Source organism: Shimia abyssi (genome assembly GCF_003014475.1).
GTDB lineage: Bacteria > Pseudomonadota > Alphaproteobacteria > Rhodobacterales > Rhodobacteraceae > Shimia > Shimia abyssi.
Genome location: NZ_PYGJ01000001.1, coordinates 1 through 56197, shown reverse-complemented (window position 1 = coordinate 56197; position 56197 = coordinate 1). Strand labels below are relative to the sequence as shown.

General features: G+C 56.1%; 57 protein-coding genes and 1 tRNA gene (1 of these 58 cut by a window edge). 25 read left to right on the top strand and 33 right to left on the bottom strand.

The genetic code is table 11. The features are described from left to right. The 5 genes in view from CLV88_RS00285 to CLV88_RS00265 are tightly spaced (at most 8 nt apart) and all read right to left on the bottom strand, a layout consistent with a single transcriptional unit that may run on beyond the window. On the bottom strand, window positions 1-461 hold the 5' portion of the coding sequence (locus CLV88_RS00285; protein WP_106606381.1) for an SDR family NAD(P)-dependent oxidoreductase. Its footprint begins 286 nt before the window's first position; the window shows 461 of its 747 coding nt (coding positions 1-461); the start codon lies at window positions 459-461; the stop codon falls past the left edge of the window. After that, entirely contained in the window at window positions 458-1045 is a 588-nt protein-coding gene (locus tag CLV88_RS00280) for a DUF3833 domain-containing protein (protein WP_106606380.1), read from the bottom strand. The genes CLV88_RS00285 and CLV88_RS00280 overlap by 4 nt, the downstream gene beginning before the upstream one ends. A gap of 8 nt (window positions 1046-1053) precedes the next feature. Next, window positions 1054-2085: a class I SAM-dependent methyltransferase gene (locus CLV88_RS00275; RefSeq protein ID WP_106606379.1), complete on the bottom strand. Its 1032-nt coding sequence runs from the start codon at window positions 2083-2085 to the stop codon at window positions 1054-1056. Next, window positions 2085-2849, bottom strand: a complete 765-nt coding sequence (locus tag CLV88_RS00270) for a DUF1365 domain-containing protein (protein WP_106606378.1) — start codon at window positions 2847-2849, stop codon at window positions 2085-2087. Before CLV88_RS00270 ends, CLV88_RS00275 begins: the two co-directional genes overlap by 1 nt. Continuing rightward, a complete protein-coding gene (locus CLV88_RS00265) occupies window positions 2846-4144 on the bottom strand; it encodes an NAD(P)/FAD-dependent oxidoreductase (protein ID WP_106606377.1) in 1299 nt (432 codons plus the stop codon). The genes CLV88_RS00270 and CLV88_RS00265 overlap by 4 nt, the downstream gene beginning before the upstream one ends. A 95-nt stretch (window positions 4145-4239) precedes the next feature. Between CLV88_RS00265 and CLV88_RS00260 the strand changes: the two genes are divergently transcribed. The 3 genes from CLV88_RS00260 (at window position 4240) to CLV88_RS00250 (ending at window position 9659) form a co-directional block, all read left to right on the top strand. Further along, window positions 4240-4899: a sigma-70 family RNA polymerase sigma factor gene (locus tag CLV88_RS00260; RefSeq protein WP_423827718.1), complete on the top strand. Its 660-nt coding sequence runs from the start codon at window positions 4240-4242 to the stop codon at window positions 4897-4899. Beyond that, the gene (locus CLV88_RS00255; protein ID WP_106606376.1) at window positions 4896-5537 is read left to right on the top strand and encodes a ChrR family anti-sigma-E factor; all 642 of its coding nucleotides are present in this window, start codon (window positions 4896-4898) and stop codon (window positions 5535-5537) included. The genes CLV88_RS00260 and CLV88_RS00255 overlap by 4 nt, the downstream gene beginning before the upstream one ends. A gap of 258 nt (window positions 5538-5795) precedes the next feature. Continuing rightward, window positions 5796-9659: a calcium-binding protein gene (locus CLV88_RS00250; protein WP_165798775.1), complete on the top strand. Its 3864-nt coding sequence runs from the start codon at window positions 5796-5798 to the stop codon at window positions 9657-9659. Here the strand turns inward: CLV88_RS00250 and CLV88_RS00245 are convergent, their stop codons facing one another. From CLV88_RS00245 to CLV88_RS00210, 9 genes are all read right to left on the bottom strand, one after another. Further along, window positions 9660-10352, bottom strand: a complete 693-nt coding sequence (locus tag CLV88_RS00245; protein WP_106606374.1) for a M48 family metallopeptidase — start codon at window positions 10350-10352, stop codon at window positions 9660-9662. It abuts the gene before it with no gap. 36 nt (window positions 10353-10388) lie between these two features. After that, window positions 10389-11537 (bottom strand): M24 family metallopeptidase, encoded by a 1149-nt coding sequence (locus CLV88_RS00240; protein ID WP_106606373.1) that lies wholly within the window; start codon window positions 11535-11537, stop codon window positions 10389-10391. Window positions 11538-11728: 191 nt separating this feature from the next. Beyond that, the gene (locus tag CLV88_RS00235) at window positions 11729-13432 is read right to left on the bottom strand and encodes a BCCT family transporter (protein ID WP_106606372.1); all 1704 of its coding nucleotides are present in this window, start codon (window positions 13430-13432) and stop codon (window positions 11729-11731) included. A gap of 211 nt (window positions 13433-13643) precedes the next feature. Next, entirely contained in the window at window positions 13644-14828 is a 1185-nt protein-coding gene (locus CLV88_RS00230; protein ID WP_106606371.1) for a vWA domain-containing protein, read from the bottom strand. A 4-nt stretch (window positions 14829-14832) separates the two neighbouring features. Then, window positions 14833-15000, bottom strand: coding sequence for a hypothetical protein (locus CLV88_RS22910; RefSeq protein WP_165798774.1), 168 nt, complete (start codon window positions 14998-15000; stop codon window positions 14833-14835). 6 nt (window positions 15001-15006) lie between these two features. Next, window positions 15007-16371 carry a DUF2927 domain-containing protein gene (locus CLV88_RS00225; protein WP_106606370.1) on the bottom strand — a complete coding sequence of 455 codons (1365 nt, stop codon included), beginning with the start codon at window positions 16369-16371 and terminating at the stop codon, window positions 15007-15009. Then, window positions 16368-16823 carry a GNAT family N-acetyltransferase gene (locus CLV88_RS00220; RefSeq protein WP_106606369.1) on the bottom strand — a complete coding sequence of 152 codons (456 nt, stop codon included), beginning with the start codon at window positions 16821-16823 and terminating at the stop codon, window positions 16368-16370. Before CLV88_RS00220 ends, CLV88_RS00225 begins: the two co-directional genes overlap by 4 nt. Window positions 16824-16944: 121 nt before the next feature. Continuing rightward, window positions 16945-17847 (bottom strand): AEC family transporter, encoded by a 903-nt coding sequence (locus CLV88_RS00215; RefSeq protein ID WP_106606368.1) that lies wholly within the window; start codon window positions 17845-17847, stop codon window positions 16945-16947. A gap of 24 nt (window positions 17848-17871) precedes the next feature. Next, entirely contained in the window at window positions 17872-18711 is an 840-nt protein-coding gene (locus CLV88_RS00210; protein WP_106606367.1) for an AAA family ATPase, read from the bottom strand. 199 nt (window positions 18712-18910) lie between these two features. On the opposite strand from CLV88_RS00210, the gene dksA reads away from it, so the two are divergent. Next, on the top strand, window positions 18911-19333 hold the full coding sequence (gene dksA / locus CLV88_RS00205; RefSeq protein WP_106606366.1) for an RNA polymerase-binding protein DksA: 423 nt from the start codon (window positions 18911-18913) through the stop codon (window positions 19331-19333). A gap of 71 nt (window positions 19334-19404) precedes the next feature. Beyond that, on the top strand, window positions 19405-20577 hold the full coding sequence (locus tag CLV88_RS00200; protein ID WP_106607027.1) for an FAD-dependent monooxygenase: 1173 nt from the start codon (window positions 19405-19407) through the stop codon (window positions 20575-20577). Between the two features lie 107 nt (window positions 20578-20684). Here the strand turns inward: CLV88_RS00200 and xth are convergent, their stop codons facing one another. Beyond that, window positions 20685-21464: an exodeoxyribonuclease III gene (gene xth, locus CLV88_RS00195; protein WP_106606365.1), complete on the bottom strand. Its 780-nt coding sequence runs from the start codon at window positions 21462-21464 to the stop codon at window positions 20685-20687. A gap of 481 nt (window positions 21465-21945) precedes the next feature. On the opposite strand from xth, the gene CLV88_RS00190 reads away from it, so the two are divergent. The 3 genes from CLV88_RS00190 to CLV88_RS00180 all read left to right on the top strand — a co-directional run bounded on the left by CLV88_RS00190 (window position 21946) and on the right by CLV88_RS00180 (window position 24896). Continuing rightward, window positions 21946-22803: a DUF6749 family protein gene (locus CLV88_RS00190; RefSeq protein ID WP_165798773.1), complete on the top strand. Its 858-nt coding sequence runs from the start codon at window positions 21946-21948 to the stop codon at window positions 22801-22803. 66 nt (window positions 22804-22869) lie between these two features. Further along, the gene (locus CLV88_RS00185; RefSeq protein WP_106606363.1) at window positions 22870-23946 is read left to right on the top strand and encodes a DUF6902 family protein; all 1077 of its coding nucleotides are present in this window, start codon (window positions 22870-22872) and stop codon (window positions 23944-23946) included. After that, on the top strand, window positions 23946-24896 hold the full coding sequence (locus CLV88_RS00180; protein WP_106606362.1) for a DMT family transporter: 951 nt from the start codon (window positions 23946-23948) through the stop codon (window positions 24894-24896). Before CLV88_RS00185 ends, CLV88_RS00180 begins: the two co-directional genes overlap by 1 nt. Here the strand turns inward: CLV88_RS00180 and CLV88_RS00175 are convergent, their stop codons facing one another. Beyond that, entirely contained in the window at window positions 24897-25220 is a 324-nt protein-coding gene (locus CLV88_RS00175) for a HesB/IscA family protein (RefSeq protein WP_106606361.1), read from the bottom strand. It abuts the gene before it with no gap. A gap of 98 nt (window positions 25221-25318) precedes the next feature. Between CLV88_RS00175 and CLV88_RS00170 the strand changes: the two genes are divergently transcribed. The 8 genes from CLV88_RS00170 to CLV88_RS00135 all read left to right on the top strand — a co-directional run bounded on the left by CLV88_RS00170 (window position 25319) and on the right by CLV88_RS00135 (window position 33354). Beyond that, complete coding sequence (locus CLV88_RS00170; protein WP_106606360.1) at window positions 25319-26458, top strand: deoxyguanosinetriphosphate triphosphohydrolase; 1140 nt, start codon at window positions 25319-25321, stop codon at window positions 26456-26458. A 57-nt stretch (window positions 26459-26515) separates the two neighbouring features. Continuing rightward, a complete protein-coding gene (argS, locus tag CLV88_RS00165) occupies window positions 26516-28261 on the top strand; it encodes an arginine--tRNA ligase (protein WP_106606359.1) in 1746 nt (581 codons plus the stop codon). Between the two features lie 80 nt (window positions 28262-28341). Further along, complete coding sequence (locus tag CLV88_RS00160; protein WP_106606358.1) at window positions 28342-29313, top strand: SPOR domain-containing protein; 972 nt, start codon at window positions 28342-28344, stop codon at window positions 29311-29313. Further along, on the top strand, window positions 29310-30293 hold the full coding sequence (gene nagZ, locus CLV88_RS00155) for a beta-N-acetylhexosaminidase (RefSeq protein WP_106607026.1): 984 nt from the start codon (window positions 29310-29312) through the stop codon (window positions 30291-30293). The genes CLV88_RS00160 and nagZ overlap by 4 nt, the downstream gene beginning before the upstream one ends. Before the next feature lie 12 nt (window positions 30294-30305). Beyond that, on the top strand, window positions 30306-31103 hold the full coding sequence (locus CLV88_RS00150; protein WP_106606357.1) for a segregation and condensation protein A: 798 nt from the start codon (window positions 30306-30308) through the stop codon (window positions 31101-31103). Continuing rightward, window positions 31096-31752 (top strand): SMC-Scp complex subunit ScpB, encoded by a 657-nt coding sequence (gene scpB / locus CLV88_RS00145; RefSeq protein ID WP_106606356.1) that lies wholly within the window; start codon window positions 31096-31098, stop codon window positions 31750-31752. The genes CLV88_RS00150 and scpB overlap by 8 nt, the downstream gene beginning before the upstream one ends. 58 nt (window positions 31753-31810) lie before the next feature. Beyond that, window positions 31811-32014, top strand: a complete 204-nt coding sequence (locus tag CLV88_RS00140) for a hypothetical protein (RefSeq protein WP_133169891.1) — start codon at window positions 31811-31813, stop codon at window positions 32012-32014. A 125-nt stretch (window positions 32015-32139) separates the two neighbouring features. Then, on the top strand, window positions 32140-33354 hold the full coding sequence (locus tag CLV88_RS00135) for a hypothetical protein (protein ID WP_106606354.1): 1215 nt from the start codon (window positions 32140-32142) through the stop codon (window positions 33352-33354). Here CLV88_RS00135 and CLV88_RS00130 read toward each other — a convergent pair. The 8 genes from CLV88_RS00130 to CLV88_RS00095 form a co-directional block, all read right to left on the bottom strand. Beyond that, on the bottom strand, window positions 33351-34433 hold the full coding sequence (locus tag CLV88_RS00130; RefSeq protein WP_106606353.1) for a 2'-deoxycytidine 5'-triphosphate deaminase: 1083 nt from the start codon (window positions 34431-34433) through the stop codon (window positions 33351-33353). The genes CLV88_RS00135 and CLV88_RS00130 overlap by 4 nt on opposite strands. A gap of 58 nt (window positions 34434-34491) precedes the next feature. Further along, window positions 34492-34568 (bottom strand) — tRNA-Pro (locus CLV88_RS00125). 58 nt (window positions 34569-34626) lie between these two features. Further along, window positions 34627-35673 carry a MerR family transcriptional regulator gene (locus CLV88_RS23225; RefSeq protein WP_243403519.1) on the bottom strand — a complete coding sequence of 349 codons (1047 nt, stop codon included), beginning with the start codon at window positions 35671-35673 and terminating at the stop codon, window positions 34627-34629. A gap of 14 nt (window positions 35674-35687) precedes the next feature. Then, window positions 35688-35990, bottom strand: coding sequence for an integration host factor subunit alpha (gene ihfA, locus CLV88_RS00115; RefSeq protein WP_106606352.1), 303 nt, complete (start codon window positions 35988-35990; stop codon window positions 35688-35690). Window positions 35991-36118: 128 nt separating this feature from the next. After that, on the bottom strand, window positions 36119-37093 hold the full coding sequence (locus CLV88_RS00110) for a beta-ketoacyl-ACP synthase III (RefSeq protein WP_106606351.1): 975 nt from the start codon (window positions 37091-37093) through the stop codon (window positions 36119-36121). A gap of 12 nt (window positions 37094-37105) precedes the next feature. Beyond that, window positions 37106-38203 (bottom strand): phosphate acyltransferase PlsX, encoded by a 1098-nt coding sequence (plsX, locus tag CLV88_RS00105; RefSeq protein WP_106606350.1) that lies wholly within the window; start codon window positions 38201-38203, stop codon window positions 37106-37108. 21 nt (window positions 38204-38224) lie between these two features. Then, window positions 38225-38431: a 50S ribosomal protein L32 gene (gene rpmF / locus CLV88_RS00100; RefSeq protein ID WP_106606349.1), complete on the bottom strand. Its 207-nt coding sequence runs from the start codon at window positions 38429-38431 to the stop codon at window positions 38225-38227. A gap of 152 nt (window positions 38432-38583) precedes the next feature. Beyond that, window positions 38584-39141 carry a YceD family protein gene (locus CLV88_RS00095; RefSeq protein ID WP_106606348.1) on the bottom strand — a complete coding sequence of 186 codons (558 nt, stop codon included), beginning with the start codon at window positions 39139-39141 and terminating at the stop codon, window positions 38584-38586. Window positions 39142-39226: 85 nt separating this feature from the next. Here CLV88_RS00095 and CLV88_RS00090 point away from each other — a divergent pair, with 85 nt between their 5' ends. The 3 genes from CLV88_RS00090 (at window position 39227) to CLV88_RS00080 (ending at window position 42400) form a co-directional block, all read left to right on the top strand. After that, window positions 39227-39694 (top strand): outer membrane protein assembly factor BamE, encoded by a 468-nt coding sequence (locus CLV88_RS00090; RefSeq protein ID WP_106606347.1) that lies wholly within the window; start codon window positions 39227-39229, stop codon window positions 39692-39694. A 78-nt stretch (window positions 39695-39772) separates the two neighbouring features. Continuing rightward, window positions 39773-40507, top strand: a complete 735-nt coding sequence (locus tag CLV88_RS00085) for a GNAT family N-acetyltransferase (protein ID WP_106606346.1) — start codon at window positions 39773-39775, stop codon at window positions 40505-40507. Between the two features lie 87 nt (window positions 40508-40594). Beyond that, window positions 40595-42400, top strand: coding sequence for an ABC-F family ATP-binding cassette domain-containing protein (locus tag CLV88_RS00080; RefSeq protein ID WP_106606345.1), 1806 nt, complete (start codon window positions 40595-40597; stop codon window positions 42398-42400). A gap of 78 nt (window positions 42401-42478) precedes the next feature. Here the strand turns inward: CLV88_RS00080 and CLV88_RS00075 are convergent, their stop codons facing one another. Further along, window positions 42479-43663, bottom strand: a complete 1185-nt coding sequence (locus tag CLV88_RS00075; protein ID WP_106606344.1) for an adenylate/guanylate cyclase domain-containing protein — start codon at window positions 43661-43663, stop codon at window positions 42479-42481. A 24-nt stretch (window positions 43664-43687) separates the two neighbouring features. Between CLV88_RS00075 and CLV88_RS00070 the strand changes: the two genes are divergently transcribed. Then, window positions 43688-44077: a hypothetical protein gene (locus CLV88_RS00070; protein WP_106606343.1), complete on the top strand. Its 390-nt coding sequence runs from the start codon at window positions 43688-43690 to the stop codon at window positions 44075-44077. Window positions 44078-44836: 759 nt separating this feature from the next. Here the strand turns inward: CLV88_RS00070 and CLV88_RS00065 are convergent. The 5 genes from CLV88_RS00065 to tyrS all read right to left on the bottom strand — a co-directional run bounded on the left by CLV88_RS00065 (window position 44837) and on the right by tyrS (window position 49337). After that, window positions 44837-45430, bottom strand: a complete 594-nt coding sequence (locus CLV88_RS00065; protein WP_106606342.1) for a hypothetical protein — start codon at window positions 45428-45430, stop codon at window positions 44837-44839. Between the two features lie 9 nt (window positions 45431-45439). Next, the gene (locus tag CLV88_RS00060; protein ID WP_106606341.1) at window positions 45440-46195 is read right to left on the bottom strand and encodes an SDR family oxidoreductase; all 756 of its coding nucleotides are present in this window, start codon (window positions 46193-46195) and stop codon (window positions 45440-45442) included. A 324-nt stretch (window positions 46196-46519) separates the two neighbouring features. Next, the gene (locus tag CLV88_RS00055) at window positions 46520-46963 is read right to left on the bottom strand and encodes a hypothetical protein (RefSeq protein ID WP_106606340.1); all 444 of its coding nucleotides are present in this window, start codon (window positions 46961-46963) and stop codon (window positions 46520-46522) included. Window positions 46964-47359: 396 nt separating this feature from the next. Beyond that, window positions 47360-47746: a ribbon-helix-helix domain-containing protein gene (locus tag CLV88_RS00050; RefSeq protein ID WP_106606339.1), complete on the bottom strand. Its 387-nt coding sequence runs from the start codon at window positions 47744-47746 to the stop codon at window positions 47360-47362. Window positions 47747-48089: 343 nt separating this feature from the next. After that, window positions 48090-49337, bottom strand: a complete 1248-nt coding sequence (gene tyrS, locus CLV88_RS00045) for a tyrosine--tRNA ligase (RefSeq protein ID WP_106606338.1) — start codon at window positions 49335-49337, stop codon at window positions 48090-48092. 63 nt (window positions 49338-49400) lie between these two features. On the opposite strand from tyrS, the gene CLV88_RS00040 reads away from it, so the two are divergent. Next, window positions 49401-50507 carry an anhydro-N-acetylmuramic acid kinase gene (locus CLV88_RS00040; RefSeq protein WP_106606337.1) on the top strand — a complete coding sequence of 369 codons (1107 nt, stop codon included), beginning with the start codon at window positions 49401-49403 and terminating at the stop codon, window positions 50505-50507. A gap of 166 nt (window positions 50508-50673) precedes the next feature. Here CLV88_RS00040 and CLV88_RS00035 read toward each other — a convergent pair whose 3' ends face one another. Further along, on the bottom strand, window positions 50674-51099 hold the full coding sequence (locus CLV88_RS00035; protein WP_106606336.1) for a cupin domain-containing protein: 426 nt from the start codon (window positions 51097-51099) through the stop codon (window positions 50674-50676). A gap of 123 nt (window positions 51100-51222) precedes the next feature. Here CLV88_RS00035 and CLV88_RS00030 point away from each other — a divergent pair, with 123 nt between their 5' ends. Then, window positions 51223-51483, top strand: a complete 261-nt coding sequence (locus CLV88_RS00030) for a DUF1330 domain-containing protein (protein ID WP_106606335.1) — start codon at window positions 51223-51225, stop codon at window positions 51481-51483. 7 nt (window positions 51484-51490) lie between these two features. Here CLV88_RS00030 and CLV88_RS00025 read toward each other — a convergent pair whose 3' ends face one another. Continuing rightward, window positions 51491-52486, bottom strand: coding sequence for a helix-turn-helix domain-containing protein (locus tag CLV88_RS00025; protein WP_106606334.1), 996 nt, complete (start codon window positions 52484-52486; stop codon window positions 51491-51493). A gap of 190 nt (window positions 52487-52676) precedes the next feature. On the opposite strand from CLV88_RS00025, the gene CLV88_RS00020 reads away from it, so the two are divergent. From CLV88_RS00020 to CLV88_RS00010, 3 genes are all read left to right on the top strand, one after another. After that, on the top strand, window positions 52677-54062 hold the full coding sequence (locus tag CLV88_RS00020) for an amidohydrolase family protein (RefSeq protein WP_106606333.1): 1386 nt from the start codon (window positions 52677-52679) through the stop codon (window positions 54060-54062). 69 nt (window positions 54063-54131) lie between these two features. Then, on the top strand, window positions 54132-54884 hold the full coding sequence (locus tag CLV88_RS00015) for a DUF3299 domain-containing protein (RefSeq protein ID WP_165798772.1): 753 nt from the start codon (window positions 54132-54134) through the stop codon (window positions 54882-54884). Beyond that, window positions 54874-56046, top strand: a complete 1173-nt coding sequence (locus CLV88_RS00010; RefSeq protein ID WP_243403518.1) for a carbohydrate porin — start codon at window positions 54874-54876, stop codon at window positions 56044-56046. The genes CLV88_RS00015 and CLV88_RS00010 overlap by 11 nt, the downstream gene beginning before the upstream one ends. Before the next feature lie 37 nt (window positions 56047-56083). Here the strand turns inward: CLV88_RS00010 and CLV88_RS00005 are convergent. Next, window positions 56084-56197 (bottom strand): hypothetical protein (locus CLV88_RS00005; RefSeq protein WP_133169890.1); only part of this gene is annotated, 114 nt, incomplete at its 5' end.

The following is a 56197-nucleotide window of genomic DNA, read 5'->3' as shown; positions in this document are numbered from 1 at the left end:
TTGGATGCGCCATATCCAATGGCACCGGGCAGGCCGCGGAACCCGGCAAGCGAGCCGATCAGGACAATGTGACCAGTGTCGCGTTCTGCCATTTGTGGTACGACATGTGCCAGAACGCGCAAAGCTCCCATAAAATTGACATCGGCCACGACCTCGGCTGCGGTGGCGTCCCAGTTCTGGGCGGTCATGGGATCATAGGCTCCTGCGCAGTAGATGATGCCATCGACTTGGGTACCTATCTCTTTCAAACGGTGGGTTGCCCAGCCGACTGAGGCTCGGTTTGAGACATCAAAGGGTAGGGCTGTTGCGTTGGGCAGGCTGTCGGACAGCTCGGTAAGCCGCGCTTCGTTGCGCGCGGAGAGCACCAGATGCACCCCTTCTGCTGACAAAGCGCTGGACAGGGCGCGACCCAGCCCTTCGGAGGCGCCGACAATCCAGTAGGTTTTGCCAGAGAATATCATTCCGCTGCCTGTTGAGCCCCTAAGGCGGCCTCGGCAGGATCGGGGCGCATTGTAGCAACGAGTTCGGCAACCTTGATGCCAAATTTGCGCATCTGCGAGCGGTTAATGATGGTGCCGTTTTCGGTCAGGTACAGCCAATCGACAACGGAAAGCACGTGTCCGCCCGCCTCTTCGGGAAGCTTGATTTTGTAGGTCATCCGTACAGAAGAGCCACTGACCAGCCCTTGGGCGGTGCCAATTATGTCGTCAGCCTCGGCTGTAAAACGTCCGTTTTCCCCCATGGTGAGCCGCCACTGGCGCGATTGGGTATTGCCGGTGTTGTAGGTAAAGTTTTCGTCCAGCGTGCCGGAGGTTCCATCCCATTCGCCATACATATTGGCAGTGAAGGTGCTTTCGACCCGGCCAAGCGGGCCGTAGATCACACCTTCGCACAGGATGGGGCCATTCAAGTGCTCGGTCAGATCAAAGTAGGGGCCGGAGTCTGAATAATAAGCGGGATCCTGTGCGGTGAAGCCGACGCGGGTGCGGGCCGCCAGGACGATCACGACAAGGGCGATGATGGCGATGAACCAGTAAACTGACATGGATACTCTCATTGGTTGCGTCGTTGATGGGTGAGGTCGATTTGCAAAACATCGCGTTGTGCGGTGCGGAAACGGGCGGATGATGCGGCCAGCGCAATGCGCCACTCCCGCTGAAACGCAGTGTCAAAGTCCATATGTGACAAGCGCGCGTTGTTTGTTTCGAGCTGGTTTTGCCACGTCGCGAAGGTGCGGGCATAAGAGGGGCCGAAGCTGAAGCTGTCTTTCCATGTAAGACCGGCATTTTTGGCCAGTTTTTGGAGTTTTTCGACCGTAGGGACAGGCGAGAGCGGGCCGGCGTCGGGGGTTGTGACTGCTTGCAGCACGATGCGCCCGCCTTGGGCGAGACGCGACCTCAATTGCGCAAAAAAAGTGGGCCAGAGGCGTGGGGAAAGCGTGTTAAGTTGTTCTATGGAAACGATATTGTCGTAGATTTCATGCTCTTTGCGGAAATCCTGATGGCGGATATCGGCGCGCCCGTCCAGCCGTGCATCAGCGTAGCCTTTTTGGCCTGCGTTGAGGGTAAGGCCGGTCACATCATAGCCCCGATCAGCGGCGCGTTCGGCAAAGCTGCCCCAACCGCAGCCGATGTCAAGGATGCTGAGACCGGGCGCGAGGCGGTCGAGGACGCGATTGTATTTACGGGATTGAGCTTGGCTAAGGTCCGGGTCGCCTGCTTCGAATAGGCCGGCGGACAGGCTCATGCCGGGATCGAGCAGGAGCTGAAAAAACTCATTGCCAATGCCGACGCCTTTGGTGGGCGTGTTGATGCCGCGCGGTAGGCTGTGTTTGAATGCGTGTGGATTTGAGAGCATGAGGGCGCAGAGCGCGCCTAAGCTGTCACTGTCCCAGAGACCTGCGGCGTAGGATTTGGCAAGTGAGCGGCCAGACAGGGCAGCCCAGTCATGGATGCGCATTTCGGCGGCAGGTGCGCCCTGACCAAAGTCTTGGTGATGACCGGACGGGGTGTAAAGGCGCAGGTTACCGGTCGAGATGCGCGCGCAGCTGTCAAGGAAGCGGGATTTGCGGGACGTAGAGATCATTACGACAGTTCCTTTGACGGCGGTACAGGGCGCGAGCGCCAGGCCGCGCCTTTTAGAATTAGTTTGATCGCCTGCCACTGGATCAGCCACAGGGTGCGCCGCGTGCCAAACGGGCGACGCAGCGCCGCGCCGAGGATTGCGCGGTTGCTTAGCGGAGCGCGTGGACCAGAGAGGGTGGCCACGACACCTTCGCGTCCGTTGCGATAAAGGATGCGAATGGCGATTTGATCGGGGCGTATGGCAAAGGAAAACGTGTAGTCGCCCTCCACGTCCTGAAATGGCGAGACGTGCAGGCGTTTTGTCACGTGTGTCGTGTCGGACGGGGCCATTGGGGCAAAATCGGGCAGGTGGGTGAGATAGGAATGGCGGTCTTTGAAGGGGGTCGACACTTCGGAGATCACGGCAATGAGGTCGCCGTCGCGCATGGCGAGCCAGAAGCTGACCGGGTTGAATACATGGCCCAAAAAGCCCGGCTGTGTCAGCAAACGCAGGTCGTAGGTGCCGGGTGCAAGACCGCGTAGCTTGAGCGCGTCGCGGGCCCACGCTGCGCCGTGACCCGCGCCGATTTTGCCACCGTGTGATTTGTCATGCACAGAAATGAGGTTGAAAGCATTTCTGCCCATGAGCGAGGGATGCGCAGTGCTTTCGGGGTCGATCAGCACGTAATCCACGCTGTAGCGAAAGGCGTTTTTGAGGTCGCCGCGACGCGTGTGGGTGGTGACACCCCGGATGTGATCGGGCCAGTTTTGGGTTGGTGCGGTCATGCGGGCACCTTTTCGAAATGTGGGGTTGCGTCGAGCTGTCGGGCGATACGCACCGCGCTGGCAAAACCGTCTTCGTGAAAGCCGTGGCGCGTATAGGCGCCAGCAAACCATGTGTTATTTTGGCCCTGAAGGTCGCGCAAGGCGTTTTGGGACGTGGTTGTCGCCGTGTCAAAGACCGGGTGGCGGAAGGTGTTGTGGTCATAGATCATTTCGTCCGGGATCGGATCGGACGGGTTCAACGAGATAAACAGCGGATCGGTTTCGGGGATGTTTTGCAGGCGGTTCATCCAGTAGGTGACGCCAATGGCCGGTTCAGGGCGGGTTGTGTCGGCCTTGTAGACCCAGCTGGACCAGCAGGAGCGGCGGCGCGGCATCTGGCGCGGATCGCGGTGCAGGATGATGGTGTTGTCCTGATAGGTGAGTGGCTTGAGCGCGCGGGTTTCGGCTTCGGTGGGTGTTTCAAGTAAAGCCAGCGACTGGTCAGAGTGACAAGCCATGATAACCTGATCGAATTGTTCTGGCTCGCAGTCTTGCGCGGCGATGGTCACGCCGACGGGGGTGCGTTTAACGGATGTGACCGGAGTGCCGGAGCGCAGGGCGACGCCGCGGCTGCGCAGGTGGTTGGTCAGGCGGGACACATATTCGATTGAGCCGCCTTTGACTGTCCACCACTGATGTTGCTGGCTGCCCGACAGCAGCGAATGATTGCGGAAAAAACGCACGAGCGCCTGAGCGGGGAACTGGCGGATGCGGTCAGTGGGCGTGGACCAGATCGCGCCGCACAGTGGCGTCAGGTAATAGCGCCCAAACCATTCGCCGGTGCCAAGTTCATCCATCAGATCGCCGAGCGGAGTCAGATCATCCTTGGCCAACGCTTCGGCGCGGGCATTAAAGCGTAGGATATCGCGCACCATGCGTAAGAAGCCGGGGCGCAGGAGATTGCGTTTTTGAGCGACCAGCGCGCCAAGCGATTGCACCGAGTACTCCACACGGCCCTGATCGGCGGAAGCACCAAATGTCATGTCGGATTTGGTCACGGGCACATCGAGATCGGTGAACATGCGCGTTAAGTGCGGGTAATTTGCATAATTGAAAACGATGAAGCCCGTATCAACCGGTTGATCCCCGTTTAAACCTGCGTTTACCGTGCGGGCGTGTCCACCAAGGCGCGGCGCAGCCTCGTAGAGTGTCACAGCGTGTTGCGGGGCCAAAAGATAGGCCGCTGCGAGGCCGGAAATACCACCGCCCACAATGGCGATCCGCTGGGGCTGTGTTGGGTAGGCGTCAAAGGACATATTATCTCCGCTCGTTATTTGATCAGTTTACGCGCGTCGAAAGAGCACAGATCAAAAATAATGATCCGGCTTTGGATTGTCGGCGTAAGCTTTGTATGTTGACACTGAGCCAAGAGAAAAACAGCATTTCACCCGTCGCGAAATCCGTGGTGGCCAAAGCAATGCGCGTGTCAGGAGACAGGGATATCGTGACCCCATTCAAGGGCGTTGAATTAAGCGAGCAAACTAGTTGGATGCTGGCAGTGCGAGACCAGAAGGATCGCGCGGCATTTGCTGCATTGTTCGATTTTTTTGCACCGCGCATCAAAGGCATGTTGATGCGACAGGGATGCGGCCACGGTCAGGCGGACGAGATTGTGCAGGACGTCATGTTGACGGTCTGGCGCAAGTCGGAACAGTTTGATCCAGCGCGGGCACAGGTTTCGGCCTGGGTCTATCGGATTGCGCGCAACCGCCATATCGATGTGATCCGCAAGGAAAGCCGCCCCATGCCGGAAGAATTGGCTCATGAACCAGATAATGAGCCGGATGCATCTCAGATTTTGGGGATGGAACAGGAATCAAGCCAATTGAAAATGGCTTTGGCAAAGTTGAAGCCAGCGCAGCGAGAAATGATTGAAGCGGCCTATTTAGGGGAACTGTCGCATCGCGAGTTAAGCGAGAAGACCGGTTTGCCGTTGGGCACCATCAAATCACGTATCCGGCTGGGGCTGGACAAGCTGCGCCACGAGCTAAAAGGACTGCGTGAAGAATGAGCGCGATCAATCATCATATCCCAGAGGCCTTAATGCAGGCCTATGCCGCGGGCACGTTGCCGCGCCCGTTCGCCATTGTTGTCGCGGCGCATGTGTCGATGTGCGACCAATGCCGCGCGGTTTTTGAGGCGCACGAAAGTGCTGGAGGGGCCGTGTTGGAAGACATGGTGCAGGCTCCTGTCGACTCCGGCTTGCGTGACAGCGTGCTGGAACTGTTGGACGTGCCTGTAAGCGAACCAGAGCCTGCCGCGCCGGTACGATCCGGTGTTTTCCCCGGTCCGGTTGTGGAATGCTTACATGGCCGTCCACCTCGTTGGCGCAAGATGGGCATGGGCGTGAAGCAGTGTCTGTTGGAAGACGGTCGCAGCGGATCGGTGCGATTGCTGCATATCCCGGCTGGGCAGGCGGTGCCAGATCACAGCCATAATGGGCTTGAGTTGACGCTGGTTCTACAGGGTAGTTTCAGCGATGAAACCGGTCGGTTTGGTGTGGGTGATGTTGAGATTGGCGACGAAGATCTGGAGCATACTCCAATAGCTGACGCAGGCCCGGATTGTATTTGCCTTGCCGCGACGGACGCGCCTTTGCGGTTTAATCAATTTGTACCGCGCATGTTGCAACCGATTTTCCGGATTTAGGTAAATTGGTTGAATATGGTTAACAAGGGACCCGCCTAATGGCGGGTCCTTTTGCATTTTGGCGCGTGCCATTTCCACTTTTTGGGCGGAATATTTTATAATACAATATCTTAGTTTGGTGTTTTGTATTGGATGTGTTTGTTGTTTCCAATTTGGAAACACAGCAAATGGTTAAGATTGTGTAAATTTTGTTTGGATAATTATGCAAATGCAAGAATACTAAGGGATATTTTTTGTTTTCTCGTGGGGGCGGGCAACATGCTGTTTTTTTCGACTTTGGCGCTTTTGATCGCCGGCTACGCTATCTTCAATGACTCGTCCGATGAGAGCAACGACGAGGACATGCAGTTGACTCCTGATGAAGTGGCGGACGAAGAGATGGATCCGCTTCCAGCCCCTGACAGCGAGATTGACGTCCAGGCAACAGCTACAGATGATGTTGTCAGTGTAGAACAGGCCGAAGTCGCCGGTGGCGAAGACATTGACCCTGTGCCAGTCCCTGACGGCGAGGTTGTACCGGAGGTGGCATTGACGGCTGATGCTGTCAGCGAGGAAGACACACCAAGCGACGTGCAATCCAGCACTTTGCGGCCCGATCTAACAAACGATGTCGATGGTGTCACGTTGGTTGGTGATAACAGTGACGAGACTCTGACGGGCAGCGACCTTACTGACAATGTGGATGGCGCCGGCGGCGACGACCGCATCGAGTTGTTGGGGGGTGAGGATCTTGGTTTGGGGGGGGCTGGTGATGACACCATTCTTGGGCGTGGCGGGACAGATGTTATTGACGGGGGTACCGGAAACGACGTGCTGAACGGCGGCAACGGGAACGACTTTCTGTATGGTGAAGAGGGCGATGACAATCTTTTGGGCGGACGCGGCGACGACTTGATTAGCACTGGAAGCGGGACGGATCTGGCTCGGGGTGGAGTCGGGGACGACTATATCTTTGCGATAGATCCTGATGGTGCAGACGACGCACCGGACACCGTGTTGGGCGGTGCGGGCAATGACCAGATCTGGGGCGATGATGGCGATGTTCTTTATGGCGGCGAGGGGGTTAACCGTTTTGAAGTGACGGTGGGTATTGCCGGAAACGATCCGGTTGTGATCAAGGATCTGAACCTGTTTCACGGCGACGATGCTGAGTTACGTACCGATTTGGTGTCATTCATTGACGAGAATGGCGACCTGTTTACGCGCCAGCAATTGATTGATGCCGAAACCCGCGCAGAAGATGCCGCCAATGGCGAGGATGCCAATATCTTTGTTCGTGGTGAGCTTGCGGTGATTATCGAAGGCTACACGGCTGAAGACCTGTTGGCGGATACCAATTGGCTCGGCAACCTGTCTCCGCATTTGACGGGGCGATTGGACGGGAATGATCTGGTTGAAGGCGACGCATTAGTCGCGGGGAGCGACGACGACCTGTTTGGCGGGCCAGGCAATGATACGCTGCGCGGTGGCGATGGTAGCGATCATTTGCGCGGCAACGAGGGGGACGACATTCTTGACGGTACAGATGGCGACGATCCGACCATTGCACCCGATACGCTGGAAGGTGGCGATGGGAATGACACGCTTCGCGGGGATGGTGGCGATCTCATAGGTGGTCAAAACGGAACGGACCTTTACGAAGTCATCGTGCCGAGCAGTGCTGATGACGCGCCGGTCTCGATCTATGGCTATGAGGCACAAACCGAGAGCGGCGACACGGAGCGGCTTGTTTTGCTGGACACGGACGGCATCCCGTTGAGTGCCGAAGACGTGGCCGCGAACCTTGTTATCTATCAAAGCGCGGACGGATCAGAGGCCATTCTGGAATATGCCGGGGTGCAAGTCGCGTTGATGAAAGGAATGGATGCGCTGGTGTTGCAGAACCAAGATGCGTGGATCGGCAATTTTGATCCAGCGCCCGATGTAGGGCTTGGTGTTGAGTCAGCTGCAACAGAAGACACAAAGATCAGCATGACGTTGGAAACTGCTGTGGGGACTGGCAACGTGGTGGACAGCGACATGTTCGGCACGAATGCGGTTTATAGCGTGAACACAGATGGCGGTGTGCCATTGGAAAACTATGTGCGCGCTGTTGATGCGCTGGATGTGTTGAACGTGCGCTATCCGGCCGGCCAATCTGATCCTGAAACGCCCGGCGGTGAGGGCGAGACCTGGCTCAACATCATGGAGCTGGAGGAGGATGAAAACGGTGAGTTGATGCTGCGCCCGGAGGTGACGGCGGCCCTGGATGCGGTGATTGAAGCACATGAAAATGGCAATGACGTAAAGCTCGTTCTGGGTGTGCCAACCAAGATTTTCACGGTCGAAGAGTATGAGGCCATGTATGACAACATGGTGCGGTTTACAGAGTTGGTGATTGAACAATATGGCGAAACGGTTTCCGCCTTTGAGGTGGGTAACGAGTATTGGATTCAGGGCGAGACCGCCTATGGCCAGAAAGCCGACATTGCCGCACGGGCCTTTGCCGAAGGTATGCGTAATGCCGGTCTGGATGAAGACGACCAGCCAGACATAATTGTTCAGATGGCGACACCCAACAATGGGTCAGAGTTCCACCAATCTGTGGATGACCGGTCATTTGGTGAGCGTCGCGACGATGCCAATCGTCAAATCATCGCCCAGCTTTCCGAGGAGGCGCGGGACGCCATCGACGGTGTGGTCGAACATTATTACTACAACAAGAAACTGGATGTGTTCGAAGAGGGCAGCGACGAGAAGCGGTATATCGACAAAGATTACGGCATCTGGGAAGAGGCGTTTGACAAGGAACTGGATATGCACATTACCGAATGGAATGTGCGTACGACCAATCTTGAGCAAAACGGCATGCGTGCTGCCGGAGTTTTGACTGAACAGTTTGAAAACATGATCGAAATGGGTGCGGATGGCGCGCATTCATGGCCTGCGGTGCATAACACCAACTCGCACCTTGCCGGAACACGCAGCGACATGCCGATTACGGATGAGCAGGATCGCGTGCTCAATTCTGTGCGTGGTGCCATGTTCGACGTGATGTCATCCGAGTTGATTGGTGCCGAGCTGGTGGACGCGAGTTTCAGCAACGACGATGGCCGGATTGAGGTTCAGACCTATCAGGCGCCGGGCAAAGTGATCTTTCAGGTTGCATCGCGCGCTGGTGAAGCGATCGAGCTTGATCTGGATGTCAGCACATTGGTTCCGAATTATGGGAACATCACGGCTGTGCGTATTGGGTATGACCAATCGGCGGACAGTTCGGACGGGATCTATCGAGATAAAGAAGGCAATCTGGTCGAAGCAGAAAACACAGTCATCGATGGACAAGTGTATTATTTCAACGAGCATGACGTACGCGCCACGATCGAGGATCTGGACATCGACAGCAACGAATTTGAAGTGCGCCTTAAGCCATATGAAGTGCTGCAAGTGGTTTATAACTTACCCGCCGGAGAGGAGCCGGGCGCGCCGCCCAATCAGGTCATCGATGGTACTGATGCGGACGATACTATTCAATCCGAAGGTGGAAATGACACGATCAGCGGTTTGGGTGGCTCGGACAGTATTAATGGCGGCGACGGGATTGATGAGCTGTTTGGTGGCGAAGGCGACGACAAGTTGGAAGGTGGTCGCGGCGACGATTATGTACGCGGCAATGAAGGTGACGACGCGGTCTACGGTTTCGGTGGCGATGACGACATGAAAGGCCATGATGGCAACGACTCGATCTCGGGTAACGAAGGGCGTGACACCCTGTCAGGGAGCCAGGGGGACGACCTGTTGCGCGGCGGTGATGATCAGGACATTCTGAATGGCGGGCAAGGTGCGGATACGCTGGCTGGTGGCGAAGGCGTGGATACCCTGACCGGTTATTCCGGGGCTGACCTGTTCCGGTTTTCCGAAGATCACATGGCACAGGGCGATGTCATCACCGACTTTGAAGTGGGTCGCGACGTGATCGAGCTGAGCTATGATGATATTCAGTCGGTTGGTGATCTGCGGTTTGAGGATGTCAGCCAAGGGGTTGCGATCTTTGTCGGGGATCACGGAGGCATGTTGCTGCAAGGTAGCCTGACCGCGGCGCAGATGAACGATCCGCGCAACTTTATCTTTTTGGCGGCCTGATTACCCGCCTGTGAGTCCCCATTTGCGCTCCAGAGCCTCGATTGCCGAAATGCGCTCGTGGGTTTTGGGGTGGCTGAGTAGCCATGCGGGCATAGTGCCCGCGTTTGACTGGGTTAGCTTTTCTAGTTTTTCGAACAGGGATTTCTGCGCGCCGGTGCCAATGCCGGATTTAGTGAGCAGGGCGGCAGCGTAGCTGTCGGCCTCGTACTCGTCACCGCGCGACAGGCGCGCCATCAGCAGTGACATCACGGAATTGGCAATCATCGCGCCCACATAAGGGATAAATCGAGACAGAACCATCGCCAGCGCGGTGCGTAGTGCGTTCTGGCCAGAAAAGTCGATCATGCGGCGGCGGGAATGGCCAAGGGCAACGTGCCCCAACTCATGTGCGATGACGCTGGCCATTTCTTCGGCCGTAACCTCGCCCGCGCGGTATTTGTTGTAAAAACCGCGAGTGATAAAAATGCGCCCATCCGGGGCCGCGAGGCCGTTCACCGGGTCGATTTCGTAGATGTAGACCTTGATCCGGTGCAGATCGAGGGAGTCGGCCATGCGTTTGATCAGGGGGGCCAGTTTTGGGTCGGCCAACTCTGTCGAGCGTGCGTCGAGTTCGCGCGCGGTGCGCCACGCCGAAAACCTAAACATCAAAAGGCCATATATAATGGCAAGCAGGATGGGCGCGAATTTGATCATTCTAGGAATATGGGGTGGCTGTGCTCGGTGGGCAAGTCAAAGCACGAAAAGGTCAGGGGCATGGCGCGAGAGTCGTTCGCAGCCCTGATCCGTGACCAGCACAGAATGACCAAGGCACATGGCGTGGCCGGTGCTGTCATCCATCAGGATCATGTGGAGAAAGAACACTTGGTTCTTGAGCATGATGGTGGGGTTGTCGCGGTAGAACATTGGGAAATCGACCCAGATCGGCGCAAAAACCGCGCCCATTCCGTAGCCACAGGCGTTGAGGCGGGCATGAGACAACCCGTGCGCGTCAAATACGGCGACATGCGCCTCGTAAACGTCGCCCATTGGCGCGCCGGGGCGAATGGCGGTTTCACAGGCGGCCAACGCGTGAGACGCGGCGGCGTGCATGTGGCGATGAGTGTCAGAGGGCGCGCCGATTATCAGGGTTTGCATCATTGCGGCATGATAGCGTGCAAACGCGCCTGACCATTCGAGTGTGAGCTGGTCTTGGGGGGCGAGGTGTCGCCGCCCGGATGCAGAGCGGCAGAGCAAAGCGGCGGCATCTGAGCCGATGATGAATTCATTACCAGCATAGTCGCCACCCCCTTTGAATACTGCGCATTGCATGGCGGCCAGGATATCGCCCTCAAAGGCTCCGGCCTGTGTGCTGGCAAGGGCCGCGTCAAGCGCATCGTCGGACAACGCAGCGGCGCTGCGGTGCATTGCGACCTCGGCATCCGATTTGTGGCGACGCAGGGCGGGAAAGATGTCTGAGGCGTCGTGCAGATCGGGCAGGGCCGAGCGCAGGCGCTGGCCCCAATAATCAGTGAGACCGGCGGTGCGGGATTCGAAGCCAAGTTTTGCACTGGAAAGGCCCAGAGTGGCGAGCAGGGAGGTGAGGTTTGAGATCGGATCGACGCCTTCGATATCGGTCCAGATGTGGATGTGATCGGCGGACAGGGTTGAGGTTTGTAATGCCTGGAGACGGTCTGGTGCGCGGGTGAGGAGATGAATGTCACCTGAAGCGGTCATGACCATGCATTGGAACATGGCAAATCCAAACGTGTCATAGCCGGTCAGCCAATAGTGGCTTTCGGGCGCGAAGAGCAAGATGGCATCCAGACCATGTTCCGATAGCGACGCGCGCGCGTTGGATTGGCGTGTGGTAAATTCGGACGGTGAGAAGTGGCGAGGCATTGGCATCTCCGTTGAATGCGAGCAGGAGAGCGGAAGGCGTCCGAATGGGCAAGCGCGAATTTGGCGCGACGTGAGAAAGAAGTATTTGGGCGACTATTGGCTGGTGATGATCGTGTGATCATTTTTCTTACAACGAAAAACGCCCTGACGCGTATAGCGACAGGGCGTTTGTTTTTGAGTGCAGGCTCAGCTCAGGTTGTCGCTTCGCCCGCGATTTCATCGTAGGTGGTTGGCACACCCTTAGCCTCGCGTCGTACGTCATTGTAGATGGCCTTGATAAGCGCAAAGCACATCAGCACCATAACCAGCGAAAATGGGAGCGCGCCAATCACCATCGCGGTCTGAATGGCGCTGGTGCCGCCTGACAGCAACAAGCCCCCGACAACAAGCGCAAGCGCGGCACCCCAGAAGAGGATGTGGGGCCGTGCCTTGGGGCCTTCGTCGCCAGCAGCATTAATCGTGTTCACGATCAACACGGCAGAGTCCGCAGATGTGACAAGAAATGTCATTAGCAAGACGACGATCAGCACCGCCATGCCCCACGCTAGCGCCTGTGCAATTGGCGCGAGCATGAATTCGGTCATTGCAAAGATTTTATCACCATTGGCCGCATCAAAGATGACACCGCTTGCGCCGCCATTGAGTTCGAGGTCGATCGCTGTGCCGCCGGCCCAAGAGAACCAGACACAGCACATCAGACCCGGCACAAGCATGGCGCCCAGAACAAATTCGCGGATTGTACGACCCTTGGAAATACGCGCCAGAAACAGGCCAACAAACGGGGCAAACGCAATCCACCAAGCCCAATAGAACACCGGCCACCAGCCCTGCCATTGCGCTAGAAGGAAAGCTTCGGAGCCTTCGACACCATCAGAGCGGTAGACGTTAAAGCTAAGGTAGGGCAGCGCAAGAAGGTAATCGAACAAGCCCACAACCAGAGCTGTTGCGCCGAACCACGTCGCGCCAAACAGGATGAAAAATCCCAACAGAACAATGGAAAGTACCATGTTAATGTTGGATAGCCATTTGATACCTTTACCGACGCCAGAGAGGGCGGAGAGTGTTGAGGCACCCATAATGAAGGCCAACGCCACAATGATGCCGATAAAGTTCACGGACCCGGCAATGCTTGCACCGGCTGCGTCTGTTGCGCCGTCTGGGTGTACCAGCCCGCCAATACCAATACGTGTCAGGCCCGCAACAAACTGATCCACACCAAATCCGAGTGTTTGCGCAACGCCCAGGATGGTTGCGACCACGGCAACGATATCAATGATGTGTCCCAATGTACCGGAAAGCGCTTTGCCAAACAGCGGCGTCAGCGCCGAACGGATCGTGAGCGGCAAACCGCGCCGATAGGCAAAAAATGCAAGAGCCAGACCGATAATGGCGTAACACGCCCATGCGCCGACACCCCAATGCAGGAATGACCAGACATAAGCAGTGCGAATATTGTCGGCACTGCCGCCGGTCGTCAGGCCCTGAATGACGCTCGGATTATTTTGAAAATGCGCAACCGGTTCGGCAACCGCCCATGTGAGCATACCGACGCCAATCCCGGCGCCAAACATCATCGAAAACCACGAAAAGTTTGAAAACTCGGGCCTGTCGCCCGGCTTGCCCAATAGAATGCGCCCACCAGGTGGCCACGCCGCAAGCCCCAAACAGACAATGACAAACAGCGCTACAACCCAGATGTACCATGCCGCGAAATTGTTCAGAATGACGCTGTTCCATGCCCCTAAAGTTGCCCCTGCCTGCACCGGCCAAAAGATGCACCATACGACCAGAACGCTGATAATTATTTTGGACACAACGGTCACATTGACGCTGAAACCGCTGTAAAACCCTTTGTCGGCAGTTGGAATTGGTAAATCAGTTAATGGTGGTTTCATTATCTTTTCATCCCGTTTCGCGCGCAAAATTTAGTTCATGAGCCAGCCTGCGGTATCAGTTTTGCAAAAGATAGCTTTTTTGTCGCAACAAAAGGACGTAGTTTTCTAGATTCTATTTTTTGGCGGAGTTGGGATAGGGCGCGCAGTACCATGGCCGTAATGCTTGGCATACGTGGACTTTATTAATGTATCAGCCACAGCGAATGGCGGTTTAGCGGGTCAATTCCCGCATACCGCGTTCGAGCCCCTCTAGGGTCATGGGGACCATACGGTTCTCAAAAATCTCACGGATCATATTGATGGATTGTGTGTATTGCCAATGCCGTTCCGGGATGGGGTTGATCCAGAGGTTGGAGCCCCATTGTTCGCGAGCGCGTTCCAGCCAGACTTGACCAGCTTCGGCATTCCAGTGCTCGTTGGCGCCACCCGGATAGGCAACCTCGTAAGGTGACATGGAGGCGTCGCCAACGAAAATGCATTTATAATCAGGGCCATAAGTCCGCAAGACCTCGTGTGTTGGGGTTTGCGCGTTCCACCGGCGGCGATTGTCGCGCCAGACACCTTCGTACAGGCAGTTGTGAAAATAATAATATTCCAGATGCTTGAACTCAGCCCGGGCGGCGGAGAACAGTTCTTGGACAACCTTTATGTAAGGGTCCATCGAACCGCCCACATCCAGGAACAACAGAACCTTGACCGCGTTGTGGCGCTCGGGGCGGGTTTTGACGTCAAGATACCCGTTTTCAGCGGTGGCGCGGATGGTGCCGTTCAGGTCTAACTCTTCTGCGGCCCCTTCGCGGGCCCAGCTGCGCAGACGTTTGAGTGCGACTTTGATATTGCGGGTGCCGAGCTCGACTGTGTCGTCAAAATTTTTGAATTCACGCTTGTCCCAAACCTTGACCGCGCGTTGGTGGCGGCTTTCCTTTTGGCCGATGCGCACCCCTTCGGGATTGTAGCCGTAGGCCCCAAAGGGTGACGTCCCAGCGGTGCCAATCCATTTATTGCCACCCTGATGGCGGCCTTCCTGATCCTTGAGCCGCTCCTTGAGGGTTTCCATTAGTTTGTCAAAGCCACCGAGGCTTTCAATTTCGGCCATCTCTTCGGGGGAGAGATGTTTCTCAGCCATCTTGCGAATCCACTCTTCGGGGATGTCGACGGCCTCAAGAACCTCTTCTATGGAAATGTTGCCCAGCCCTTCGAAGGTTGAGGCAAAGGCGCGGTCGAACTTGTCTATGTTACGCTCGTCTTTGACCATGATGGTGCGGGCGAGGTAGTAAAACGCCTCTACATCATAAGTGGCGAGGCCAGCGCGCAGGCCCTGTAGAAATCCGAGGAATTCGCGCAGCGAGACGGGAACACCGCTGGATCGCAAATTATCGAAAAACCTCAGGAACATAGGGTTACATGCTCATGCGGTGGATGAAGATTGTGACGAACATACCAATAATGGCAAAAGCAATCGCGTAAACGGCGGCATATTGCAGGATATCGAGGCGTTTCCCGCCACGTTTCTTGGCCAGCCCGCCGCCGATGATGACGCCCAGAACGATACCGATAATGACAAACATGATGCGTCAGAAGCTCCCCTTGATCGGGCTGAGCGAGGCGATTTCGCGCAATTTGGAGCGCACTGCCCAGTCCGGACCAAATCCGTATCGCGCCCAGCCCAAACTGTCCAGACGCACATTTGCCGCCTCTTGGTGTTTGCCTGAAAGTTCCAGTGCTTCGGCGCGCAGCAGCATAAGAGTGGACAAAAGCGCAGCGTTTTCAAACTGAGCGGCGGGGGCGAGTTGTGGGTTGATGCGTTCCAGCGCTTCTTGGCTGCGACCTGCGGAGATGGCGTGGGCCGAAAGCTGGGTTGCAACAAACGCGCGGTGCGGGCCGAATTGCGATACGGTGGCATAGGCGCGGTCTGCCTGTAGGAAATGGGTATGCGCGGTGTTGATATCCTGACCTTGCGACAAGCGGCCCATGGCGTAATGCGAGAATCCAAGGCGGTGATCCTGCCATCCTTCGGATTGGGCAATGTCGAGAGCTTGACGCGCGGCAATACGGCGTCCAGCAGGCGTGGTGCCGGGGCCGAGGGCCGTTTGTACAGCATCAATCCACGAACGCGGCGTTGAGCGCAATGGCCGCGAAGGGATGTTTTGGCCCTGCGGGTTGATACGGGAAAGGATCGCGGGAAGCTGTGCCGCAACCTGATCACGTGTCATGCCGGTATGCAGCGCGGGATCGTAAAACGCGCGCAGGATGGTCATATCGAATCCAGTAAGCACCGCATGAATATTGTCATCATTGAAAACGCTGTCGGGCAGGCGGTAGAGATCGTTCAGCGGGCCGAGCGCCTGTGCCAACTCTTCATGAAGGCAATCGCGCGCCTCTTGGGGGCTGGTGTCATTTGGCAGGAATATCGCCAGCTTTTCGCGGGATTCCAAGAGAGCCCAGTTGGTCTGGGCCTTGCGGCGCGCGGATTTGTATTGCGACAAGTTCGATATGTTGGGCACAACAAAACACGCGGCTTGTGGCAGAGCGCGTCGGATGTCGCGGCGAGACACGGTTTGGATCGTGATGTTGGCGTTGCGGTCATTGACCAGCCGAATGTCGATCCGCGCCTCGTTGCGCAAACGTGTGATCAGGCGATTGAGGTCAGGCATCAGCCCGGTGGGTGTTTTACCGGTGACGCGAACAGTGATCGGGCCTTCAAAGCGGGTCAAGATGGTGAGTTCGCGCCCGCTTTCAAGCTCAAACGCCAAGTCAAGAAAATCGCGGGCAATGTCCCGGTTGGATCGGGAGGCCGGAATGGGGCGCGGTGTGGCAAAGCTCTTCATCGGTGGAAGCGTGGAATCAGCAACAGCCGCGCGGGTGGGCGTGTCTATTTGACCCGACGGGGCGCAGGCGCCCAAGGCAACAAGAACTGGAATAACAAAACGAAATTTCACGGGCGATTATACCGAATAAAAGGTGTCAATTTGCCCACGCGATCGTAAAGCTGGCGGGCGGTGGTGTTAAAATCTTGTGTGAGCCAATAGACTGATGGAGCGCCAGCAGCGTCTGCCGCAGCATAGACAGCTTCGATCAGTCGGCGGCCTATGCCGGTTCCGCGCACATTAGGATCGGCATACAAGTCTTGCAAATAACAGACATTTTCAACTTTCCACGCGTGGCGATGGAACATGTAATGTGTAAAGCCAACTAGGTGCCCATCCTGTTCTGCAACCAGGCAGGAAAAGTCTTGGGGATCGTCGCCCAAAAGGCGCGCCCAGGTGGATTGGTAAACCTCTTCTGGCACAGATGTTTCATAAAATTGCAAATAGGCAGTCCATAGGTGACGCCAGTCTGCCTCATCAGAGGAGCGCAGCGCGCGGATCGTTGGGGTTTTGGCGGTTGCCATTAATGGAATGTCCTGCTCGCTGCGATCACTAATTGTTTGTTGAGGGTACCATAAGACGGGGCTGGGGCAAGAATGTGAAGCGCTTTCGGCTTTCGCGCGGCGGTTGTTGGGTACGTTCCTGTCAGGTCAGAACTGCGAGTGACAATACGGAGAGTAAAGTAGAGATCAGAATGGCCTTGGCGATGGTTTCGCTCTGCACATTATATTGTGTCGCAATAACAAATGGCATCGCACCGCAAGGACCGGCTGCGATGAGAAAGGGGATCAGCGCAGAAAGCCCCTCGGAGGTGACAACCTGTTGTCCAAGTTTAAACAATGTAGGCTGAAGCGCGAGCTTGGTTCCGACGAGGATCCACATCATTGTGCCAAGCCGATTCAGTGGCGCCGCGGCCAACACAATCCCGAGCGCAAAGAGGGAGGTCGGCGCGGCGGCGGCTCCGGCAAAATGGGTGAAGGTGTGAATGCCGGAGGGCACGAGATTTGGCAAATTCCACGCAGCGACACCCAAAACTGGTGCGTACACAAATGGATTGCGGGATAGAGATCGCAGCGCGCGGGCCGGATTGGCTGCGCCAGTGCCAAACAATTCAACCAAAAACACGGTGGAACAAAAAATGATCGCATCCCCGATCACGATTCCAGAGAATGGCAGCGCGGCGTCGGGGCCATAAAGTTCAGTGGATATGGGCAGTACAAAAAAGATGTGGTTGGAAAACCCGGCGGCCATGCCTAGCAGAATGGCTTCGCCCAACGGGCGCGAGAAGCCAAACCGTGCAACACAGAAAATAATAGTATAAACAATAACTTCGCAGGCGAAGTAAAGGCGCACAACCGCCCAGTCTATACCGCTGGTCGGGGCGGAGGCGATAACGGAAAAGACAAGCGCAGGTGCAGCCAAGTAAAAAACAAAGCGATTGATGGCACTGGCCTGTGCGATCTCCATCGCGCCGCTGCGAGCCAAAACATAGCCAAGCACCAGAACCGCAAAGATTGGAATTATCGGGTCGGCAAAAGCGTTTAGCATGTGGCCGCCCCGATCTTTGTCACGTTAACGACCGGACCGCGCCATAAAGGCTAGACGTTCGAACAAATGCACGTCCTGTTCGTTTTTTAGCAACGCACCATGCAATTTAGGTAGGGCATTGGAACCATCTCGCTTGAGATCCTCGGGATCGAGGTCTTCGGCCAACAGCAACTTTAGCCAGTCGATCACTTCCGACGTGGAAGGCTTTTTCTTAAGCCCGGCAGTGTCGCGGATCTCATAAAACTGGGTCAGGGCCGTTGTCAGTAAGGCGTCCTTGATGCCGGGGTGGTGCACTTCGACAATCTGTTTCATCGTGTCGGCGTCAGGAAATCGGATATAGTGAAAGAAACAGCGACGCAAAAATGCGTCTGGCAGCTCTTTTTCATTGTTAGAGGTGATGATGATGATCGGGCGATGCTTGGCGCGAATGGTTTCGCCGGTCTCGTAGACGTGGAACTCCATCTTATCGAGTTCCTGCAAGAGATCATTGGGAAACTCGATATCAGCCTTATCGATTTCATCGATCAGTAGAACGACTTTTTCGTCTGCGTCGAACGCATCCCAAAGCTTTCCGCGTTTTATGTAGTTTGCAATATCATACACACGTTCGTCTCCCAGCTGACTGTCGCGCAGACGGGACACGGCGTCATACTCATAGAGACCTTGTTGGGCGCGTGTTGTGGATTTGACGTTCCATTCGATCATGCGCAGGCCAAGTGCCGATGCGACCTGACGTGCAAGTTCGGTTTTTCCGGTGCCAGGTTCGCCCTTAACCAGAAGAGGACGCTCGAGTGTGACGGCTGCGTTGACCGCAATTGTCAGGTCCTCGGTTGCCACGTAATCGCTGGTGCCATTGAATTTCATGGAAAAAACCCCGCCCGGTTGCCTGTTTTCTATTCGCTCCGCCCGGCACCCTATCCTGAACATATTTTGTCCGCAATGCACTGTTAAGAGGTAGTGACAATCCCTGATCAAAGGGGTATTTGCAGGCCCAGAGAAGGGGGGTTCGATGTCTGAAGTTACTATTACACCACGAGACGTTGGCCGCGATGAGGGAGCAGAAATGAAAGCAGAAACTTTCCTGCCCGACGATTACCGTCCCGCAGAAGACGAGCCGTTCATGAATGAGCGACAGGTGGAATATTTCCGCCGCAAGTTGCTTCACTGGAGAGACGAACTGTTGGCGGGAAGCCGCGACACGATCGAAGGGTTGCAGGACAGTACCCGCAATATCCCCGATGTGGCCGACCGCGCCAGTGAAGAAACGGACCGGGCGCTTGAATTACGCACCCGCGACCGCCAGCGCAAGCTGGTGCTTAAGATCGACGCGGCGTTGCGCCGGATCGATGAGGGTGAATACGGATATTGCGACGTGACGGGAGAGCCGATTTCACTCAAACGTCTGGACGCGCGTCCCATTGCAACCATGAGCCTCGAAGCGCAGGAGCGCCACGAGCGCCGGGAAAAAGTGCATCGCGACGACTGATTTCGCGGTCATTTGAGAAAATCGAAGCGCCGGGGCTTTTGCTCCGGCGTTTTTCGTTTCATATGGCCGACATGGATTTGAACGGTTTGAAAATACGTATTCTGGGCGCTGGCATTGGCGGATTGACAGCGGCGATCGCCTTGCGCCAGCGCGGCGGGGACGTGGCCATATTGGAACAGGCCGAGGCGATTACCGAAGTGGGGGCCGGTTTGCAGGTGAGCCCAAACGGTGTTGCGGTGCTGCGCGCGTTGGGGCTGGAGGATCAACTGGCATCGCGCGCGGTTCGGGCCGAGGCGGTTGAGTTGCGCGACTACGCGGGCGGCAAACTGGTGGCGCGGTTGGATCTGGGGCTGATGCCGGAGGATGCGCGATACTATTTTGTGCATCGCGCGGATTTGATTGACCTTTTGGCTGGCGCAGCGCGCGATGCGGGCGTGAAGGTGCGGTTGTTGCAAAAGGTTGCCGAAGTGGTGCCGGGATCAAGCCCGGTTGCGCGAATGGCAAATGGCGCAGAGGCCAAGGCACAATTGATAATAGGGGCGGACGGGCTGCATTCGAAGTCACGGTCTGCACTGAATGGAACGGTGGCCCCGTTCTTCACCCGGCAGGTTGCATGGCGCGCAACCGTGCCAAATACGATGGACCACGGTCCGGTGGCGCAGGTGCATATGGGGCCGCGCCGCCATATCGTGACCTATCCGTTGCGGGGCGGAGCGCTGGTGAACATGGTGGCAGTGCAAGAGCGGCAATCATGGGTCGAAGAGGGATGGCATATTGCGGATGATCCGAACAAACTGCGCGCACGGTTTGCAGATTTCGGCGGTCAGGCGCGCGCGGTTCTGAACGCGGTTTCAGATGTGCGTCAATGGGGATTGTTCCGCCACCCGGTGGCACCGATCTGGCAAAAGGACAATGTAGCACTATTGGGGGATGCGGCGCATCCAACGCTGCCGTTTATGGCGCAGGGCGCGGTCATGGCGATGGAAGATGCGTGGGTTTTAGGCGACGCGTTGGCAAAGGCACCCGACATCAACACAGGGCTGGCGCAATATCAACAGCGCCGTCAGGACCGGGTTGCGCGGGTGGTTGATGCGGCGTCCGGAAATGCCTGGAAATATCATTTGAGTTTTACACCGGTCCGCATGGCGGCGCATTTTGGATTACGCGCAGCATCCATATTGGCACCAGGGCGGATGATGGGGCAGTTTGACTGGATCTATCGTCACGATGTGACAACGGACTAAACCGAAAACACGTAAATTTTTGGATTTATCTAAATGAGTGCCTGTCGGCACACAGGTTTAGCATAGGACTGCATGGCGCAATCCTATGCGGAATTGGTGTTTGGGGATTAGGCTGCAAGATCAACCCAGACCGGAACATGGTCGGATGGCTTAGAGCGGCCCCGTTCTTCTTTGTCTATTTGGCAGTCGAGCAATAGATCGGCACATTGCGGCGAAAGCAGGAAGTGATCAATGCGAATACCGTCGTTGCGATCCCAAGACCCGGCCTGGTAATCCCAAAAGGAATAATGGCCGGCGTTGGAAGTGCAGGCGCGAAATGCTTCGGTTAGTCCGAGGTTGAGAAGACGGCGGAATGCGGCGCGGCTTTGGGGTAATCCAAGCGCGTCGGAATGCCACGCATCCGGCCGGGTTGCATCTTCGTCTTGGGGGATAACGTTATAGTCTCCGGCCATGAGGAATGGCTCTTCTGTGGCTAGAAGAGTTTCTGCCCGTGCGATCAAGCGTTCCATCCATGCAAGTTTATAATCATATTTTGGCCCGGGCGTTGGATTGCCGTTTGGTAGATATAGTCCGCAAACGCGTATTGGCGTTTCTGCCATAACTGTCGCCTCGATATAGCGCGCCTGTTCATCAGTGTCGTCGCCCGGCAGGCCTCGTTTGACGTCTTCGAGCGGGATCTTGGACAATATTGCGACGCCGTTGAAGCTTTTTTGTCCATGGGTTTCAACTTGATAGCCGAGATTTTCGAAAATTTCACGCGGGAAGTTCTCGTCAATGGATTTGATTTCCTGAAGGAGCGCGACGTCTGGCTTTGCTTCTTCGAGCCAACGCGGCAACGTTTCAAACCGTGCTTTGACTCCATTGATGTTGAAAGTTGCAATTTTCATCGCGCTTCCTCTGAATTTGTACAGTCGCCTGTTGCCGTGCCAGAATGACTCAGTCGTAGCTGGTCGATTGTCTGGCGCAACTATCGGCTGGAAGTGAGGAGACGGCAAGTACCTCTCTGCCAAAACCAGTCTGCTTAATGAATGAAGCCAGATCGAATAGCGCGCGGAAATTGCATCCAACTCGAGCATGGAATCACTCGGATTCGGTGGCCGAATGAAGGTGAAAATGACCGGGGATTCGCAGGTGACGCCAGTTCGATTCTCTCAATTTGAGTCGAAATGTGGCAAGAAAGTGGCATCAAAATGGCAAAAATTTGCAGGCGCGAATTGGAGGTAAATAAGAAATTAAAACAGAATATTACGAGGTGAACTTAAAGTAATCGTTTAATCAAATAACTCGCTAAGCTAGAAAAATAGTTTTGAAAAACACGGAATGGGTGCAAGCGTTAAGGGGCTCGAAACATCAACTGGGAATTCAAAAATGCTCTCGAAAAAATCTAACGAAATGATTAACGAAACCTTTTCACAGCGTTCGGTACGTTCCACACAAGCAAGCCCCTTAGACGGCGATTTCACTGAAATGTTCACTTCCGGACTGTCTGCGGACATGGCTGGCGATGCATTGACAGGAGCCGACACAGCTCTGTTTACAAGCGGGCTTGTGCAGATGTTCACCAGCGGACTTGCCCCATCCGCAACCGCCGAAACAGTATCTGGAGAAGGTCTGGAAATGTTCACATCCGGCCTGTCGGCAAGCGGCACGTCCGCAGAAACCGGTGACTCAGTAGAAATGTTTACGTCTGGTTTGGTTCAAATGTTTACATCCGGTCTGGCCCCCAAGGAAACTGCCGAAGCGTCCAATGGCGATGGGCTGGAAATGTTTACATCCGGCCTTTCGGCACGTGGCACATCGGCAGAAGACGGTGACGCGGTTGAAATGTTCACAAGTGGACTTGTTCAAATGTTCACCAGCGGCCTGGCACCCAGCGAAAAAGCGGATGTGACCAATGGCGATGGACTGGAACTGTTTACGTCCGGGCTGTCGGCAAGAAGCACATCCGCGGAAACTGGTGACTCGGTAGAGATGTTTACGTCCGGTCTGGTTCAAATGTTCACATCCGGTCTGGCCCCCAAGGAAACTGCCGAAGCGTCCAATGGCGAAGGGCTGGAAATGTTCACATCCGGCCTGTCGGCAAGTGGCACATCCGCAGAAGACGGTGACGCGGTTGAAATGTTCACAAGCGGCCTTGTTCAAATGTTCACCAGCGGTCTGGCCCCACGTGAGGGTGCAAAAGCTGAAGCTGGCGAAGGCGCCGAGCTTTTCACTTCTGGCCTTTAAGTCGGTGCTAGGGAACGGGGCGCATGTGTGCCTTGTGATGAACAAAATGAACAAGGAAGTTTTGTGATGTCAAATGTCGTGCAACTGATCGTCCCGTCCCAGCGGCAAGAACCTGCAGAGCGCCACGCGGCGCTCATGCAGAGCTTTGCCAAACATCGTCGCTTTGGGGATGACGTGTTTTGGCTTAAGGAAAATGCCGAGCTGCTAAACATTTTGGAGTGTACCCAAGCAAATGTGGGGGACGCAGCTCTGAGCATTTATTCCGGATACTATGAAAATGTAGAAAAACGGCTTCAGTTTTTCCCTCAATACTATCGGTTTTTGTTGTCGATCTGTCTGGATCTAGAAGACCTGGGCATGGCGGGCAACAAGGGTGAGGTATTATCAAAATGGGTTGCGGAGCAAGGGTTCGCGCAAGCGGAGTTGTCAGATTTGCAACGGATGGAAGCGCGCCGGTTGATGGCGCGCAGGGGAATAGATCCGCTGCCGGAAGATGGCGGATTGGAAGAGCGTATGCGTCGATTTATGTCTCGTTCAGCTACTTTCGCGATGCCCAACAAGAAAGCAGCTTATGAGCTGACTCATGCAGTGTTCTATCTGTCAGAGTATGGGCGAATTGATCCTGTGCTGTGTGCAGAAACTGCAAAGTCATTGGAATTCATAGGTTTACTGGCTTTTCTTGAACAGAACGCAGATCTGTTGGCCGAAGTTGTCGTCGCCTTGAAATTTGGAGATTTGCCGGTTCCGGAGCTGTGGGAAAACTGGCTTTTGCGCCATACTGCGATGTTTGAGATCGAAAGTGGTGATCACGTGGCTCAGCAGGATGATTACCATGAGTATCTAGTGTGCAACTGGATGTTAGCAGCGACCGATCGGAAGCCGTTTAACAGGGCCTTCGATGCTGAGCGTATGGGGTTTTTCAAGCCTGTGGGGGCAGGTGGCCCGCTGCGGGAACTGTCGGAATGCATGTATCGCATGGATGAGGACAGATCTGGAAACTGGGACAAGATGCGCGAACCTGTGTTGGAAACGCTGAGCCCGGATGCGCAGTTGATCATGACTTGTGCAGAGAACTCTTGCGATTCATTTGATGAGTTTTTTCAGGGGTTTGCGCGAGCTTCTTCACTAGTGGGGGCGTCGTGATGTTAAGCAGGCGGGCAACGTTAGTCGGCACCGCATTGGTGGTGCTCTATACGATGATGATTTCCGGGGCGGATGCGATTACCAAGCTGATCGCCTCGGGCTATGCAGCGCCGCAGTTGTTTGTGGTGTCAGGATTTCTGGTGGTCGCGCTGAGCTGGGGAGCTGCGCGGCTTAAAGGCGAGGGGCAGAGTTTGAGGACGATCTGCCCAAAAGCCATGGCAATGCGCTCGGCGTTAACCGTGGTTGGGTCGGTTGCGTTTTTTCATGCATTCCGGTTGCTGCCCCTCGCTGAAGTGTTTGTTTTCATAGGCATGATGCCGATATTCGCCGGATTATTCTCGGCTCCAATTCTTCATGAACACGTCCGACCGATGGCCTGGGCCGCTTTGTGTGCGGGGTTTGTGGGCATGTTGTGTCTGTTTCCGGGCGGCATTTCCACTGTGTCCACGGGGTATTTGGTGGCGCTTTTTGCATGTGTTTGCGGTACATTGTCGTTGGTGCTGGCCCGCTATATCGGGCAGCATGAGAACAATTCGCTGGCACAGGTGTTTTACCCGAATCTGTCTCTGGCTGTTGTTATGGCGGCTGTTTTGCCGTTTGTTTTCAAACCGATGCCTATCACAGATGTGATGTGGATGCTGGCATATGGCGTTCTGCTGTTTGCGGCGCGATGGCTTTCAGTGATCGCGCTGCGCCTGATGGCTGCTTATACGGTAACGCCGCTGATGAATTTGCAGTTTGTATGGATGGTGGTTCTGGGCGCACTCTTCTTTGGTGAGTTTCCTGCTCTGCACATTTACTTGGGCGTTAGTATTGTGATCGGTTCGGGTGTATTCCTTGTGTATGATCAGATGCAGCCCGAAGGCGTACCTTACCCGTGGGTTGGCCGTTTTAAGCTGGCGTTGGAACGTTGGGGATATACGCGAGCTTCGACGCGTAGCAGTTTGTAATTACATAGAAAAGCTTGTGCCGCATCCACACGAGCTTGTGGCGTTCGGGTTGTCGATGACAAACCGGGCGCCAATCAATTCGTCGGTGAAATCAATCACTGCGTCTGTCAGAAATGGCAAGGATACAGCGTCGACCAGCACCTTTTCGCCGTCCTTCTCGAGAACCAAATCGTCATCTTTCTGAGCGTCCAGCGAGATCTCGTATTGAAAGCCTGAACACCCTCCACCTTCGACCGCGACACGCAGCGCCTGACCCTGAGATGCGGCACCGATTTCGGCAAGTCGGGCATAGGCCCGTTCAGTCACTTTAGGAGGCAGTTGCATTTTGTCACCTGACAACAGTTTCGCGCGATTTGCCCGGTTCTACCCGGACGCAAACTGCAATATAGAGGGGGTCAGGACAGGCTACAAGGACCAGCGACATGGTTGCGCCCTATGCCTCTGATCCGGGACACGCCAGGGGACGGCGTTTTCCGGAGGAGGAAAGCAGTTTTCGGTCGTGTTTTCAACGCGATCGGGACCGAATAATACATGCCAGCGCGTTCCGGCGGCTGAAGCATAAGACGCAAGTGTTCGTCGAGCACGAAGGGGATTATTTCCGCACGCGTCTGACCCATTCTATTGAAGTTGCCCAAGTGGCTCGGACAATTTCGGGCGCCTTGGGGCTCAATCAGGAATTGACCGAGGCGGTGGCGCTGGCGCATGACCTTGGGCACACGCCGTTTGGCCACACAGGAGAAGATGCGCTGGACGCGCTGATGGCGCCCTTTGGCGGGTTTGATCACAACGCGCAGGCAGTGCGGATCGTGACGTCGCTAGAGAGGCATTATGCTGAGTTTGATGGGTTGAACCTCACCTGGGAAACCCTTGAAGGAATTGCAAAACATAACGGTCCGGTGGTCGGAGAGTTGCCCTATGCGCTGGCCGATTACAACGCTGTGCATGACCTTGAATTGTACACCCATGCCGGCGCAGAAGCGCAAGTGGCGGCACTCGCCGATGACATTGCATACAACAATCACGATCTGCATGACGGATTGCGTGCTGGGCTGTTCAGTGAGGACGAGATTTGCGAGCTGCCAATTGTGGCAGATTGCTACGCTGAGGTGGATCTCAGATACCCGAAATTGGATCCGATCCGAAGACGCCACGAAGGGTTGCGGCGGGTGTTTGGTGTGATGGTGTCAGATGTGATTGACACCGCACGCGACAATCTGGCGGCAAGCGGTGCGCAATCAGTGGAGGATGTGCGAAACCTTGGGGTGCCGGTTGTGCAATTTACGCCGGAACTGTGGAGCCAGCTTAAAGAGATCCGAAAGTTTTTGTTCACGCGCATGTATCGCGCGCCTTCGGTTATCAAAATGCGGGAAGAAGTCACTGAAGTCGTTGAGGATTTGTTTCCGCTTTTGATAGAAAATCCGCTGCTGCTGCCTGAAACTTGGCATGATGACGTGCGCGGATGCGGGAACAAAACGGCGATCGCGCGTATGGTGAGCGACTATATTGCGGGCATGACGGATCGTTTTGCCTTGCAGGAGCACGCGCGGCTGATGGGCAAGTGACATTGACCTGACGGTATAGGGTGATAAACCCGAGCCAAATCTAAAAGGACGGGTTTGATGAACCTCTTTACCGAGATGCGCGCGCTAGTGATTGCCGCGCTGGAAAAAATGCAGACCGAAGGCACGCTGCCCGAGGGATTGAATTTTGCCAATGTTGCGGTGGAACCGCCACGTGATGCCGCCCATGGCGACATGGCGACCAATGCCGCAATGGTTTTGGCCAAACCGGCCAAGATGAAGCCGCGTGATATTGCCGAAGCGCTGGCATCAAAGCTGGCGGCTGATGTCCGAGTCACAAGTGCCGATGTCGCGGGGCCAGGGTTTTTGAACCTACGCCTTGCACCGGAGCTGTGGCAGGGGCTGGTCAAGGCAGCGCTGGAAGGTGGAGCTGATTTCGGGCGTTCAACTTTGGGACAGGGTGCCAAGGTAAACGTAGAATATGTGTCTGCTAACCCGACCGGCCCGCTGCATGTAGGGCACACACGGGGGGCCGTATTTGGCGATGCGTTGGCGAGCCTGTTGGACTTTGTCGGCTTTAATGTGACACGCGAATACTACATCAACGACGGTGGTGCGCAGGTCGATGTTCTCGCGAGATCTGTATATTTACGTTATCTCGAGGCACACGGCGAGGCGGTTGAATTTCCGGATGGAACGTATCCTGGTGAGTACCTGGTCGAGGTTGGTCAGGCGTTGAAGGCGAAAGTCGGCGCTGAATATGTGGGACAGCCCGAGGATGTCTGGCTTGTGCCGGTTCGTGAGTATGCGACAGAGGCGATGATGGACCTGATCCGCGCTGACCTTAAGGCGCTGGGTGTAGAGATGGATGTCTTCTACTCGGAAAAATCGCTCTATGGAACCGGCCAGATTGAGGCGGCGTTGGCGTCGCTGGAGGCCAAGGGCCTGATCTATGAAGGTGTGCTGGAGCCGCCCAAGGGTAAAAAACCCGAAGATTGGGAACCGCGTGAGCAGACGTTGTTCAAGTCAACCGAGCATGGTGACGATGTGGACCGCCCGGTGAAAAAGTCAGACGGGGCATGGACCTATTTTGCGCCCGATATCGCGTATCATTATGACAAGGTTTCCAGAGACTTCGACGCGCTTATTGATGTGTTTGGTGCGGATCACGGTGGATATGTCAAGCGGATGAAAGCGGCGGTTTCGGCGCTGAGCGATGGCAAGGTGCCGCTGGATATCAAGCTAACGCAGCTGGTGAAGCTGTGGAAAAACGGCGAGCCGTTTAAGATGTCCAAACGGGCGGGGAATTTTGTCACTTTGCGCGACGTGGTCGATCAGGTCGGCGCGGATGTGACCCGCTTTGTGATGCTGACCCGCAAGAACGACGCCCCGCTGGACTTTGATTTCGACAAGGTTCTGGAACAATCCAAGGACAACCCGGTATTTTATGTGCAATACGCCCATGCGCGGGTGTGTTCGGTTCTGCGCAAGGCAGAAGAGGCTGGAATTACTTCGGATGAAGCTATGCTGATCGCGGCGGATCTGTCGAAACTGGACCACGCGGCAGAGCTTGATGTGGCCAAAAAACTGGCGGAATGGCCTCGGTTGGTTGAGATCGCGGGGCGTACAAACGAGCCGCACCGGGTGGCGTTTTATCTTTACGAATTGGCCAGCGAACTGCACGCGTTGTGGAACCGGGGCAATGACGATCCATCGTTGCGGTTCATTCAAGAGGGTGATGTTGCCACAAGTCAGGCGAAAATTGCGCTGGCACGTGCCGTTGCCGTTGTTATTTCCGCAGGTCTTGGTATTCTCGGCGTAACTCCCGCGCAGGAGATGCGATAAAACTGCACGTCGCGCGGGGTTATAGAGGCTAAGGCAAGATAACCCCGGCGACACTGAATCGCCGGCGCAGTGAGGCGATAATGGCAGATATTCCCATGGGAACGCGGGGCGTTGATCCAAACGAACCCCGCAATGCTGGCAAGGCGATGAGCTGGGCAGGCACGTTTGTGTCTGTAGTGCTGGTGGTGGGCACATGTGTTTGGGGCTACAAGCTTTTGGTGCGAGATGTCAGCGGGGTACCGGTTGTGCGCGCGCTGGAAGGACCAATGCGTGAAAAGCCAGAAACACCGGGTGGACGACCTGCCGAAAATCAGGGGTTGGCGGTGAATACTGTTGCCGCGGATGGTACTGCCGGAGCCCCGGCGGATCGACTGGTTTTGGCGCCCGCGCCGATATCGCTGAACGAGAATGATGCGGCAGTGTTGCCGACAAGCACACCAGCCGTTGAAAAAGAGACATTGGAAACGGCGACCGCAGCCCCGCAAGAAATAGTGGCCCCGCCACCGTTGCAAGCCGGTGAGGCGCTTTCTGTCGAAGAATTGGCTGCGCGACTGGCCGCAGGGGCAACGCCATTAGCAAATGATCCACAGATCGAGACACCACCTGTGGTTACCGCGCTTTCTGATGTCGAAGAGGTGGTAGAGCCTGAGCCAAGCCGCCCGGTTATTCAGGGCGGGATCAAGCGATCGTTGCGTCCGGTCGCGCGTCCGGCGACGCTGAGCGCGACATTTGAGGTTGCTTCAGCATCGCCCGCCATCGATGCGGCGCCCAAGGTGATCGAAGACCCTTCAGAAATTCCGGTTGGCACGCGAATGGTGCAGTTGGGCGCCTATGCGACACCAGAGATTGCCGCCGTAGAATGGGGCAAGTTGAGCGATCGGTTCAGCGATTATCTGGGGGACAAAACCCGAGTGATTCAAAAGGCGAGCAGTGGCGGTAAGGTGTTTTATCGTCTGCGCGCAATGGGTTTTGCCGATGTGAGCGACGCGCGGCGGCTGTGTTCAGCGCTCAAGGCGGAAAACGCAGATTGTATTCCGGTGACAACCCGGTGAGCAGGTTCGGCGCGACGATCCTAGGATGTGACGGGACACGGCTGACATCAGACGAAAAGGCGCTTTTTCGTGCGGCGCGCCCTTTTGGGTTTATCCTGTTTGCACGCAATATCGAGACAGCCGATCAAGTGCGCGCATTATGTGACGAACTGCGCGACTGTGTTTCGCATGATGCGCCGATTTTGGTTGATCAGGAAGGCGGGCGAGTGCAGCGGTTTCGCGCGCCTTTGGCCACCGAATGGTTGCCGCCTCTGGATCAGGTGGCCGCATCGGGCGCGGACGCTGTGCGTTTCATGACGCTACGTTATTGGATGATGGCACTAGAGCTGCGTGCCTTGGGCGTGGATGCCAACTGTGCGCCCATGCTGGACGTGGCCCATTCGGACACGCACCCCTTTTTGAAAAATCGCTGCTATGGCTATAATGCTGAAACTGTTGCGAAAATAGGCCGTGCGGTTGCAAACGGTTTGATGGCCGGGGGCGTTTTGCCGGTGATGAAACACATGCCTGGACATGGTCGTGCAATTGCGGACAGCCACAAGGATTTGCCGCGCGTTTCCGTACCGCGCGAAGATCTGGAAATGGATTTTGCACCATTTCGGGCGCTAAACGATTTGCCGATGGGCATGACGGCGCATATCGTGTTTGACGCCATTGACAATGCGCCGGCCACAACTTCAGAAGCCATGATGCAGGTGATCCGCGATGAAATCGGGTTTGACGGGCTGATGATGACCGATGACCTGTCAATGGAGGCGCTCTCCGGGTCGCTGGCTGACCGCGCGCGCGCGTCGGTCGCGGCGGGATGTGACGTCGTCTTGTACTGCAAAGGGCAGCTTGACGAGCTCCATGAGGTGGTCGAGGCCAGCGGCGAGATGACAGCAGCGGCACAGGCACGGGCAGAACGGGTGCTGGGTTTGCGGCAATCATCCCAAATGGTTGACATCGAGGCGCTGACTGCGGAACTTAAAGCGTTCTGATCAGGCAGGTTCATGGCCGACGAAGATTTTGAAGAGACACGCGAGATTTCTGTTGCCGAGCGATTGGCAGCGGAGGCTTTGATCGTGGATGTGGACGGCTTCGAGGGGCCGCTTGACCTGTTACTGACCTTGTCGCGTACGCAAAAGGTGGATCTGCGCAAGATTTCTATTCTGGAACTGGCCAAGCAATACTTGGCCTTTGTGGAAAAAGCCAAGCGGCTGAGGATTGAATTGGCGGCGGATTATCTGGTGATGGCGGCGTGGTTGGCATTTTTGAAGTCGCGCCTGTTGTTGCCGCCCGACCCAACAGAAGAAGGGCCAAGCGGCGAAGAACTGGCGGCGCATCTGGCATTTCAATTGGAGCGATTGCAGGCGATGCGCGATGCCGCCGCCAAGCTGATGGCGCGCGACAGACAGGGGCGTGATTTCTTTGTACGTGGCATTCCCGAAGACGTGACGCGCGTGCGCAAGGTGCACTATTCGGCGACTTTGTTGGATTTGATGCAGGGGTATGCGCGCATCAGAACGCGCGACGAATTCCGCCCCTTTGTCATGGATCGCGATTCTGTTTTCACGATGGAAGAAGCACTGGATCGCATGCGGGGATTGATTGGCTTTGCGGGTACGTGGACAGATATTCTGAATTATCTGCCTGTCGGATGGGAGAGTGATCCCAAGAAGCGGCGCTCGGCGACGGCGGCGACATTTGCGGCGTCGCTGCAACTGGTCAAAGAGGGGCATGTGGAAATCCGGCAGGATGACGTTTTTACGCCAATCGAGCTGCGCAGGAAAGATGAGGGTTATGCCTGAAGATATTGAACCTAAAGAGGAAAGCCTTTTTGAAGCACCTCCTTTGGCTGAGCAAGAGCGCATGTGCGAAGCAATTCTTTTTGCCAGTACCGAACCTGTCACGATCAAGGAAATGAACGCAAGAATGCCGCATGGTTGTGACGCGGCTGAAGCGCTGGTGCATCTGCGCAAACGCTACGAGGGGCGCGGCGTCCGGGTCGTCAGGGTTGGCGATGCATGGGCGATGCGTACGGCACCGGACCTTGGGTTCCTGATGCAAAAAGAAATGGTTGAGACGCGCAAGCTGAGCCGGGCCGCGATTGAGACACTGGCGATCATCGCCTATCACCAGCCGGTCACGCGCGCCGAGATCGAGGAAATTCGCGGCGTGAGCGTTAGTCGTGGCACAGTAGACCAGCTACTGGAAATGGAGTGGATCCGATTTGGTCGCCGGCGTATGACGCCGGGTCGGCCGGTGACGTTTGTGGTTACATCCGAGTTTCTTGATCACTTTGGACTGGAGAGTGCCCGTGATTTGCCGGGGCTGAAAGAGCTGCGCTCTGCTGGGTTGCTGGAAAACCGACCTCCACCGGGTACGATGCCGCTTTCCTCCAAGGAGGATGAGGACGAAGAAAAAATGGCCGGGCAATCTGAAATGTTCGAGGAATGAGCCTTATTTTTGGCATCTTTCTAACTTAGATATAATGCGAGCAGGCATGGAGGGCGCAATGAACGCCAATCAACTAATCAATATGATCACCAAAATGTTCATTCGAAAAGCGATGAACAAAGGCATGAACGCAGGCATCAATGCGATGTCGAAGTCGGGCCCGAGCGGGCGTGGCAGAGGGCAAAACGGTGGTGGACCTCAGCCTGACACCAAACGTGCACGTCAGGCGATGCGTATGGCACGGCGCGCCAGCAAGTTCTGATCCGCTCGTCAGTAACCAACCTCAATCGCGCTTGAGGCGCGAGTGGCGAAAGCCGCACAACGCTTGATTGAAATTCGCAAAAATGCAAGTCTTCTGGGATAGTTTCATTATCCGGGACGATTTTCATGTCCGACACACCAAAATCCAAAAAGGCTGTTGATCGTGTCGCATTGGGTGCGATTGCCGTTATCCTGGGGTTCTTATACTTTTTCTTTGTCTCATTGGTGGTGATCAGTTTCTCGTTCTATGTCATGCGCAGTGAATGGGATGCTGAGCTGAGCAAGAACACCGACAACCAAATTCAAAGCGTTGATGAATTGATTTTCTTAAAAAATCAAAGCGTTGAGATTAGCGCGCAAATTGCGATATCCTTAAAAGCCCTGTCTTTGACCGACGATGTGTTTCAGGCTGCACAGGGCGAGTTGATTGAAAAACAGTCGGATCAACTAGTCGCGCAACGCAAACTTGAGGGAAACCTGCTGGTGGTGCAGGCGCATTTTGCGCGTGTGATTCCGGCACTTGTTGGGGTGGACCTTGGCAAACTGGCTGACATTGTAGATGCACCAGAATTATCGATCGAGGAGGCCACGGCAGGGTTTCATCTGTTGATCAATGGGACGTATGGACCAGATGTCGCGCCAGATCGCGTTGATCAGATTATCAAAGCGACGCGAGAACTCGCTACTTTTCACGAAAGCTTGGCGGACAGCAAGCGCGCCGCGGATAAGGACGTGTCCGTCGCGGAAGGGCTGAAACGCAAGGCAGAGCGCGACGTTGCGGGCATTGAAACACGGCTTGGTGGGCTGCGCCACAGGCTGGGGTCCATCGAGGCGCGCCTGCCACCTTTCTCCGAGTATCGCGCACGCCTTGAGCGGATTGAGAAGAATTTCAGTTTTCTCAACATGCATATGATGGTCAAGCTGCCCCCAATTTTGTTGACACTGATCGCCACGATTGCCGCCGGTGGGCTGGGCACGCTTGTCGCCTATTCACGCACGGCATTTATTGATCAGAAGCGGCCCAAGGTATCCGAACTGGTGATCACCATCGGGGAAGGGGTCGCGGCGGCGATCGGTATTTTCCTGTTCTCGGGCGCAGGGCTCTTGGCCTTGTCCCAGAGCGGCGGGCAGGATGGGCTGGATTTGAGCCCGTATATGGTAGCCTTTTTGGCGTTTCTAAGCGGCTTGATGGCCGAAAGCGCCTTTGGACGGATTACGCGGTATGGTCAGCGGATCTTTGGCGAGGACAAATCAGAAGAAGTAACCGAGAAACCGCCCAAGCCAGAGCCAGAAGAGCCGTTAGAGGAGAATGTCAAAACACCTGAGAGCAGGGGCAGTTAGCGGGCTGTTGCCTTGAAGTGTTTCGACAGTTTCAGACCTTGCCCCTGATAGTTTGAGGCAATTCCGGTTCCGTAGAGCTGGTTGGGAACGTCGGCCATGCGTTCATACACCAAGCGGCCCACGATCTGGCCATGTTCCAGAACAAAAGGTGCCTCATGACAGCGCACTTCGAGCACACCCCGAGAGCCAGCACCGCCAGCCTCATCATGGCCAAAGCCAGGATCAAAGAAACCGGCATAGTGGACGCGGAATTCACCCACCATCGCAAGAAACGGTGCCATCTCAGCAGCATAAGCCGGAGGAATACTCACGGCTTCGCGACTGACAAGGATGTAGAATGCGCCGGGATCAAGGATGATCTGGCCATTAGAGCTGTGTAGCTCTTCCCAATATTCCGCGGGGTCGTAATGGCCGATATTGTCCAGATCGATCACACCGGTATGCGGTTTGGCGCGATAACCGACAAGGGTGCCGTTTGAAGGCTCAAGGTCGACGGAAAAGCCCAATCCGTCATCGATCACGGCCTTGCCATCAACCAGAGGGCTGCGTTCATGCAGGACATTCAAGTCTGCGTCGCTGAGCACGCTTTGACCGGCGCGAAACCGAATTTGGTTCAACCGCATACCAGGACGTACGAGCACCGAGAAGGAACGAGGACAGATTTCGGCGTAAAGCGGGCCGGTATAGCCAGGTGCAATACGGTCGAACTCGGTGCCGCCATCGGTGATTGTGCGCGTCAGCAAATCCAGCCGCCCAGTCGAGCTTTTGGCGTTTGCGACGGCTTGCACGGTGGCGGGCAGGGCCAGCCCCTCCATCAGTGGGACGACGTAAACACAACCTTTTTCCAAGACAGCGCCATTGGTCAGATCGATGCGGTGCATCTCGAATTCATCGAGGCGCTCAGCCACGCTACTGCCATTTCCAGCGAGAAATGAGGCACGGACACGGTAGGCCACCTGACCCAAACGCAAGTCAAGCGAGGCCGGTTGAATCTGGCCTTCAACGGCTGGTTCGGTGGTTGTGATTTCACCAGAAGTCAGCATCTTTTCAATGGCTTGGCTGGGCAATACGCCTGTCATCGTCTGTCCCCCAGATGCAAAAAACGCCCGGGCCTTGCGGCAAGCGGGCGGTTTTTATTGGTCGGGCTAGCAGGACTCGAACCTGCGACCTTCCGTCCCCCAGACGGACGCGCTACCAGGCTGCGCCATAGCCCGACGATGGGGTGTTCATAGCGAATTTGCGGGCGGGAGCAAGTCAAAAACGCAACTTTTTTCAGCCCCGATCACTTTGATCAAATTCCGCTCGCAGAGTTGCGAGGCGGGTAACCAAATGAGCTGCGCGGGCGCGATGTTCGAGCGGAATTTTTTGTGCGGTGCAGAGTTTTGACAGGAAATCTATGCGGGAAAACTCCAACTGGTCGGCAGGGCGGTCAGTACCGGATTCTTCAGGTTCGTCCTGATCAGCTGCGACGGACGGGCCTTGTTCGGCAAGTTCGGTTTCGTCAACAACTGCCGGTTCTATAACCTCGCTCGGGCCGATAGCAACGTCTTCTTCGTCCACGTTTTCTAGTGTTGGCGAAGGATCAACAACGGGTGCTTGGCCCTCATCCTCAGAATTTTCTTCCTCGCCAAGATGCGCGGGCTTGATGTCCTCGGCTGCTTCAGCATCTGCTTCAGATGTGTCGGGGACAGGCGCGTCGTCAACTGAAGTGAAAAGATCGCTGATTATTGGTTTCTGCGCCTCGACCGCTGGGGGCGTGGTGTCGTCATCTTTCGCGTCATTGTCCGCAATTGCCGCTTCAGGCTCAGGCGATGTCGGCGTTGTGATATTGATTGCTGGCGTCGGTAGATCGACGTCGTCAGAGATAATCTCTGACGTGTCTGCTATGTCCGGAATGTCGTCTGATGGGAGGGCATCGTCTGGTTGCTCAGTAACAGGCGCGTCGATCACCTCTGGCTCTGATGGTTCCGCAGGGATCTGCGGCGCGGCTTGGTTTTGGGGAGTGTCGAGGGGCATGGCCGCAACTTCGATTGTGCCATCGTCATCAATGGGTTGCGACAGAGAACTAACGTGCTTGACGCCCTTTTCGCGCAGCAATTGCTGGGCACCTTTGATAGTCATGCCATCGTCGTGCAGCAGTTTTTTGATACCACCCAGAAGCATCATGTCCTGAGGGCGGTAGTACCGTCGCCCTCCGGCACGTTTCACAGGTTTGACCTGACTGAACTTGCTTTCCCAGAATCTAAGCACATGAGCCTGTGTATCCAGCCAATCAGCCACTTCGCTGATGGTGCGAAAGGCGTCCCGAGATTTGCTCATGTGTCTTTATCCGTTTAGCTTTTGTTTCCGTCAGCCACACGATCCTTCATCAGGTGCGATGGGCGGAACGTCAGAACGCGACGTGGATTGATTGGCACTTCTTGGCCGGTCTTAGGGTTCCGGCCAACACGCGCTGCTTTGTCTCGAACGCTGAACGTTCCAAAAGACGAGATTTTGACCTGCTCACCCTGGACCAGAGCATCGGACATATGGGCGAGAACACTTTCTACAAGCGTCGCGGAATCGTTCCTGGACAGGCCGACTTCGCGGAAAACCGCTTCGCTCAGATCCATGCGCGTGAGTGTCTTTCCGGTCATTGCATTCTCCCCCTGTCATATCGTTCCGTAAAACATACGGGTAAGAGAAATTGTGAGTCAACTATAACAGACGCGTGAACGGCGATTATCTGCAAATAAGTCCAATGGGTTAGGCGATGATAATCACCTTACCAGCGCAGAACGACCGATCCCCATGCCAGACCGCCGCCAATTGCTTCGGCAACCAGAAGATCACCCTGCTTGATTTTGCCTTCGGTAACTCCAACGGACATTGCCAATGGAATCGAGGCCGCAGACGTGTTGCCGTGGTCTTGAACAGTCACAATTACACGGTCCATTGGCACGCCCATTTTGCGCGCGGTGCCCTGAATAATCCGGATGTTGGCCTGATGTGGGACAATCCAGTCGACTGCATTGTCGTCAAGGTCGATTTTGGACAATGCGGTGTGGGCTGTCGATGTGAGCTTTTCAACAGCTTGACGAAAGAGGGCGTTGCCTTGCATCCGTAACTTACCAGAATCTCCGGTGGTTGACACGCCACCGTCGACATAGAGCATGTCGCGATACCTTCCGTCCGAATTGAGATCCGCAGACAGCACGCCGCGATCTTCGTTGGTGTTGTTACCAACCTGTGCCTCGAGGATCAAAGCCCCGGCGCCATCGCCAAACAGCACGCAGGTCGAACGATCAGTCCAGTCCATGATGCGCGAAAACGTCTCAGCTCCGATGACTAGAACACGACGTGCCTGACCGGAAACAACAAGCGCGTTGGCATTGGTCAGGGCGTAGATGAACCCAGCACAGACCGCCTGAACGTCAAAACCAAAACCTTGGGTCATACCAATCTTGCTTTGGACCATCGTCGCTACTGACGGAAAGGTCAGGTCAGGTGTGGATGTAGCGACAACGATGGCATCAATGTCGTCAGGTTCTAGCCCGGCATGTTCCAACGCTGCCTTTGCCGCATAGGCAGCGAGGTCAGATGTCGTTTCATCTTCGGCGGCGAAATGTCGACGTTCAATCCCTGACCGGGAGCGTATCCACTCATCCGACGTATCAAGCGATTCTTCGAATTCTGAGTTTGGAACGACCCGTTCGGGCAAATAGTGGCCAACGCCAATTACCACGGCGCGTGTCGTCATATGAATGCCTTGCTAGTTGTCTGTGTCGCTTGACTTCGCGGCATCTTGCGGCAGCGAGACCGCGGATGCAACCCGTGCCGCAAGCTTTTGCGAAAAGCCAGACTGAGATAGTTTGAACGCCAGCTTAACAGCCGCTGATACGCCGGTGGCATCCGAGCTGCCATGCGATTTCACGACAGTTCCGTTCAACCCTAGAAACACGCCACCATTCACCTGACGCGGGTCAATACGCTGGTTCAAGCGGCGCAAAGACGTAAGGGCCAATAGGGCCGCAAGGCGCGAGAGGGGTGAGAATTTGAAAGCTTCGCCCAGGAACTGACGGATCAATCCCGCCACCCCTTCTCCGGTTTTGAGAGCTACGTTGCCGGTAAAGCCATCGGTCACAATCACGTCAGCCACTTTGCCGGGCAGGTCACGCCCCTCGACAAAGCCGACAAACTCGAAATTGGCGGCGGTGGCGTTTTCGGAAATCAGGTCAAAGGCGAGCTTTAGCTCCGGGCGGCCCTTGTGTTCTTCGGTGCCCACATTGAGCAAACCGACGCGAGGGCGTGAAAGCTCCATACCGTTGCGCGCATAAGACGCGCCCATCAGCGCATATTGCAGCAGGTCGTTTTCGTCGGCGCGGATATCGGCACCGGCATCGAGCATGATATTGAAACCCTGAGGGTTGGTAGATGGCCAAAGCACCGCAATGGCGGGGCGGTTCACGCCGGGCAGTTTGCGCAGGCGCACCACAGACATCATCATCAACGCGCCGGTATTGCCACAGGATACGCAAACGTCTGCTTCGCCGTTGCGCACCGAATCGACAGCTGACCACATCGAGCTGTTCTTGCCCTGGCGCATCACCTGGCTTGGTTTGTCTTCCATCGAGACGACGTCTTGGGCATGTCGAATTTCGACCCGACCCGCAAGATTCTTGCGGCGAGAGACCAGCCGTTCCAGCTGTTCCTGATCGCCATGCAGGATAAACCCGATATCAGCGTTCTTTTTGGCAGAATCGGAAATGCCGGCAACTACAGCTGCCGGCCCGCGATCGCCACCCATGGCGTCGACAGAGACGATGGTGCGCCCGGCATCGGGGTTTGCTGTGTTAGTCAAACCGGACATACGGGCGCTAATCCCAATCGTTTATGCGGCGTCTTCGTCCAGATCGACGTCGTCTGCCATAGCAACGACTTCACGGTCGCTGTAGTGGCCGCAGGACGCACACACGTGGTGAGGACGTTTCAATTCGCCACAGTTAGGGCATTCATTTGGGTTGCCGGCAACCAGCGCGTCATGTGCACGGCGGTTGTTGCGGCGCGATTTCGATACTTTGTTCTGCTGGACAGCCATTGTCGCAACCTTCGATGTCTTGGGGGCCAATACAGTGCATTGAGCCCGTTTTCTTGAGCGTCCCGTGCCATTACGCCTTATGCGTGACCGAGTCCAACTCTAAATTCCGATGAGCGCGCGAAAATACTGCTAAATCCGCGCAGCGCAAGTCCCTAATTTTCCGATTCATCGCCCAGTTTACCCCGAAGAGCGGCGAGTCCTGCAAAAGGACGTGCATCTTGGTCGGTCATCGCCTGTTTACCCGGCTCTGTAAAGACTGTTTCGCCAAGTTCGGCGCCCTCGGCTCGCGGATAGAGCGGCAGGTATAGAGCCAACGCCTCTTGCATGACTAAACCTATATCGATTTCAGACCCAAGCGTATCAGCGTTTTCATTCTCAGGCATTTCTACTTCTTCTTCGTCGCTCCACTCGGGCATCTTAGCGAGAAACAAACGTTCAATATCAGCTTCGATTCGGGTTGTGACCGGATCCAATGTGACTACACAAGGTTGCACCACTGAAGCCCCAAGATGGGCGGCGAGCTGCCAGTCGGATTTTCCAAAGGCGCTGAGCTCTCCTTTGAACGACAGCTTACGAAGACCGATCAGGCCAAGAGACGTGGCGATTTCCGTCATTGTTTCTGGATCTGGGCGCAGATCAAAGCGGGTCACGCGATTTTGAGGGAGGTCTGCGACGCGGTACACTGGGTTTTTAGGGGTTTGTTGGGGCATTGGCCTGGGCTTCCATTCTTGAACCGGTGGCGATCCTTCTGTAAGCGGGATAGAAGGCAGAAAAGGCCAAGGCAAGAGGGCAAGCATGTCGACAGGCAGCAAAGCATTAAAATGGGCGGTTTTCGGAGCGGCGTTGGCGGTCTCCGTTGCGTGTACGACGCAGTATCGCAATCATGGCTATGTCCCAACGCCCGAAGAACTGGCGGCGGTCACACTGGGTGTGGACACGCGCGACACTGTTATCGAGGCGATTGGTTCGCCGTCGGCGGGTGGTGTTCTTAAGGATGGCGACTTTTACTATGTGCGCTCTCAGTTTACGCACTATGGACCGCGCAAGCCAAGAGTCGTGGAACGTCAGATTGTTGCGATTAACTTTGACAGCAACGGTGTTGCGCGGAACTTGACGCATTTCTCGTTGGCAGACGGTCAGGTTGTGCCCCTCGTGCGGCGCATCACAGATAGCGATCTTGGCAATATCAGCTTCTTGCAACAGTTGGCTGGCAATCTTGGCAACTTTGATCCATCCACATTCGCCGGGGGCGGTGCTCTTTAAGCAGGGACGCTTATTTTGTCATTCGGCTGTCGTATGAAATCCGGTATATACTGGATGTGAACGAGCATGAGGCCAGCCATGACCGCATTGTCCAAAGGGCGCTTTGAGGCGCGAATCGCGAGGGACCCGCAGGATGTACGACGCTGTCAGGAATTGCGCCATGTTGCGTTTCTGGGCGGGGACGGCACAGGAATAGATGCGGATCAGTTTGACGATATCTGCACCCATTACTTGATCGAGGATGTTGCCTCTGGTGCTCTGGTCAGTTGTTTCCGCCTGTTGACCCTGAATGGCGGTAGTGAGATTGAGCGCAGCTATTCTGCGCAGTTTTATGAGCTGAGCGGGTTGCAGGCATTTGATGGCACAATGGTTGAGATGGGGCGTTTCTGCATTCATCCGGACTGGAATGATGCGGATATCCTGCGCGTGGCCTGGGCGGCGATGACGGCCTATGTGGATGAAAACAATGTGGAATTGTTGTTCGGGTGTTCGTCATTTCAGGGTACGGACGCAGAGACGTATCAAGATGCCTTTGCCATGTTGCGCGACAGGCATATTGCGCCCAACCGGTGGTTGCCCAAGGTGAAAGCGCCCAATGTGTTTCGCTATGCGGCGCGGTTGCGTCTAAAGCCAAACCTGAAGCTGGCGCAGCTTAGGATGCCGCCTTTATTGCGGACCTATTTGTTGATGGGGGGCTGGGTGAGCGATCACGCGGTGGTCGACCCGCAGATGAATACGCTGCATGTGTTCACCGGGCTCGAGATCCGGGCGATTCCACCGGCGCGCAAGCGGTTGTTGCGGGCGTTGGTGTAGAGATTTTACGCCTCCGGCGGGGGTATTTCGAAACATTGAGAAGAGCTGTGGTTGACGCTGTGAGGCGGGCGGGCTAGCCCGTTGGCCATGGCACGTATACCTCTTTTGCAGATGAGCGACATTTCCCTGACTTTTGGCGGGGATCCTGTTTTTGACAACCTGAGCCTTGTGGTGCAACCCGGTGATCGGGTTGCGCTGGTGGGTCGCAATGGGTCGGGCAAGTCGACCTTGATGAAAGTCATGGCCGGATTGGTCGAGGCGGACCGGGGCGATATCGTTGTGCCGCCGGGAATAAGTGTTGGGTATATGGAGCAAGACCCTGATATGTCAGGGTTTTCGACGCTGGGTGAGTTTGCTTCTGCCGGGTTGGAACCTGGCGAGATGTATAAGGTTGAGCGCGCGGGTGAAGGGCTGAAATTTGATCCGGAGCGGCTGGTTGAGGTGGCTTCGGGTGGGGAGCGGCGGCGGGCGGCTTTGGCGAGATTGATGGCTGAGGCACCGGACTTAATGCTGCTGGACGAGCCGACGAACCATTTGGACATCGAAGCGATTGGGTGGCTTGAGAGTGAGTTGAAGGCAACGCGGGCGGCGTTTGTTTTGATCAGTCACGATCGCGCCTTTTTACGTGAACTTACCCGTGCAACCCTCTGGATTGACAGGGGAATGGTGCGCCGTCAAGAGAAGGGTTTTGATGGGTTCGAAGCCTGGCGGGACAAGATCTGGGACGAGGAGGACACCGCTCGCCACAAGATGGATCGCAAAATCAAGGCCGAGGCGCGGTGGGCTGTGGAAGGGATCAGTGCGCGGCGCAAGCGGAATATGGGCCGGGTGCGCGCGCTGAAGGATTTGCGTTCTGAACGATCCGCGATGATCAGGCGGCAAGGCGCGGCGGAGCTGGAGCTGTCGTCTGGGCCGAAGTCGGGCAAAAAGGTGATGGATGCCAAAGGGTTGGAGAAGGTCTTTGACGGTAAGCCGATTGTCAGCAACCTGTCGATCACCATTCAGCGCGGGGATCGGGTGGCGTTTGTGGGCCCTAATGGGGTGGGTAAGACGACGCTGATCAAAATGTTGATGGGTGAGGTTGTGCCGGATGCAGGGACTGTGACATTGGGCACCAATTTGCTACCTGCGGTGTTTGATCAGGCGCGTGCGAAACTGGACCCGGAGATGAGCCTTTGGGACAGTTTGACTGGAGATCCGGACATGCGGGTTTCGGGTAAGGCGGACCAGGTTATGGTGCGCGGAAGTCCCAAGCATGTTGTTGGTTATATTAAGGAGTTTCTGTTTGACGAACGGCAGGCAAGGGCGCCTGTCAGGTCGCTTTCGGGCGGCGAAAAGGCGCGATTGTTGTTGGCCAAATTGATGGCCAAGGAAAGCAATTTGCTGGTGCTGGATGAACCGACCAATGATCTGGACGTAGAGACGCTGGATCTGTTGCAGGAATTGCTGGATGACTATGACGGCACGGTACTTTTGGTGAGCCACGACCGGGATTTCCTGGATCGGGTGGCGACGACAACTGTGGCGATGGAAGGCAACGGGCAGGCCGTGGTGTATGCAGGTGGCTGGTCGGATTACCGGGCGCAGCGTGGTGTCGATGCTCCGAAAAAAGAAGAAAAATCAAAAGCTAAGACAGAGAAAGTGGCCAAAGAGAAGGTCGTCAAAGAAGGCCTTAGCTTTACCGAGAAGCACCGGCTGGAGGCATTGCCTGGTGTGATGGATCGGTTGGCGGCGGAGATTGCCAAGCTGGAAAGTTTCATGGCGGATCCGGAGCTGTTTACCAAGGAACCCCTAAAATTCCAGAAGGCGACTGATGCGCTGGTGGAACGCCAACAGGCCTTGGCGGCGGCAGAGGAAGAATGGCTGGAGCTGGAAGAAAAAGCCGAAGGTTAACGCCAAAAACCAACGTCGGTTTTACGTCGGTATAACGTCGTTATTGCATCGGTGTCGTTTTGCGCGACGCAGTGCGCGTTAACCTTTGTGCGTGTCCGGCGGACTGTGCAGCGCAAAGAGCGGGATTGGATCTGAGACGCCTCGGATTTCGTGGAGGCCGCAGGGCAAAAACTGGTCTGGCGCGGCGTTAGCGATAGTGGCGGTGGCAAGCCCCTTATGACCGAGTGACTTTGTCAGCCCTTCGATGCGGCTGGCAAGGTTTACGGCAGCGCCGAGCACGGTGAAGTCGAGACGGCCCGGACTGCCGATATTGCCGTAGCTCACCGGGCCTGCATTGAGACCAATGCCAAGGTCCAGAGGAAATTTGCCCGACGCGGCGCGTTGCTCATTGAGAGGCGCGAGCCCGTCAAGCACGGCGCGCGCTGCGCGGATGGCGTTTCGACATTGGCTGGCATGATTGGCACGGGTCGGAATCGTGAAGACCGACAGGATACCATCGCCCATGAATTTCAGAACATCGCCGCCATGTGTTTCCACCGATTGAACGACAAGATCAAAATAGGCGTTGAGTGCATCAAACACCTCGTCTTCGGGGGCGGATTCGGAAAGGGCTGTGAAGCCGCGCAGGTCCGAGAACATCACCACCGCGTCGAGCGTCGTGCGTTCGCCACGTTTTATGGTGCCATTCCAGACCTCGGTTGAAGGACCGGTGCCAAGATAAGTGCGCAGCAGGCTGCGCGAGGATTTACGCATGGTGACAGGTTCGAGAGCGGCAGACAGCGCGGGCAGGGCGGCCTCGATCAGGGCGAGGTGTTCAGGGGAAAACCCATCCGGGGATTGGGTGACAAAGGTGCATCCGTGCATAGAGCCATCGCCGTAATAGAGCAGAGTGGCGTAATAATCTGTGCCGCCTTGCTCAGCGAATTCGAGGTAAGAAATGTGATCGCTTGCGGAATCAAGGTTGCGCAGGGATTTGTGCAGTGGACGGCGGTGTTTGAGGATGTATTCAAATGAGCTGCCGATATAGCCGTCTGTCAACATACGTTCATGGGTAACGTCGTAGGCGTCTGTGCTGTCGGGTGTCCAGACAATGCCCCATGCGATCAGCAATGGATTGGCAAAACGCTGGCCAATATTGACCCGCCAAAAAGGCACACCAGCAGCGATCAGCGTTTCACAGAAATGGGTGACCACCGCCTCGGGGTTGCCGGATTGGCGACCGGTTGTGATCATCCATTGGGTGAGGGAGTTATGTGAATCCATGTGGTAAGTGTATGGAGGGAAATTATGCGTGGAAAGGGCTGTCAGGTCGCGCGGTCGGGATTTGTCGAACTGGTATCAAATCCTGCCAGTTTCGAAGCGCTTCTTTTGAGCATGTCTATTTTGTCCAAGTTGCCGCAGCTTGCCGTATCGCAGCCCCGACCCGAGAAAAATACATCTGCAACCCGCTGGTCCATTGACGGGTTCGAGGACCCGTTTGACCATGGGGTTTTGCGCCGCCACCCGGATTTTGCAACGCGGGCGGTGTTGGATTTTTCATTCACGCATCCCGCGCGTGAAGCGCGCTCCTGGTTTGGGGGGCAACCGGTGATGCTGCGAGACGTCGATTGGCCCCGGATTGAGGGGCGTCGGGCGGTTTTCTGTCGCAGATTGCCTGTGCCGATTTGCGCGCATTAAAGGCGTTGTTGCACGTCTGGGTCAAGATTGTCAGCCTTAATGGGGAGGACGCGCGCCAAGGGTTTGCATCGCGGCGCAGGCACAGAACCAATTGGTTGGCGCCCGCAGTGTTACCATTATGGACTTGTGTGCATAGGGCATTGACGCGCAAGAAATGGGGTTTGAAGCCTCCAGCGGGATACAGAATTTGTGTCGTCGATTGGAGACCCCGCCGTCGGACGACCCGGAAAAACTGGCAATGTTGCGGGATAGGCTGGCGCATTTGATCAATGTTGAGGCTTGGGCCCAGGTCGAGCGGGACCGTAGCGCATCGGACTTGGCGGCATAGCGTGCGTTGTTTGACGGGGTCGTGCGCAGGTGCGTGATCCGGACGCGTATGAGGGCTTGCGTGCGGCGTTGATTGCAGCGGATCGGACTACTCCAGCGCTTGGGAAATGTGCGCAGGTGCGTGTTCCGTATCGCGCGTCGATCGAAGTACTGGAGGCTGCGCGCGCAGATTTTGCAAGGTGTGGATGCGGCGGGTGTGTCGGAGATCGCTATATAGATCCGTTTTGTACAAAATTGGGTGGCGCTGGAAGCGCGTGTTGTGCTGAGCGCATCTGAGCTGGCTCAGGGGCAGAGTATGTTCGCGCCGGAGCGACCGGAAGGCTGTGTCAGGGGCGACATGAACACGCTTGCGACTTTTGTGCCTCGGCATGACTTGGAGAGGAGCGGTGACCGTGTGCGATGGGCGATCGCTACCGGGTGAGCGCAAGGCCCCTAGGGCAAGCGCACTGTTGGCGTGTAGCCGTTGTGCAGCGCATCAAGGATGGGTTCGGCGGTGAGCACGGTGACAGTGCCGGTGGGGCGCTGTCTGGGTGCGCGGTAGCTGGACGGGTTGAACGGGAATAGCGCATCGGCCCAAAGCAGTGCGGGTCCATCATCGGTAAGAATGAACGCCCCGTTGGGCAGGTTGCGGATATCGTCGCGGTGGCGGCGCTGGCCAAACTGGCGTGGGATGGCGCGGGCGCGGTGCAGTTTCTGATCAAACTCGGCCACTTTTCCGGTGTGGCGTGTGGCGGTTAGAAAGGCGTTGAAATCGGGCCGACGGCATTCACCGCAAGGCCGGTGGCCCGCGGCAAAGGCCACGGCCTCGTCATAGAAAAACAGCTCGGTATAGCGGTTGGCGGACATGATCGGGCGTTTACGGCCCTTGAACTCGGTCAGACAACAGACCCATGCCTTGTGTCGCCAGCGCGCCTGGCTGAGCTGGCCGGAGGCAAAATGCAGGATGCCCCGATTGCCCATGAACTGGCCACGGGTGGGGTGGGCGATGATATCTCCGGTGGGTTGGACGCGGTTCTGCTTTGGCATGATGCCTGTTTACTGCATCCGTAGCGCGCCGTCGATGCGAATGACTTCGCCATTGAGATAGCCGTTTTCGACGATGAACCCGGCAAGGCGGGCGTATTCGGAGGGATCACCCAAACGTTTGGGGCAGGTGGCGGATTGGGCGAGCTGGTCCTGAACCTCCTGAGGCAGGCCCTGAAGCATAGGCGTGAGGAAGATACCCGGCGCAATGGCCATGACGCGGATTCCCGCGCGCGCAAGATCGCGCGCCATGGGCAAGGAGAGGCCAACAATGCCGCCCTTGGAAGCGGCATAAGCAGCCTGGCCACGTTGGCCGTCCATGGCAGCGATAGAGGCGGTGTTGATGATCACTCCTCGTGCGCCGTCGGGTTCGGGGGTGTTATGGGACATGGCGTCTGCGGCAAGGCGCGCGACGTTGAACGTGCCGACAAGGTTGATGTCGATGGTTTTCTGGAACATGTCGAGCGGGTGGGGGCCGTTTTTGCCAATGGTGGTGGCGGCAGGCGCGATACCGGCGCAGTTGACGGCAGCGGTGAGCCCGCCCATTGAAGATGCTGCGGCGGTGATGGCGGCGGATACACTGGCCTCATCCGTGACGTCGGTTTTGTGGAACGTGCCGCCGAGGTCAGCGGCCAGCGCGGTGCCTGCGTCCTGGTTGAGGTCAAGCAGCGCGACCTTGGCGCCTTGTTCGGCAAAATGGCGGGCGGTGGCAGCACCGAGCCCCGAGGCGCCCCCGGTAATAATGGCGCATGTGGTGTCGAGTTTCATGTGGTGGTCCCTAAGTGGCATGAAATGAACGTGTGTTCAAATAACGGGACATGGGCCTGTCTGTCTAGGGGGAGTTTGATTGGGGGCGTTGCCCCCATCGCTGCGGGGCAGCGATTCCCCCAGGATATTTTGGGCGAAAGGAAGATGATTTGGTCTGGTGCCTGCGGCGCGGTTAGACGTGCAGACCGACGGGTCTGCCGGGGGGTCCGACCCCTAACCGGGGGCGGGTTTTTGGCTGTTGAACCGTTACAAATAAGGTCCTCTGGTGTGGGGTCGGCAATTCCGGTAACGTCTTTACGCCCGTCGGGGGTTGAACCGACCTGATCACTCATCCGTCGGAGGGGTTCCGTTGGGGGTGGCGTCGATAATTGTGGTGTCGAGTGGACGCTGACCGGGACGGAATTCTTCTCCCGCTGGTATAGGCTCGACGTCTATTTCCTCGGGTGGGCGGGGCTGATTGATACCGACAGTTGGCGCTGGGTCGGCTGAGGTATCTGAGGTATCTGAGGCATCTGTGCCTGCCTTGGACAAAACGGACAGAACGAAGTCGTATGCCTTCTGGCGCTTTTCCAGCACAGAGCCGTCCGCACCCTGATCCTGACTAGCGAGGTAATCCTCGGCTCTCTCGACCTGCTTTTCTGTCAAGGGTGGTCCGTGGAAATATGGCTGTAAAGTTTTGGCAGCAACCACCCCGACGTCCGTTGGCACAGACGCATCATTCATAATTGTGGCGAGGGCGATATTTGGATCGGCTGTGGCCGGGTCCATTCCGTTGTCCTCGAAATACTTCGTTACGCGAGCTTGGATGGCGGCTGGTGATCGACCTGAGTGTTCCCTTGCCCAGCGCTTGTTGACGGCAGCTCTGGCAGTTTCGCTATTGAATGGTGCTCTGTTGATTACGTGAACCATACCCCAAAAGTATACGTTCTGGAAAAGGAAGTAAGGCGTTGATTTTGAATAACATTATCCACAACCCGCAAACCGACTGTTTTCGCATGAAATGGACCGAACAGCTCCCGAAACCCAGCCTGCTTGGTAGGAATGCCGTACCCCCCGTAGCCCCCGGTAGCTCTCGACCCTAGCTAGGTAAAATAAGGTATCTACCCGGTAGGGTAGTATATAGCCCTACAGCCCCACTACCTACGGTAGTTGAACTAGTTTTACCTAACTAGGGTGAAAGGTTACGAGGGGGTTAGACACTGCGTCTGGGTCGCTTGCTTCCGCTGCTACTGCCATCGCAATTTCCTTGGGGCTGGGGTTTGCAGACGGACACCGCTTGAGGGTCGCATACTTGTTGAACAGGTCCCCCGCCGAATTTCTGATGGTTAGCCAATCATTGTCGCTGGACTTCGCCACCTTGTCGAAAAATCCGTCCACAACGGTGGAAGCTTTGTTTGCGAGGGTAGTATTCACCTTTTGTTCTCCTTTAAATTTCTTATATTTCTCCACAGATGTGCGGATGATTTCTGACTTTGTGAGATTTTCGGTCGATGCGAGCTGATCGAGTTCTGCAAGAAATTCCTGCGAAGCTGAGAAGCTGGAGTTAGGCACGATCTTAATCCCATAACAGGTTGATATTATTTACATAATACCCCGCACGTTTTGATCTTAAAAGTGAAATGACGTGATGCGGGCGGATTAGTTTTGGTGGTGGGGCTGGTGATGTGGCTGGGGTGTGGCTGGGGTGGCGTTACCGGATTGGCGGGGAGCGTGATGATGCGCTGGGAGGTGCTCCGGCGGTAACTTGACGTAAATGCGTTACCGGATTTGGATATTCCGGTAACGTTGGATTTTCGCCGATATAGAAAACCGCTTGATATTAAGGTCTTAGCAGGGGTCTATTGCCTTCGGGCTGGTAGTGACTAGCCCCCTCCGCGGGGGCGGACATCGCGGTTTAGCCGTTCAGTTGCACCAGAGCATGGCGTTTTTTGCCTGCGCTGAGCTTGATCGGGTCGGCAAGAGCACTTGCGTCGATCATCAGTCCGGCGTCAGTCAGCGGCGCGTCGTTTATCCGTGCGCCATTTTCAGCGATCAGGCGCTTGGCCTCTTTGCCGGATTTGGCGAGGCCGGATTTCACGATCAGCTGCACGATAGAGGCTGGCAGATCGGTTGATGCAAGGGTGACGGTGGGCAGATCATCGCCCACGCCACCTTTTTCAAAGACTTCGCGCGCAGTCGCCTCAGCCGCCGCCGCCGCATCCGCGCCGTGGCAAAGAGTTGTAACTTCATTCGCCAGGATGATCTTGGCGGCGTTGATTTCGGACCCTTCCAGCGCACCCAGACGGGTACATTCATCGACCGGCATTTCCGTATAGAGCTTGAGGAAACGTCCTACATCCGCGTCGGTGGTATTGCGCCAGAATTGCCAGAATTCGTAAGTGCTGCGCATGTCGGCATTCAGCCACACTGCTCCATCCGCCGATTTGCCCATTTTCTTGCCATCTGACGTGGTCAGGAGCGGCGAGGTCAGGCCAAATATCTGGTTTTCATTCACGCGCCGCGTTAGATCGATGCCGTTGACGATATTGCCCCATTGGTCGCTGCCGCCGAACTGGAGAAGACAGCCATAGCGGCGGTTCAACTCAAGGAAATCATACGCCTGAAGGATCATGTAGTTGAATTCGAGAAATGACAGCGACTGTTCGCGATCCAGTCGCGATTTCACCGATTCGAAGCTGAGCATACGGTTGACCGAGAAATGGCGGCCAATGTCGCGCAGGAATTCAAGATAGTTCAGGTCATCCAGCCATTCGGCATTGTTGAGCATCACCGCGTCGGTCGCGCCGTCGCCATAAGACAGGTATTTGGCGAACACTTGTTTGATCCCGGCGATATTGTCGTCGATCTGATCAGGGGTCAGCAGCGGGCGTTCATCGGCGCGGAACGACGGATCGCCCACCTTGGTGGTACCCCCACCCATCAACGTAATCGGTTTGTGCCCGGTTTTCTGCAACCAGCGCAACATCATGATCTGGATCAGGCTTCCTACATGCAACGACTTGGCCGTTGCATCAAATCCGATATAGGCGGGAACGACACCGGCCACCAACGCGGCATCCAGCCCTTCGTAATCGGTGCAGTCGGCGACAAAGCCGCGCTCCAACATCACAGCGAGAAAATCCGATTTGGGCTGGTAGGTCATGGTCTGTGTCCCGTATTGTCTGCGAAGCCGTGTATAGGCGCGGATGAGCAGAAGGAAAAGGCCATGTTGCAGGCCAGAGAAGTAAACGCGTGCGTGCGGGCGTTGGGGGCGATGTCGGGCACGTCGCTGGACGGCGTTGATGTAGCCGTGCTCGACACGGACGGGCGGGTGATCCATGGCTTTGGTCCCAGTGCCTATCGCGCCTATTTGCCCGAGGAGCAGGCAACGCTGATGGCTGCTCTGGGCCATTGGAACGGCCCAGAGGCCGATGCCGCTGCCCGCATTGTTGAGGCTGCACATCTGGAGGTCCTGAGTGGTTTTGACGATGCGGAATTGATCGGGTTCCATGGCCAGACATTGGCGCATGAACCACGTGGGCGCGGCACATGTCAGGTTGGCGACGGTCAGGCGCTGGCCGAGGCACTGCACACTCCGGTGGTCTGGGATTTTCGCTCAGCCGATGTGGCGCTGGGGGGCGAGGGTGCCCCGCTGGCGCCGTTCTTTCACTTTGCCTGTGCCAAGTGGTTCGGAGCAAAAAAACCGGTGGCCTTTTTGAACCTTGGTGGCGTGGGCAATCTGACATGGGTGGACCCGTCCAAGGACACGGCCGAAACGCCCGGCGCGTTGTTGGCGTTTGATACCGGCCCGGCCAATGCGCCGCTCAACGACCTGTTGCGCCAGCGACGCGGAGTGGCCTTGGACGAGGGTGGAAAAATTGCCGCAAATGGCACGGTGGCAACCGGCGCGCTTGAGCTGTTTCTGGCCGAAGCATATTTTGGCAGAATTCCACCCAAATCTCTGGACCGAAATGATTTTGCTGAGATGATTGAGCTCGTACACGAACTGTCAGACGAAGACGCTGCGGCAACCATGACCGCCATGTGCGCCGCGTCTGTCGCCCAGGGCATGGGCCATTGCCCGACGCCACCAGAACAGGTGCTGGTCACTGGCGGTGGCCGCCACAATCCGGTTCTGATGCAGATGCTTTCCGTATCGCTGGAATGCCCTGTCGCGCCAGTTGAATCCGTCGGGTTGGACGGTGACATGCTCGAAGCACAGGCGTTTGCCTATCTTGCGGTGCGTGTCGCAAAAGGCTTACCAACGTCTTGTCCCACGACAACCGGGGTATTGGCGCTGGTGGGTGGTGGCACACTCAGCGAACCAACCTGAGCGGCCACGATTTCAAAATTGAGGATCTGTTGCACCCCGGCAATACGGCCATCTGGCCTTTCATCTTGCCAAAAATACTTCGGGGGTGAATTTTGCCTGCAAGGCAAAAGAGGAGGCTGGCCCCCTCATCGGTCGGATCGGCAACGCCGATCCGAAACCCCTCAAACTATCGCGAAATGTCAAAACCGCGTTCCGCCAGCGTGAAGCCCTCAAAGCGAAACCCAGGTGAGACAGTACATCCAACTAATGTCCAATCGCCTGCGCTGCGCGCGGACTGCCAGTGATGGGTTGGCACAATCAGTTGCGGAAACTGACCAGCGCTCAGGTCCGGCCCCAATGTTTGATCGTGCGCCGGGCCGGTTTCGGTTGCGCTCAGCGACAGGATCAACGGAGCGCCGGCATAATAGTGCCAGATCTCGGTCGCATCGACCTTGTGCCAGTGCGATGTCTCACCAGCCGCCAGAAGAAAATAGATCGCTGTCCCTGCTGGTCGCGCGCCTGTTGCCGGAGTATCGACCCAGGTCTGGCGGTAGTGCCCCCCTTCGGGATGCGGCGTCAGGTCGAGTTTTTTGATAATGTCCTGAGCGATCATATTATGCTTTTTCAATGCGTTCGGCGCGCAATGGCCGCTTGGTTGCGAAAGTTGGACAGCTTATAAGTGAATTTGCCCTCGATTTGGTGTACCATAGACAATGTATTTTGACAGGGTATTGATATGTCTTTTGTTTATTTGGTAGCCCGTCCCCGACCGCAAGGCCGGGGGCGTTTTGACAGTTTCAAAGAGCGGTCGCAGCCCGTGATTGAGGCGTATGACGGTCGCATGGTCGATCAGAACGCACCGGAGCACAACGCTCGAATTGGCCGACAAATGTTGGTGGTTGCGTTTGACACGATCGAGCAGGGTCGCGGGTTTTATGAATCCGATGCCTACGCCGTTGCGCGGGATCAGGCCACTGATCAGTCTGAGCCATCCTGACCGCTCATCAGTGGGAACTGTTGACCTGAGCCGCCCTATGTGCGCTGGGGGAGGTTCCTGTTTGCGACTTGAAGAAACGGGCAAAATGCGATGGGTCTGCGTACCCTAGCGATTGGCCGATGTCTGAAATTGTCCTTTTAGGATCAGCGAGGGCTTGGCAAGCCAGTCTAATTTTCAGAGCCTTGAGCTCCCGCGGGAGCGTTGTACCTTGGCGTTTCAGCCCTGCTTTTAGGGCCGAAAGTGACATGCCCAGATCCGCGGCAAGCTGATCCTGGGAAATCACTTGTTGAGACAAATGAGGTTTGGCCGCCGTTCGCAACGCGACGATCAGCGAAAGGGCGATGTCGTTTGGCGCGGGAGTTTGGCTGGGCAGTTGCAAAGCAATCTTGTGGTGTAGCCATTTGGTTGGAAAGGTGAGGGCCAGCCCATTGCGGTCATGTCGCAGGATCGTGGCGCCAAGATATCCGCGCGGAAGCGCCTGGGGATAGGCAGTATGTAAAATCAGACGGGACGGGGCCCATTGCGCGCCGGTCACCATTTGCAACAGCCGCGTGTGCATGGCCAGTCCGAACCCATCGATATGCGCGGTTGATGCTTTGGTCGAGACGATACGCATCACCGCGTATGTGGTGGTATCGGCGCGGATGGCCAGTTCGTGACGCACCGAGCTTGCCTGTTGCGGGACCAGCTGTACGAAACGCGTATAAAAATCTCCGATGCTGGACGCATCCTGTGCTGCCTCGGTCAGGACGGGCCAGCGCGACAGGTCAAACTGTTCCCCGACATGGCAACCCAGAAACGGGTCGCGGGCGTGATCGGCCAAACGATTGACAAGACCATAGATCGTGTCCGCATGAACGCTTATGTCCGGGTTCTGCACCTTGTCGCTGCTCAGGCCCCATTCGTTCAGAATGGGATCCGGGTCGAACCCCAGGGAGCGTATATGATCCACAAAGGGCCGGACAAGGATTAAGCGGATCATGCCGTCAAACTGTGTGATCATGCGACTGCCATTTGTGAGGTGGTGGTGTGCTTGGGGACCTGACTTTGGATTATCGCGTTACAGGTACGAAGATAGTACCCACACTGGCCAGTTTTTACGCAATAGTTGCAATTGAGTACATTAAACTGGCCATCGACGCGGCACCAGTTCGGCTACTCTTAAAATCAGATGACGAGCGAGGGAGAAGATTATGATTCGATTTGGAGCATTCTTAACAATTGCCTTTGCGGGGGCGGTTTCAGCCCTGACCGTAACGGCGCAAGAGGCTGATAAGCCGCAGGTACTATTCACAAATGTTCACGTCTTTGACGGCGTAAACGAAGCGCGTATCGAGAACGCCAGCGTTCTCGTTGAAGGCAATCTGATCAAAACGGTTTCGACCGACGCAATTGATGCGCCGGATGCAACGGTGGTCGATGGCGGCGGTCGCACATTAACTCCGGGGTTTGTTGAGTTACACGCACATCTGATGCTGATGGGGCCGACGCTTCCTTCGATGGAGGCTAATACGACATGGGAGGATTTTGCCATCCACGGGGCGCGAATGGCGGAAATGTACCTTATGCAGGGCTTTACAACGGTACGGGATGCTGGCGGCGCCAATGGCGGATTGCGCCGTGCCATTGAGGCCGGGCAGATTGTGGGCCCACGATTTTACCCCTCTGGAGCGTTCATCGGGACACGCGGTGGGCACGCAGATTTTGCCAATTTCACAGCACCTCCGGGATCGTCCACAAATATGAGCCGGTTGAATATGGCACAGGAGGCCAGTGGGGTCGACGACGTCTACAGATTCGGTCGCAACAACTTCCGGATGGGTGCGACGCAGCTTAAATTCATGCAATCCGGGGGCGTGGTGTCTGCTTTTGATCCATGGCAGCTTTTGGCGGGATCCAAAGAGGAGATAGAAGCGGCCGTACAAGTTGCCAGTGAATATGGCAGCTATGTTATGGCGCATTCGTATCGCAAAGAAGCGATCCTGACTGCGTTGGATGCGGGCGTAATGTCCATTGAACACGGGTTTTCGTTTGACTGTGAAATTGCAGATGTCATGAACGAAAAAGGCGCCTATATCACCACCAACCTGACGGCTTTTGACCCCGGACTATTAGATATACCTGCCGTCGCGAATGTACCGGCGAGTCTGGCCAAAGCAAAAAGCGCCTCTGCGACTTTTGCGAATTACATCCCGAACATGCAGGAATGCCCGGTCAAACGTGGGTTCCAAACCGATTGCGTTGGCTCGGTGGAGGCGTGCAATATTCAGATCGCTTATGAAAAGCACCTCAACAATGAGTTTTTTGGACCCTATTCCTCGTTGGTGACTTTGACGTCCACGGGGGGCGAGGTTGTTGCGCTGTCGGGGGATTTTACAAACCCATATACAGCCGGAAAGCTTGGCGTCATTGAAGAGGGGGCCTATGCCGACATCCTGTTGATCGATGGCAACCCGCTGGACGATTTCACGGTCACGGGCACTGGGACACAGTGGTTTGGCGCTGATCCGCGCCCAGAAAGCCCCGAGACCATTCGTATCATCATGAAAGATGGCGTGATCTATAAGAACACTCTGTGACAAGGTGAGGGCAGGGCGGTTTGGTTGCAGACCTGCCCTGTCGTGTTTTCGAATCTTGGGAGAGATATGGTGAAAACTCTTTTGCTGGGCATGTTAGCTGTGATCTGGGCGCAGACCGCGTGGGCCGAGGCGGTTGGTGTGGCGTGGTCCGATCTGGTGGATCAGTCTGTGCAGCGCTTTGACGATCCTTATGCAGATTTGTCGGCTAAGCAGTTGCAGGCCCTCATTGAGATTGTGCAGTTGCGCGAACGGTTAGATGGCGGGCAAGTGTTTCAGGAAGATCGCGTGAGCGCGTCAGCGCGGTTGCGGGCGGCCGAAGGTGATTTGGCTGAGGCCGGGATCGATATTGACTGGCTGATCTCGCAGCGTTGGGTCGTGGCGGAGCGGCGCGAGGCGGCTGCCTGGGCAGGCAATGCAGCGCTGGATGGCAAAACGGTAATTCTGTCTGGCTACACGATCCCGGCACCAGCCGATGCAGACGGCAGGCCATCAGCCTATCTTGTGCCGGAACGAGGCATGTGCAGCCATTCACCGCCGCCTGCGCCCAACCAGATGGTGCGTTTGCGGCTGAACGAGGATTGGGCGCCGCGCCTGTTGTACGAGCCGGTCGTGGTGCACGGCGTACTGTCGCTTGACCCCTCTAAGCGAGAGGTTGTGGTAGTTGACGGCTATGTCCCGATGCACGCGAGTTTTTCACTGGAGGTTAAGATCGCCGAGGCGGTGCATCAGACCCAGCCAATGGCCGCGCAAAACAGCGCGTGGGTGGAACAGATGAAAGAAAAGCTGAGGGCGGCAAATCAGGAGGCCAGTGTTGAAAACTAGATTATGCGCTTTCTTGGGGATGGTGTTGTGTGCGGCAAGCGGTGGCGCATGGGCACAAAGCGGTGGGCTAAATGGTCCGTCGTCGGTTGCGGCAGATCTGGCGCCGGGAGATGGGCTGACGGATCCGCAGTTTCGGTCGGATTTTCCGCAAAACGTCGTGCCGGGGTGGTTTGCGTGGAAGGACGGGCTGGCCGGGAACGGGTTCAAGTTTAATCTGGACTACCTGTCGCTGGGCTTGTCGTCAGATGGCAGCACCGGGGACGCGGCTGGCGGGATTGCGCGGCTGTATGGCAGCTGGCAGGCCACGGAAAATGGCAGCCTGACTTTTAAGATTGAAAACCGCCATGGCTATGGATCGCCTGATCCGCAGAATATGCTGTTGGGGCAGGGCATATTGTCGATCCCCGGCACGGCATTCAATGACAACGGTTCGTTGCTGACCAATCTATATTGGACACAGCGCGCTGAAGACGGCGCGTGGACGTTTCAGATTGGGCAGATAGATGTCACTGATTTTCTAAGTATTTACGGGTTGGTGAGCCCCTATACTGCGTTCCAGAACCTTGCTTTTAACACCAACCCAACCATCAGCGCGCCGGATCAGGGGCTAGGCATGGCGTTTGGGGCCAGACTGGGCAAAAACGCCTATGTGGTGGCCAGCGTGGCCGATGCAATGGGCGATCCAAGTGAGCCGGATTTTGACGTGTTTGACCATAGGCGGCTCTTTAAGAGTGTTGAGATTGGGTACACCAGCGGGTTTGACCGCATCTATTTTGACAATGTGCATCTGACACTGTGGCACACGGATGGCAAAGCGGCGGAGGATTACGGAGCCGCCTTTTCCGGGGCGTGGTTTATTGACAATAAGTGGATGCCTTTCCTGCGGGCAGGCACATCCAAGGCGACAGAGGCGCTTTATAAAAATACCGTATCCGGTGGGATTGGCTATTTCGGGCGCAATACGGATTTGGGTGGGGTTGGGCTCAACTGGTCCGAAGCCGCCAATGGGCAGGAGCAAATGACAGCAGAGGTGTTTTATCGGTTTTCCGTGTCACCGGGATTGCAAATCACGCCGTCGATGCAGTTCATTCATGATCCCATAGGCAGCACAACCGGGCGGGATATCACGTTGTTTGGCCTGCGGGCGCGGATGGTGTTCTAGAAAAGTGTGGCGGGGCCGAAACCCCGCCGCTTGTAGCTTATTTGAGGATCGAAGTTCCCGCATATTCCGCGGTTTCGCCCAGTGTTTCTTCGATGCGGATCAGTTGGTTATACTTGGCCAACCGGTCCGAGCGCGACAGTGAGCCGGTTTT

Coding starts and splice junctions, on each gene's coding strand:
- CLV88_RS00280 (WP_106606380.1), bottom strand. CDS start 1,045: ATGTCAGTTTACTGGTTCATCGCCATCATCGCCCTTGTCGTGATCGTC.
- CLV88_RS00275 (WP_106606379.1), bottom strand. CDS start 2,085: ATGATCTCTACGTCCCGCAAATCCCGCTTCCTTGACAGCTGCGCGCGC.
- CLV88_RS00270 (WP_106606378.1), bottom strand. CDS start 2,849: ATGACCGCACCAACCCAAAACTGGCCCGATCACATCCGGGGTGTCACC.
- CLV88_RS00265 (WP_106606377.1), bottom strand. CDS start 4,144: ATGTCCTTTGACGCCTACCCAACACAGCCCCAGCGGATCGCCATTGTG.
- CLV88_RS00260 (WP_423827718.1), top strand. CDS start 4,240: ATGTTGACACTGAGCCAAGAGAAAAACAGCATTTCACCCGTCGCGAAA.
- CLV88_RS00255 (WP_106606376.1), top strand. CDS start 4,896: ATGAGCGCGATCAATCATCATATCCCAGAGGCCTTAATGCAGGCCTAT.
- CLV88_RS00250 (WP_165798775.1), top strand. CDS start 5,796: ATGCTGTTTTTTTCGACTTTGGCGCTTTTGATCGCCGGCTACGCTATC.
- CLV88_RS00245 (WP_106606374.1), bottom strand. CDS start 10,352: ATGATCAAATTCGCGCCCATCCTGCTTGCCATTATATATGGCCTTTTG.
- CLV88_RS00240 (WP_106606373.1), bottom strand. CDS start 11,537: ATGCCTCGCCACTTCTCACCGTCCGAATTTACCACACGCCAATCCAAC.
- CLV88_RS00235 (WP_106606372.1), bottom strand. CDS start 13,432: ATGAAACCACCATTAACTGATTTACCAATTCCAACTGCCGACAAAGGG.
- CLV88_RS00230 (WP_106606371.1), bottom strand. CDS start 14,828: ATGTTCCTGAGGTTTTTCGATAATTTGCGATCCAGCGGTGTTCCCGTC.
- CLV88_RS22910 (WP_165798774.1), bottom strand. CDS start 15,000: ATGTTTGTCATTATCGGTATCGTTCTGGGCGTCATCATCGGCGGCGGG.
- CLV88_RS00220 (WP_106606369.1), bottom strand. CDS start 16,823: ATGGCAACCGCCAAAACCCCAACGATCCGCGCGCTGCGCTCCTCTGAT.
- CLV88_RS00215 (WP_106606368.1), bottom strand. CDS start 17,847: ATGCTAAACGCTTTTGCCGACCCGATAATTCCAATCTTTGCGGTTCTG.
- CLV88_RS00210 (WP_106606367.1), bottom strand. CDS start 18,711: ATGAAATTCAATGGCACCAGCGATTACGTGGCAACCGAGGACCTGACA.
- dksA (WP_106606366.1), top strand. CDS start 18,911: ATGAAAGCAGAAACTTTCCTGCCCGACGATTACCGTCCCGCAGAAGAC.
- CLV88_RS00200 (WP_106607027.1), top strand. CDS start 19,405: ATGGATTTGAACGGTTTGAAAATACGTATTCTGGGCGCTGGCATTGGC.
- xth (WP_106606365.1), bottom strand. CDS start 21,464: ATGAAAATTGCAACTTTCAACATCAATGGAGTCAAAGCACGGTTTGAA.
- CLV88_RS00190 (WP_165798773.1), top strand. CDS start 21,946: ATGCTCTCGAAAAAATCTAACGAAATGATTAACGAAACCTTTTCACAG.
- CLV88_RS00185 (WP_106606363.1), top strand. CDS start 22,870: ATGTCAAATGTCGTGCAACTGATCGTCCCGTCCCAGCGGCAAGAACCT.
- CLV88_RS00180 (WP_106606362.1), top strand. CDS start 23,946: ATGTTAAGCAGGCGGGCAACGTTAGTCGGCACCGCATTGGTGGTGCTC.
- CLV88_RS00175 (WP_106606361.1), bottom strand. CDS start 25,220: ATGCAACTGCCTCCTAAAGTGACTGAACGGGCCTATGCCCGACTTGCC.
- CLV88_RS00170 (WP_106606360.1), top strand. CDS start 25,319: ATGGTTGCGCCCTATGCCTCTGATCCGGGACACGCCAGGGGACGGCGT.
- argS (WP_106606359.1), top strand. CDS start 26,516: ATGAACCTCTTTACCGAGATGCGCGCGCTAGTGATTGCCGCGCTGGAA.
- CLV88_RS00160 (WP_106606358.1), top strand. CDS start 28,342: ATGGCAGATATTCCCATGGGAACGCGGGGCGTTGATCCAAACGAACCC.
- CLV88_RS00150 (WP_106606357.1), top strand. CDS start 30,306: ATGGCCGACGAAGATTTTGAAGAGACACGCGAGATTTCTGTTGCCGAG.
- scpB (WP_106606356.1), top strand. CDS start 31,096: ATGCCTGAAGATATTGAACCTAAAGAGGAAAGCCTTTTTGAAGCACCT.
- CLV88_RS00140 (WP_133169891.1), top strand. CDS start 31,811: ATGAACGCCAATCAACTAATCAATATGATCACCAAAATGTTCATTCGA.
- CLV88_RS00135 (WP_106606354.1), top strand. CDS start 32,140: ATGTCCGACACACCAAAATCCAAAAAGGCTGTTGATCGTGTCGCATTG.
- CLV88_RS00130 (WP_106606353.1), bottom strand. CDS start 34,433: ATGACAGGCGTATTGCCCAGCCAAGCCATTGAAAAGATGCTGACTTCT.
- CLV88_RS23225 (WP_243403519.1), bottom strand. CDS start 35,673: ATGAGCAAATCTCGGGACGCCTTTCGCACCATCAGCGAAGTGGCTGAT.
- ihfA (WP_106606352.1), bottom strand. CDS start 35,990: ATGACCGGAAAGACACTCACGCGCATGGATCTGAGCGAAGCGGTTTTC.
- CLV88_RS00110 (WP_106606351.1), bottom strand. CDS start 37,093: ATGACGACACGCGCCGTGGTAATTGGCGTTGGCCACTATTTGCCCGAA.
- plsX (WP_106606350.1), bottom strand. CDS start 38,203: ATGTCCGGTTTGACTAACACAGCAAACCCCGATGCCGGGCGCACCATC.
- rpmF (WP_106606349.1), bottom strand. CDS start 38,431: ATGGCTGTCCAGCAGAACAAAGTATCGAAATCGCGCCGCAACAACCGC.
- CLV88_RS00095 (WP_106606348.1), bottom strand. CDS start 39,141: ATGCCCCAACAAACCCCTAAAAACCCAGTGTACCGCGTCGCAGACCTC.
- CLV88_RS00090 (WP_106606347.1), top strand. CDS start 39,227: ATGTCGACAGGCAGCAAAGCATTAAAATGGGCGGTTTTCGGAGCGGCG.
- CLV88_RS00085 (WP_106606346.1), top strand. CDS start 39,773: ATGACCGCATTGTCCAAAGGGCGCTTTGAGGCGCGAATCGCGAGGGAC.
- CLV88_RS00080 (WP_106606345.1), top strand. CDS start 40,595: ATGGCACGTATACCTCTTTTGCAGATGAGCGACATTTCCCTGACTTTT.
- CLV88_RS00075 (WP_106606344.1), bottom strand. CDS start 43,663: ATGGATTCACATAACTCCCTCACCCAATGGATGATCACAACCGGTCGC.
- CLV88_RS00070 (WP_106606343.1), top strand. CDS start 43,688: ATGCGTGGAAAGGGCTGTCAGGTCGCGCGGTCGGGATTTGTCGAACTG.
- CLV88_RS00065 (WP_106606342.1), bottom strand. CDS start 45,430: ATGCCAAAGCAGAACCGCGTCCAACCCACCGGAGATATCATCGCCCAC.
- CLV88_RS00060 (WP_106606341.1), bottom strand. CDS start 46,195: ATGAAACTCGACACCACATGCGCCATTATTACCGGGGGCGCCTCGGGG.
- CLV88_RS00055 (WP_106606340.1), bottom strand. CDS start 46,963: ATGGACCCGGCCACAGCCGATCCAAATATCGCCCTCGCCACAATTATG.
- tyrS (WP_106606338.1), bottom strand. CDS start 49,337: ATGACCTACCAGCCCAAATCGGATTTTCTCGCTGTGATGTTGGAGCGC.
- CLV88_RS00040 (WP_106606337.1), top strand. CDS start 49,401: ATGTTGCAGGCCAGAGAAGTAAACGCGTGCGTGCGGGCGTTGGGGGCG.
- CLV88_RS00035 (WP_106606336.1), bottom strand. CDS start 51,099: ATGATCGCTCAGGACATTATCAAAAAACTCGACCTGACGCCGCATCCC.
- CLV88_RS00030 (WP_106606335.1), top strand. CDS start 51,223: ATGTCTTTTGTTTATTTGGTAGCCCGTCCCCGACCGCAAGGCCGGGGG.
- CLV88_RS00025 (WP_106606334.1), bottom strand. CDS start 52,486: ATGATCACACAGTTTGACGGCATGATCCGCTTAATCCTTGTCCGGCCC.
- CLV88_RS00020 (WP_106606333.1), top strand. CDS start 52,677: ATGATTCGATTTGGAGCATTCTTAACAATTGCCTTTGCGGGGGCGGTT.